Here is a 40409-nt window from a genome sequence, read left to right on the forward strand (position 1 = left end):
GCGCCGCTCTTGGGCGGCCATAAAAAAATCAGGCCCGCCGCGAGGGGCGCACGATGGTTGTGTTGCAAAATTTGCCGATGGGTATGCGAAGCACCGACGCGAGGCGGATCAGCGCGTTTCAAGCGGCGATCGGGAACAGCTCGGCGACGAAGCGGGCCTGGGCCAGCATGTCACGTGCGCCAACCTTCCTGACCTGCCCCTTCCTCATCATCGCCATCGCCTCGTAGCCCGCCAGTGTTCGTCGCGCCGTGTGGAAGCTGCCGAAGCCAAGCCCCGGTCTGACCAGGCGTTTCACGCGCCGGTGGTCTTGTTCGACGATGTTGTTGAGGTACTTGACCTGGCGTAGCCGAGAGCGCCGCCACAGTTCGCCGTCTGCTTTCATCCCGGCGATCACGCGCGGATAGGCCGGGTTTTTGTCGACCGTGATGGTGCGTGGGTTCACCGTGTGCGGCTGCTGCAGCGCCTTGCGAAAGAACCGCTTCGCAGCCGCCGCATCTCGCTTCGCGGCAAGCAGGAAGTCGATGGTCTGGCCACGGCTGTCGACCGCGCGGTACAGGTAAGTCCAGCGCCCCTTCACTCGGATGTAGGTCTCGTCGACGCGCCATGAGTTATTCGACAAGCGTAGGTATGGCCGGACCCGCTTTCCGAGATCGAGCGCATAGGCCTGGATCCAGCGGAACACCGTCGTGTGGTCCACGCTGACGCCACGATCTTGCAGCATGAGTTCCAGGTCGCGGTAGCTGATCGGGAACATCAGGTACCAGCGAACCGCCCACAGGATCACCTCAGCGGTGAAGTGCCGGCCCTTGAAGGCCACATCGGCCTTCAGCTTCCGCAGTCGATGATCCCGCGCCATGCTCGAGGATGGCCTGCTTCCGGGACTGGAGCAAACGTTGCAACAGAACCATTTGCGGGGCGGCAGACGTGACGCCGGGCGAGAGGACGGTGGTACTGCCGGCGGGGGGCGTACTCCTCCGACAACCATCAGCCGCACCGCTCTCGGAACGTCGATCCAGGCGCGAGCGAGAATGTCAGCGCGATCACCCCGCCGCCCTACCGAACCGGTCATCATCCTGTCCAATCCGCCTGTGGCACTTGCGTGAGTGGCCCAGGCGGGCTGTCCTTCCAGAGGAACCAGTGGGAGACCGGCCAATGCGAACGAGGCGGATCCTAGCCGGCGGCATCGCGCAGGAATCCCACAGCTTCAACCCTGTGCTGATGGGCCGCTCCTGGTTCAACATCCATGTCGGAGTAGAGGCGGTGGCGGCGGCGCGCGGAAGCAACTCCGTGCTTGGCGGCATCGTCGACGCGGCGGAGGCGAAAGGTGTCGAGGTCATCGTACCGGCGATTTTTCGTGCCCAGTCCGGCGGACCGGTCGAGGAGGCCGTCTTCGAGGAGATGCGCGACCTCATGTGCGACGCGGCCCGACGCGGCGACTTCGACGCGATCGTGCTGCCGCTTCATGGCGGGATGCTGACGCCGAGCTTGGAGGACCCGGAGGGCGCGCTGATGGCGGCGTTGCGCGGCATCGTGGGCGACGACGTGCCGCTGACGGTAGGCTTCGATCTGCATGCCCACGTCACGCCTGAGATCCTGGCGCGCTGCGACATGCTGGCGGGCTATTTGACCAATCCGCACGGCGACCAGGGCAGGACGGGGCAGCGCGCCTTACTCGCCGCGCTGGACATGCTGGAAGGGCTATTGCGGCCCGCTTTGGCGGCGGTCCACCTCCCCATGCTGACGCTCGGCAATGATCGCACCGACGAGGAGCCGCTGCGCTCCCTCCACGCGCGCGCCCGGGCGGCGGTCGAGGCGGGGGAGGCTTACGACGTATCCATCTTCAACGCGCAGCAGTTTCTGGACGTACACGGCCTTGGCCAATGGGTGCTGGCCTACGGCAATGAGGCGGCCCCAGACGGTCTTGCGCTGGAACTGGCGAGAACGCTGTGGGACCGACGGCGGGACTTGATCGGCACCTATCCGCCGCTGGACGAGTATCTGGACAAGGCAGCTCGCGGCACCGATCGGCCGCTGATCCTGGGTGACCAGGGAGACCGCGTCGCAGGCGGCAGCCCGGGCGATGGAACCTATGTGCTGCGCGCCCTGTTGGCGAGAGACGATCTGCCTGCTTCCGCCGTGCCGATCGCGGACGCCGACGCTGTGCGAGCCTGCCGGGCCGCCGGGGTTGGGGCGGTGGTCACGGTGACGGTGGGCGGACGATACTCCACCGTCGCGCCGCCGGTGACAGTGGTAGGGGAGGTCGTGTCCGCCGCTGCTTCCACCCAGGTGGTATATGACGGACCGGCCGATGCGGGCTACCGAGCAACGCTTGGCGCCTACGCCGTCCTGCACGTCGGCCGTGTGAACCTAGTGCTGACCGACCAACCTTATTCCTACCTCGATCCCGGCTACTACCGCGCAATGGGGATCGATCCGGCGCGGATGGGACTCGTGATCACGCGCTCCGGCTACCATTTCACCCTCAACTACGCAGCGGTCGGGGAGTGCGTCACGGTGGATACGCCGGGCATGACCTCCTACCGCGTCGGCGAGCTACCCTTTGTCAAGGCGCGGCCATTCTTCCCCTTAGACGAAATCAAGGTCACGCCGCGGCTTTACGCGCGTGGCGGCGCGCTGCCCTGAAGAAGAGCCCTTGCATCAGGGGCCTGGCTCTTGCTGCATTGCCGGAAACAACTTCGCCAGCGGGCAGACCCGGGGCATGACGAGGAGGTACCAATGCACCGCCGCTCACTGCTGAAGGGGATTGCCGTGACCGGCGCCTCCCTCTCCGCGCCGGCCTTTGCCCAAGGACAGGTCCGGACACTGCGCTTTATCCCCCAAATCGACCTTGCCTTCCTTGACCCGCACTGGACCACGGCGAACGTCACCCGCAATCACGGCTACATGGTCTTCGACACCCTCTACGGGCTGGACCAGAATGACGTGGCGATGCCGCAGATGGCCGAGGGCCATGTGGTAGAAGAGGACGGGAGGCGCTGGACCATCCGCCTGCGCGAGGGGCTGCTGTTCCATGACGGCACGTCGGTGCTGGCGCGGGACTGCGCGGCGAGCATCCGCCGCTGGGGCGCGAGGGATGCCTTCGGTGGCGCGCTGCTGCGGGTGACCGACGAGGTCTCCGCGCCCGACGACCGCACAATCGTCTTCCGGCTGAAAAAGCCTTTCTCCCTTCTGGCGTACGCGCTGGCGAAGGGCACCGCGATGATGCCCGCGATTATGCCGGAGCGGGTGGCGCGAACTGACCCCGGTACGCAGATCACCGAGATCATCGGCAGCGGCCCCTTCCGCTATCTCGCGGACGAGCGGCTGCAGGGCGCGCGCAATGCCTACGCGAAGTTCGACCGCTACCGGCCGCGGGAGAGCGGGCCGGCGCTCGGCAGCGCGGGCCCCAAAATCGTGCACTACGACCGCGTGGTGTGGACCACGATCCCGGATGCCTCCACCGCCGCCGGTGCGCTCGTCTCCGGCGAGCAGGATTGGTGGGAACAGGTGGCGCATGACCTGAAGCCGATGATCGCGCGGAGCCGCGGCATCCAGATGCGCGTTCAGGAGGAAACGGGCACGGTCGGCATGCTGCGGCCGAACTGTACGCAGGCCCCCTTCAATAATGCCGCAATCCGCCGGGCCGTCATGGGGGCGATTGACCAGGCCTCCTACATGCAGGCGATCGTCGGCGACGACCGCTCCTCCTACCATGTGCCGACCGGCTTCTTCACCCCGGGCACGCCGATGGCGAGCGAGGTGGGGCTCGACCCTCTGCGGAAGCCGAAGAATGATGCCGCGGTGCGGCGGGACCTGGAAGCCGCCGGCTACAAGGGCGAGAAGGTCGTCCTCCTGGTGCCAACCGACTACGTGACGATCAAGGCCCTGGGCGACGTGGCGGCGGACATGCTGCGGCGGATCGGGATGAACGTGGACTACGTGGCCACAGACTGGGGCACGATGCTTCAGCGGCGTAACAACCGCGGCCCGGTCGACAGCGGGGGGTGGAGCCTCTTTGCGACGAGTTGGACGGGCACTGACCTGCTGAACCCGGCAACGCATGTCGGCGTGCGCGGCAACGGCGCCGCGGGCTATGCGGGCTGGTACGAGAGCGCCCAGCTCGAAGGGATGTACAATGCTTGGTTCGACGCGCCGGACCTCGCGGGGCGGCAGGCCGTATGCCGCGACATCCAGACCGCCTGCATGGAGGAGGTACCCTATTACCCGCTCGGCCAGTTCAAGCAGCAGACCGCGACACGGGGCATCCAGGGGCTGCAAACCGGTTTCACGCGGTTCTGGGGCATCCGCCCGGCATGAATTTTGGAGCAGCCCCCGACCAGGGCGGCGCGGTCGCCTCCCGTCCGCTGCATCGGGCCTGCCGTGCTTGACAGCGTGTTGCAGGGGTCGGCGGATCAGGTGCATTGAGCCCGTCCCACACTTCGGGGCATGAAAGGCGGACGTACTCCGGGCGGCCCAGCTCAAACTCACGGCGCACCGGCGAGCTGTTGACACCGGCGCAGCATCACCGCCTTGATGCCGTTGAGGCTCCTTGCCTTCCCTCTGGCCTCGGACGGTAGGAGCGCCCGTGACCGAAGCTCTCTCCCCTGCCCTGCTGACGCCGACTCAGCAAGCCGCGGTGCTTGCAGAGGTTCAGCGCCAGATGCGCGAGCGCGGTGCCCGGACCACCAGCCAGGGCCCTCACGTACCACCGCCATCCTCTCCCGCTTCGGTCGAGATGCCGGAGCGCTGCCCGGGAGAGCGGTGAGGCCCTCTCCCTACTCCAGACGTTGGGTGGCATCATCGGGCTGCTCTGCCGCTGGCTTTTCAGGCCCCTGCCCTACGGCTTGCCGGCCGAGTTCAACGCCTCCCCGGCCTTCGGTTCTGTTAGGCTTCGGGACAATGGGCGCAGATGGATTGTGTGGCCTGCGGCCTGGCAGAGGTCACGGAGCGGCCGGAGCGCACCGCCCAGGGCTACCGTCGATTTCGCTGCGACGACTGAGGCAAACAGTTCAACGAGCGTAGCGCTGGGCTGCTGAACCACACCCAATACCCATCGGACGTCATCGCCCGCGTGGTGCTGTGGCGGCTGTGTTACCGCCTGACTTTGCGTGACCTGACCGAGATGTTCCTCCAGCGCGGCTTCGTGTTCAGCCATGAAGCCGCCCGCGCCTGGGAGGCGAAGCTCGCACCGGTGCTGATGCAGCAACTTCGTCGGCGCCGGTGCGGCAAGGGTGGCGCCCGTGGCCGACGCTGGCACGTGGATGAAACGTACCTGAAGGTCGGTGGCCCGTGGACGTATCTGTACCGAGCCATTGATCATGACGGCAACCTCGCATCAGCGCGGCGGTTCTGCCGAAGCTACGACGAACTCCGCAGCTTCCGCCGCTTCCAGACCCGTCATAACCAGCACGGCACCGTCGATCGCCATCGTCTGCTACACCTCCATCGCGCCACCACTGCGCTCGCTATTTTCCAAGTGGCGTAACCGAAACCAGACATCATCTCGTATCGTCAGGTTTGGCTTGAGCGCTGACAGAACCTTCCTGCGTAGGTCAGTAGGGGGTTTGTCAGGAATCTCCTCGCTCTCGCTCCGGCTTCTATGATTTGCCCAAGCAAGAGCCCTGCTCTGTCGCACATGGCTTCGTTCCGCGCGAAGTCTCCCGCGACACACTGCTGCCTTTCCCAGGAGCCGCTTCGCCCGAAACATTCCGGTTACTGCACCGGTCAGTTTGTGATTTCTCTAGGAAAAGGCTCGATGCCGGAAGCAATGCGAGCAATGCTGGGTGAGTGATTGCCCCGCCCAGGGTCTGTTGCTCGGCTACTCGCTATCTTCAAACTCATGGACGGATTGGCCGCCTACGCTATCGGCAGGCATAAACCTTTACCTGACGCTATAGGCTTGAAGTCCGGGGTATTGAAACCACTGTTATGCCGATCTGAACGGCCAGTATCACAGCCAACGGTAGATGGCTTCTTGCGATTGCCTGCGGTCTGGCTTGTGGGGCAACCACTCACCGGCCGGAATGGGGCAATCACTCACCCGGTTTTGCGGTTGGGCAGGGCCGGGATGGCAACGACGCGCTTTGCGACCGGCGGTGGCGAGGGATGCAGCACGACCCCCTCATCCGCTAGGCGGACGTTGGCCTCAGGGTAAGCGGCAATGGCAGGTGCAAGCGCCTTTACGAAGTCGCGTTTGAAGGCGCCGATCTTGGCGTAGCCGCTCCCGAACTGCTCACGCAGGGCGGCCCACCGGATGGGGGTAGGCTTCGAAAGTGACTGCAGCCGGTAGGCTAGCCAGATGTAAAGATCGAGGCTTGTGGAGCGATCCGAAAGCTGCCGCAGAGCCGCTTCCCTAAGCGGGACTGGATGCTTCTGGAGGGCTTCGTAGAATACCTCGTCCAAGACAACGCGGTCCTGCCAAAGATCATCCTGCTCCCCGTCCCCATTCAGATGAAAACGGAGACCGGAGCGAACAAACCCGCCCTTATCAAACCCGCTGCTGTCTTCACCTTCCCAAAAGAAGCGAAGGGAGCACGCAGCAATACGGGTGGCCTGCTCCCGCAGGATCTTTCCGGTCGTGCCCCCATGCGTCATACCCATTCTGCTGAGCCAGTCGCGCATTGACCGGCCAAGCTCGATTTCTCGTCCGCCTGTTCGGACGGCTTCTGTCTGCAGATAGAGGAGGATCATGCGGGCGCGGGCACCGTAGGGGACGCCAAACAAGCGAGGCTGTCCGCGACCGATTTTCATGTGCCCTGGCTGCACCAGAAGGGTCACCCGATGGCCGACCTTTTTCCAAACCTCATCGTCAGGCAGACGCTTGTGCGGGAGGGCGGTAAGGCAAAAGCCGGTGTAGGTGATGCCGATCTTGCCGGCGTCATCGCCCATGACTTCGGCAGCGATATCGACGAGCTTCTTTCGCTCAGGCTCCACCATCTGTCTGGCTTGATCCCGGCCGTGCACGAGCACAAGGCGCCGGACGCCGTAGTCAGGCTCCTCGTCATCGCTCATGGACTCGCCCTTTCTGATCGCCATCGTCGACCAGGAAGGCGGCGCAGCCCGGCTAGGTCAACGGGGCAATCACTCACCAGACTAGTTGGAAGTAGTAGAACCTGAATCTAGTTGAAGAGGTGAGCACATGCCTTGTGGATAACGCCGATTCGGTGAGCATTTGCCCCGATTGGATGAGTCCTTGCCCCGGGACACATCCGCGGCCTGTGGATCTGGCAGGCGGTGAGTGATTGCCCCACCCATCCAGAATCGAGCCGAACTGTCTTCTTGTCCGCGGTGTTGCTGGTTGCCTTGCATTGTGGCCGGGGCTGTGCCGGTAGCGTGACGTCCGCAACAGCAGCGTGCAGTGCCGGCGTGGAACGGATCGGACTACGCGGACTCAAACCGTCGGCGAAACCGGGGGCGTCGTCCGTGAACCAGCTGCCTGTACGCTTGGTCATCCCTCGTCCTTCAATGCCAACAACTCACGAATCTCAGCGATACGCTTGCGTACGCTCTCCAATGCTCGGGCAAGCTTCACTTCGGACCGTTCAAGACGTCCAAGTTCCGCTCGCATTTTGGCTGGGTCTGGTCCCCGGGCCGTGCGCGGTACCACACCGTCGTGCAGCTTGCGGAATTCGATCAACGCGTTGCGGCTGACGGTCGGTCGAATCAAACCTTCCTTTTCCGCAATCCGCCGTTGCTCACTGTTCAGCAGCGCCATTTGATAGGCGGTCCCGTAGCTGCCGGGCAGCGCTTCCTTGGTGATATGGCCTGCATCGACGGCGCGAGCGATCACTCGAAACTGGCTCGCTACCGTTTCGGAAAACGGAAAAAGCTTGCGAAAGCCCCGCTTGAGGCTTTCTTGCTCGGCCTCATCCAACACTGCGTCAACTTCGTTCAGCGCCCTGCCGATTTCGAGGAAAGCGTCACGGGTTTGCTGCCAAGCCACGTCGACCTGACCCCGAAGGGTAATGACCGCACGGACTTTGCGCTGGTCACTCATAAGTCCGGTGCCAGCAAAGACGTCCTGCAATGTTGCGAGGAGTGTTTCATCAACGTGGACGAGCGGGGCCATCTCAATCTGTCGCTTGTCGGGCAGGCTCGCCGTAGACAGGTCGGCATCTGTATCGACCTGAAGCATAGCCCGGCGGGAAAGACCGCGAGCGCGAGCGGTCTTCATGCGGCCGGTGCCTCGACCGAGACTTTCATACCGGCGGCGCGGGAAACATACGCCCACAGCGCTTCGAAGGTCTCATTGGTCTTCTTGTTAGCAAGATCGAGGACGGCGAGCCCCTTCCCGGCGCTAACGTGGATGTCCTCGAGCATCGGGATCTCCACCGGACAAAGCGCGCCAGCTTTGAGGAGTTTGGTGCGCACAGCCTCGTAGCTCTTGACGCGACGGTTTGCCTTGTTGAGCACGAAGCTTGCTGGGACCCCAGCCTCGGTCAGCGTCCGCATCCAAGGCGTCACGCTATCGACGTCGTCTTGCGTGGCGCCAGTCGGGACCAAGACGTGATGCGCGGCCTGACATAATGCAACCGCAGCTCCATACTGCACCTCAATGCTCGGCGGTGTGTCGATGACGGTCAGGTCAAACCGAGGCGCTTCGCGTAAGGCTGCCCGCCAGTCGGAAAGCGCAAGACCGACGACCGGTACTTCCGGCGTCTCGGGATAGGTTTTCCGCACGAGTTCCCGGCGCTGGTGCCACTTAACAAGGGTCTGTTGTGCATCGAGATCGACCCCTTGCACCCGCGCGCCTGCTATAGCGGCCGAGACAAGAATGTTGCGGCACATGCTACTTTTTCCTACGCCGCCTTTAGGACTGGCGATAAGGAGCACCCGGCCACCTGCGGCTGCCTTCCTACGCATGAGTAACCCCTCTGAAGGATCCCGTATTGGAAAATGCAGTGGTCTCCTCAACCTCACAAGCACAGTTTTACAAGGGAAAACAGTTTTGCCAGCCATCGTGCAGCGGAGTTAGGCAGAGGTCGGGCCAAAGGGTTGGCCGGTTTTACAAGGGAAAACCAGGTACGCTTTAGAGAGCACGGTCCAGCAACAAGCGATCGCTTAAGATAGACTGCAGGCCTTTTGGTCAGTAGAAGTTCACCTGGTGAACTCGAAAAAAAATGCCACCTCTGGCTTCTGCTTCTTACAGTGGGCGGGAGCGGGTCTCTGAGGGTCGGCGTGACGTTGTTTTACACCCTTGCCGAATAGGATGCAGACGGGGCTCCCAGTTTTGGCGACCATTCAAGCTGTCCTTAACTCGCTCGTCCCGGCATTGATCTCGAAACGGCAGCGCTCGCCGCCGCTGGTCCAAGCTCGGCGAATGGCTCCGCGGTGCTGGATGGAGCTTAGACCGCTGAAATCAACGCCAAAGGCAGCGGCCGTCCGATGCCCTGGCGACAGCGTGACCGTGATGTCCCAGCGCCACCGGGAGACCTCGACATACTCAGCAACAGGTTGGCTCCGGGAATGAGTGTGGTGCCGACAACGCTGCGGGTTGGAACGGCTGGCTGGTCGATCCCGGCAGCGCAGGCTGACCGCTTTCCTCAGGGAGGCAGCCACCTTCAGCGCTATAGTCAGCGCCTCCCGGCCGTCGAAATCAACTCGTCCTTCTACCGGCCTCATCGGCCCAGCACCTACGAACGGTGGGCCGCCAGTGTTCCACCGGATTTCCGCTTTGCCGTGAAGGTGCCGAAAGAGGTCACCCACACCCGAAGGCTCGCCAACACCGCGGAGCCGCTCGCGCGCTTCCTGGATGAAGTCCGTCGGCTTGGACCCAAGCTTGGGCCTCTGCTGATCCAGCTCCCGCCCAGCCTGATCTTTCAGCAAGGTCTCGCAGCCGAGTTCCTGCGGCATCTACGCAACAGCTTCGCCGGCGACCTGGCATGCGAGCCGCGTCACCCAAGCTGGTTCACCGACGAGGTCGATGCGATGCTGGTCGAGCACCGCGTGGCGCGTGTCGCCGCTGATCCGGCCCCGGTCCCGCGTGCCGCCGAGCCGGGTGGATGGCCGGCGCTGACCTACTTCCGGCTGCACGGCTCGCCGCGTATGTACTACTCGCCCTATCCGCAGGCCTATCTCCACCAGCTGCAGAGCCGACTCTCCGGCCTCGACGGCGAGGTGTGGTGCATCTTCGACAACACGGCCGAGGGGGCAGCCACCTACGATGCGCTGGTGGTGGCAACCGGAACGTCTCCCCCGGCCTAGGCGACCACCATGGCGACCAGGACCGGCTGCAGGATGGACCGAGCGCGGGCGTCGGCAAGCGCGGCGTCACCGCGGTGTCTTCGCGGCCTTGCGTGCCGTGAACTCGGCGACAAGTCGGTCCGTCTCGGCTTGGGACGGGAGCTTCACCGGCGGAGCTGGTCGACTGGCTGCGGTGCGGCTGGTCGACCCGGAACCGTTGACTTGCCAAGATGCCGCGCCGGCCCCGGTCAACGCCTTCGGAATCTCGGCTAGAAACCGTGATGGCTTGCCGGCCCAGTCGCGGCGTTGCTGCACCCAGCTCAGCTGAAGCGAGTGCCGGGCTCGGGTGACGCCGACATAGAAGAGCCGGCGTTCCTCAGCGATTGCGCCCTGCTGCTCCGCCTGCCAATTCGGCCACACGCCCTCCTCGAGCCCCGCCAGCAGCACATGGTCGAACTCCAATCCCTTGGCTCGGTGCAGCGTCAGCACCTGCACGGCGTCGGCGGGCTCGGCTTCGCCGGGTATGGCCCCCAGCGCGGCCCCGTCGCAGTAAGCCGCTACGCTGCCGGCCTGCTCCGCCGCCCGCAACGCGGCCGCCCAGGCATGGCCGAGCTTGCCGTTCAGGCCGAGCCGCTCCGCTATCTCGCTGGCCTCGGCCGTCAGCCGCAGCGCATCCGCCGGACCGAGCTTCTGCTGGGCCACACCGTCCGCGATCTCGCCGGCCACGCCGAGCACGGCCTCCAGCCCCTGCCGCTCCGCCGGTGTAGCAGGCAGGGTCGCCACGGCCGCAGCCAGGGCGAGGCTCTGCTTCGTGGCGTGCTCACGCAACCGCCCGAACACCGTCCCGCCGATGCCGCGCGCCGGAAAGGCGCAGGCACGGCGGAAGGCATCATCGGCGGCAGGATCCCAGACATGGACGCCGGGCTTGCTGCCGCGGCTACGGCTCATCGCCAGCCTTAGCCAAGCTATGACCGCCAGAACCTCCCGCGGCGGTTCGGGCTCCCGGTCGGTGACCAGCCGCACCGGCACATCCGCTTGGCGTAACGCGGCCACGATGGGCTCCGCCACGAAGCCAGCCCGGACCAGCACCGCACACTCGCGCCAGAGCGGCTCCGGCTGCCTTCGCCGCAGCGCCTGGACCCAGTTCAAGGCACTGCGACCCTCATCCTCCGCGGTCGGTGCTTCCCAGATGGTGATCGAGGGTCCGGGCGGGGCTTTCGGGTCAGCCGGGCGCAGTATCTTCGGCAGCGCATCCGGGTCCTCGGCCGCGATGGCGTTGGCGGCGCGCAGGATCGTCGGGGTCGAGCGGTAGTTGGTCTCCAGCTTGAGGGCAGGGGGAGCGGCCCGGTAGTCCTTCCCGAAGCGCCGGATATGGCCGACATCGGCCCCGCGCCAGCCATAGATCGCCTGGAGGTCGTCACCCACGGCGAAAACCCGGCCGGGCTTGCCAGCCAGCAGACGCACCAAAGCATGCTGGGCATGGTTGGTGTCCTGGTATTCGTCGACCAGGATCTCGGCCCAGCGGGACGACCAATGCGCAGCCAGCGCCGGATCGGCCTGCATGGCGGCGACCGGCAGGGCGATCAGATCGTCGAAGTCCAACGCCTGCCGTCCCGCCAGCGCCGACCGATAAGTGGGAAGCACGGCCGCTGCTTGGGCCAACACCTCCGGCTCGAAACGGCTCAGCGCCGAGGAGCGGGGCAGCCGGCGGGGATCGGTCACGAGACCATTCTTCAGCAGTGAGACGGCCTCCTGCAGGAGGCTGGCCTTCTTCCGGTCCTGGATGCCAGCTGCCTGCATCAGCAGCTCCCGGGCGTCGCTCGGGCCCAGTATGGCGAACCCACGGGGCAGACCGGGGACTGCGACGCCGTCCTCGATCAGCAGCCTGGCCATGACCGCGTGGAAAGTACCAACCCAGCGCGGTGTCCGCTCCGGCCCGAGCAGGGCGTCAAGTCGGCTTCGCATTTCGCCGGCCGCCTTGGCGGTGAAGGTGATGCAGAGCAGCCGGTCTGGCGCCTCACTGCCCAGGATGAGGTCCGCCACCCGCCGGATCAGCGTCTCGGTCTTACCCGAGCCAGCACCGGCCAGCACCAGCACGGGCGCCGGCGCAGTTGCCGCGGCGCGCTGCGCTGGGTTCAGAAGCGCGAGATGCGCAGACATGGAAACGTCCCGGCAGGCGTGGCTAGAACAGGGTGGTTTGTGGCCGCTGCGGGTTGCTCGCGGTCGGCTTGCGGCGCGGTAAGGCAGTGGGCAGGGGGGCTGGACGGCTGGGGGTCTCGTCGGGCCGGGCATAGCCGTCATCGGCGATCAGCCGCAACTGGACCCCGGTGCCGACGGCCGCTGCGGCCGGCAGCTCCAGCGGCACCGGCCAGAAGCACTCGACCCGGTCCTCGCCGCGCAGCGCTAGGAACACCACCCGGTCCACCCGGCCAGCGTCGTCGGTCTCGACCGCCAGGCGGAAGGCGAGACCCTCGGCTGCCGCTTCGCCCAGCGCCAGGGAGAGCTGCTGGACCTCGACCTCCTGCCGCTTGAGGGTGCGCTCGGTCGGCTCCTCGGCGGCGCCGCGGTAGAAGCGCACTGGCACGCCACTGCCGTTCCCGCCGATGACGAAGACGAAATGGGCACTGTCGTCCAGCACCTCGAGCCAGGGGTAGTCGCCCGAGCTGGCAGCCCGTTCCAGCCGGTGCCGGCCGAAGGCGAAGGCGCGGCAGCCGACCGACCACGGATCGTCCCCAAGCTCGTAGCTGGCCATCGCCAGCGCATCGCGCCGGGCATTGGCTAGCATGCGGGCGCAAATCCGCAGCCGCTCCTCGGTCAAGGCGGGGTGGAAGTCCCAGGGCAGGCGCGAGGGCGGGGAAGGCGAGGGCGGTTCGGCGTGCTCCATGGCGTCATCATACCATGGTGTTGATCGATGACAGCTGTTCAGCGGCAGCGATGTGCTGCACCGATCTATCTTGCGAGCTCGTTAAAGCAAATGCCGGGTAACGCGATAAAGAAGACAAGCACTTCGTACTCCGCCAAGAAAGCTGCCCAACTACCCCCGCAAAATGGACAGAGCATAACCTCCGAGTGCTACCTCCTAGAATTTTGAGTATGAAGTTGGTGAGGTCATGTTAACTGAATGTAGACCACGGCCGGTTCTGCGTCGTGGAGGCGGCCGTTTTTATAAATGGATACCTATGTCAGACGCTAATCGCGTATTTTTGCGCCAACCCAGGCAAGCTACATCTTCCAGCCAAACGCGGCACATTGTCACCGCACCTCGAAAGAACAGCCACGGGACCGTCCGCAGTCGGGTCGTGGAAGTCGTACATGTCGCGCGGCGTTCGTCAGGTCCGCTCAAGGATCAGCCTTCTTCGACACCGTCGCATGCTCATGTGGAAGCTTGGCCCGACGGGTTTCTTGCGAAGCCACCTGCACCAGCGTTGCCGCAAAAGACGCAACCCACGGCACCCGAGATCCGGCCTCCGACCGTCCACGTCATGCCGGCGTGGGAGCCATCGGTGCATCAGCCAGAATCGACGGTCGCTGAGCCCGTTGAAGGGTCGAGCAGCACTCAGGCCGTCGAGGGTCTCAACCTGCGTGATGCAAAGCCACGTTCGCCGAAGATGACGGTGCGGCGTTTTGCGGACCCCTTCTCCGATGGCGATGACGGCGCCAACTGTATCCGCTGTGGTTATCTCGTCGAGCGTGCCCGGGAAGCGCGTGGTCTGTGGACCTGCTCAAAGTGTAACTGAAGCGTCTGCGGTGACGCGGCCGTAGTGCGCCGATGATCATCACGGCAATCACTGTCTTCTCTGAGTTAGATCGTCGTCGGTTCGCACGGCGCCGCGGATGGTGAGCATGGCAATCGATACTGTCCGCTGCGACCTTGAACTCGCTTTTTGGGCAGCGTCGTCATTGCAGAGGATGGCGGTGAAGCAGGTCACGCCGTCTCCGCTTCGTGCCGTGGGCCGACGAAGCCAAATCGAGCGCCGAATGGATCCTCCGCAACCACGGCAAAATCGCCGCCGGGGATCTGGTCGGGGCCGCCCAGCACGCGTCCCCCAGCGCCAGCCCGAGCGTGGTTGGATGATCTGCGCCGGGTGCCATGCCGAGCTGACCTATGGCGGATACCTTGTTCGCTTCGTCCGCATCCCCGAGTTCCGTGCCTTCCAGGCTGCGGAGGCCCATGGCCTCATACCAAGGCCATGGGGCTTTTTGCGTTCCTAAACGCGATTGGCCAAGCATCCCGGTGCTGCTGGGGACGCCGATCAATACCGCTGCCGGGGACGCGGAGCAGCTGCGGCTGATGCCGGTATCCAACCCATGCGCTCACACCACCGCCTGAACGATGCTCCTTGCCGCCGCACTGCCGCGATACACGGCAGGGTCGGGCCAGCATCGACCACGCCCTCGCTGTCTGGGCAAATTGCCCCACGGTGTCGCGAATTGCATTGGGCCAAAGCTGCTCCCGACGGCAGCGTGGTCAAAGGCTGACAGACAAACTGCCAAACACTGGACTTCGAATTCAAATTTGAATCCGCCGCTTCAAGTGATACCTCCAGACTTCGTTGGTTCATTTTCGTTCCAGCACCGTCGGGCAACGAGGGCAGGATGCCAAGGATACCGCGTGAGGAGCATGCGACGATCGTCCGCAGGGTCGATGTCGAGGGACACAAGGTGGCCGAGGTCGCCGCGGCCTATGGCTGCACGCCCGCCAACATCTACGCCATCCTGAGCAAGCTGCGCCGTCAGGCCACTAGCGAGGCTACTCTAGCCCCGGAACCGCCAGGGCCAGTCACAGCCGACGCTGATGACGCACCCGTGGCGGCGCGGGCTACCACGGTCGACCTCTTTGCTGCCCCGCCCGCGGGACCGCCGGAACCCCTGCCTTCGCTCCCGCTGGCGTCGAACGCGCCAGATTTGCCTCCAACTGAGCCGGAGGGGGCACCACCAACCTCGCCAAGCGAGCCTGCCCGCACAGAGCCAAAGCCAAGAGCCGTCACTCCCGGTCGGGCTGCACGGACTGCAGCGTCAAAGCCGGCCGCACCGGTGTCACCACCGCGAGCGGGCAAGGCTGGGTACGCCCTGCTGATGCGGACCAGCGACGGCGAGGAAGCGGTGAACCCCTTCCGCTCGCTCGAGGAGTTGCTGTCCGCGGCCAAACCCCTCCTGCGGACCGCGGCGCGCAGCCCGGAGCCAATCTGGTTCTCGATCCAGCAGGTCGACCTTGACGCCTTGGGCGATGACTTCTGATCCGGCGGCCCAAGCAGACCATGTCAGTTGACGACTGGGTTGATCGTCGCCTCCGCGGCGCCCAGTATCCTTGGGCCTGCCGCGCCTACTCTTCTCTCGCAGCCGCCTTCGCTAAGCAGCGAAAGGTGGGCGCTATCGCTGGCCCGACGTACCGACCCCACCCATCACTGCAGTTTCCTGATCGACGACGTGCCGGTACGCTTCCTCCGGGCTGACACTGAAGATTCTAGCAGGCGCACTCTGTGCCAGCGGGGGATTGAGGCGCAGCAGCTTGCCCTCGCTCTCGGGACGGCGAATGGATCGGAAGACCCGATGTTCCGTCCCGCCGTTAGGACCAGCGAAGGCGGTGAGGTGACCAGGGTCGTGTTCCTCGCTCTGCGGGGCGAGGAAGGGACAATGGAGTACTCCTGACCCCTGCTGCTGGACGACGCGGACTTGTTACCTCCCTTGGGAGGGAGTGCTGGGTCGTTTTTGCTGCTACTGCGCAGCCCCTCGAGCACAAAGACTCACCGCCTGATTCACGTCTCATAAATTGACTCTTCTTGCAAATCCGGTTTTGTTCTTCGCGATGGAGTGAAGGTGTTTTCGGCATCCTCGTCGGATCTAGACAACAATTAAAGATTGTATGCTGCCTACACGCGCCAGTAGCATCGGACGTCTCCTCACCACCGAGGCGCGATCACGATGCCCAATCCGGTTGTTCGCCATCCTTCCAGTTTCAACTTTGCCCCTAAGCCAAGGCTCGCCCAGCCCGCTGAACTCGTTAACCTGCCGGCGTTTCGGCACGGGGGAGTGCGGCGGGGTTGGGCGACACGATCGGCGAAGGTGATCTGCGCGACAGGCTGGCGCAAGGCGGCCGGATCGAAGCGGTTGTTGTTATCGCGCGGCGCGACGAGGCCGGGGGGCTCGATCATATCCCCTACCTGCTGCCGAGCTGGCGCCGCGGCTATATGGCGATCGCGCTGTTCCGTGGTCCTGGGGTGCGAGGCTGGCGCGACCTCGATCGGTTGCTGCAATTTCTCCGCAAGGACATGGCCTACGCCCTGCCGGTTACCCTCTACGAGGAGGACTGTCCGCGTCTTGCGCGGCTGCGCTCGGTCCTGCCGCGCAGCGCGATCACCAAGCACGTTAAGGCCGACACCTCACCACTGCCGCCCGGCTTGGACGTCCCAGAAACTCAACCCGAGTAGACTATCGCTCCGCGGCCACAGGATGGCCGCATGATGCTGGAACTGGCTGTTGTCGCGCAGCTAGCCACCCGCTGCGCGCCCTTCGTTGCCTTCGAGACGCTGGCCGCCGTCATTCGGACGGAAAGCGGCTTTGAACCCTTGGCCATTGGCGTCAACGGGGGCAGCCCGAGATTTCCTGCTACCCATGGCGAAGCCGTCGCGGTTGCGACCAACCTTATCGAGCGTCAGCGCCGGTCCGTAGACCTGGGACTGATGCAAATCAACAGCGCCAACCTCGCATCTCTCGACCTGTCGATTGCCGATGCCTTTGAACCTTGCCGGAATATCGCCGCTGGGGCGAGACTTCTACAGCAGGGCTACACCGCCGCACTGCGCACGGAGGCGGACCCGCAGGGGGCACTTCGTGTTGCCTTGTCTCGCTACAACACCGGCAGCCCCGAACGGGGCTTGGCCAACGGCTATGTCGTTCGCGTCCAGGGCGCCGCCGAGGTGGTCGTGCCCGCCATCCGCCTTCGTGGTGAAGCTATCTCAGCCGCACAGCGCCAGGCTGCCCAAGCTATTCCCAATCCCCCCGACGATCCAGACACACCCCCGGAATGGGATGTTTGGGCCCGGGCCACGCATGCGAGCCGGCCCCGCTTGATGGTCGCGCCTCGTGAGGCTCCTGCGGTGTTGGGGAACACCGCGGAGACCACCCTCATCAATCCCCCGAGGACTGCAGAATGATGTTTTCGTCGAAGGCGAGGACCGTCGCCCTGTTCGCGGCCGTAACCTGCGCAGTGGTAGTCCTGCCCGACCTGGCACATGCACAGGTCGGTGGCGGTGGCTCCGGCGTCGTCAACAGCCTGACGCAGTGGTTCATGACCAACGTGGCGCGCGGCCTGGTCATGCTGGGCATCATTGCCGTGGCGATTGGTCTGTTCGTCATGCGCTTCTCAGTTGGTGTCATCGCCTCCGTGGTGGGGGGCGGCCTGATCCTGGCCAATGCCGACACACTTGCCGGCTATTTCGGCTTCTAGGAGCGGCGCGGCGTGGAACCCCTCACCGAGCATCCCCTGCATGTCGCGGCGACGCGGCCGGCCCTCATGTGGGGCTTGCCACTGCCTCTCGCCCTCGCTCTGTTCGTCATCGGCGCTGAGGTGCAGGTGGTGTTCAAGGGCGTGACTGGCGTGGCCTGGGCGCTTGCCGTCGTCGTACCAGTCTGGATCGCCGCGCGGTTCCTCGTCGCGCGTGACTACAACGCGGTCGGCGTCGCGGTGCTTTGGCTCAACACCAGCGCCCGCGGCCTTGATTCGTCTGATTGGGGTGGCGCTTCTGTTGCACCGATGCCAGTCAGGGGCACGCGCGGGCCGCGTGGCATAAGCCATGCCTAGACACAGTTCGCGGCGGCCCTCGTACGGCGACACCATGGGCTTCAAGGAATACGCCGCCCATTCCCGGCCTGGGATGTTGAGCGATCTACTGTCGGCCGACTGCTGGGTGGTTCTCACCACCTCCTTCAGCTTTCAGTCACGTGCAACAGCAACCAGCCGCCTCGCCCGAAGGCAGGTGAGATTGGCCAGTGCTGGCGACCGCAGGGGCACGCGCAGGCCGCGTGGTTTGGGTCATGCTTAACCCCTTCCTGTCTGTCTCCGGCTGGTCTGAGCGCGGGGCTGACGATTACCTGCCGTTTGTCGGGCACGTCCGCGACAACGTGGTGCTCAAGACAGACGGCTCCGTGCTGGGGATGCTGCGCCTGGCCGGCGCCCCCTTTGCTCTGGAGGACCATGCCCGGCGCAATAGTCGGTGCCGGGTCCGCAACGCCGTCCTCCGCAACGTCGCGGACGATGCCCTGACAGTCGTGGAAACCATGGTGCGCCATGATGGGGTCGCGCCGCTGCTGACAGGCGCCTATCGGTCCGCCTTCGCCGCCGATCTCGAGGAAACCTACCGCCGGGAGGTGCTGCAGGGCCACGAGCGGGTGAATGAGTGGTTTGTCTCTGTCATCGTGCACCCCCGCGCGCCCGTAACTCGTGGGATCAATGCCCTTCGCTCACGTCTGGGGCGCCGGAAGGAGGCCGTTGCCACCACGGCCAGCGACGACCTGATCCGTGTCCTTGATGACCGCATGCTGGTGTTGCTGAAAGCCTATGACGAAATGCAGCCCGTGCGTCTCGGCATCCGTGAGGCCGGCGGCGTGCTGTTCTCCGAGATCGCGGAAGCTCTGCGCCTGTTCCTGACGGCGCGCTTCCTGCCGGTGCCGATGGTCAGCGGCTCCCTGGGCGGCTCGATCTACACCGACCGCGTGATTTGCGGCCGGCGCGGCTTTGAGGTGCGTAGCCCTGGCCGCCCCTCCTTCGGCACCATCATGGGCTTCAAGGAGTACCCGGACCGTACCCGGCCTGGGATGCTGAACGACCTGCTGTCGGCCGACTGCCGAGTGGTCCTCACCAACTCCTTCCGCTTCCACTCCCGCGCAGCCGCGACCGGAAGCCTGGCCCGCAAGCAGGCGCAGATGGCCAATGCCGGCGACCGTGCCCTGAGCCAGATGGATGCGCTGCACGACGCCATGGACGATGTGGCCTCCAACCTGGCCACCATGGGCTCGCATCACGTCTCGATTGCGCTGCACACGGATAGCCTGGCAGCGTTGGAGCGCCATGGGGGCGAGGTCCGCGCCAGCCTGACCAATGCAGGCGCCAGTGTCGCGGTCGAGGACCTGGGCACGGAGGCTGCCTATTGGGCGCAGCTGCCCGGCAATGCGGCTTGGCGTACCCGCCCCGGTGATATCAGCTCGCGGAACTTCGTGGGCTTCTCGTCTCTGGACGGGTACCCGCAGGGCGGTCCCTCGCCAGAATGGGGGCCGCCGCTGCTGCGGCTGCTGACCTCGGCCAACACCACCTATGACTTTTCCCTCCACGTTGGTGGCCTGCCGCACATAGCCATTTTTGGCCCCTCTTCGTCGGGCAAAACAGTCTTCCTCGGCATGCTGGTCTGCGCCCTGGAACGGGCTACGGGGGCGGGCGGGACCGTGGTGGTGTTCGACAAGGACAACGCCAACGAGATCCTCATTCGCGCCTTGGGCGGGCGGTATCTCACCTTGCAAGCAGGCGAGGATAGCGGCCTGGCGCCCCTCCGGGCGCTGTCCAACACCGCCGAAGCGCGAGTGTGGCTGCTGCGCTTCGTGGTGGGCCTAATCCGGTCTGATGACGGGCCACAGCCAGATGCCATCGAGCTGCGCCGTCTCGCCAAGGCCATCGCCTTCCAGATGCGGATGCCGCCCACTATGCGCTCCATTGCCGGCCTGTGCGCCTGGTTGGTGGGGGAGGGGGCCAGCAGCGCCGGCAAGCGGCTAGAGCGTTGGGGCCGGGACGGCGACCTGGGCTGGGCTTTCGATGGCGAGGGCGACGCCTTCAATCCCGACGCCGGCCTGGTCGGCGTGGACTTCTCCGCGCTCATGGACGACGAGACGGTGCGAGGGCCGGCCGCCTCTTACCTGCTGCATCGGGTCCGCTCGGTGATTGACGGGCGACGCTTTGTGCTCGCGGCTGATGAGTTCTGGGCCTACCTACCAGATGACCGATTTGCCCGGGCATTTGAGGACTTCGCGCTGACACTGCGGAAGGGCAACGGCGCTCTCGTCGTTGCGACACAGCAGCCGCAGCAGGTTCTACGCCATCCGATTGGCGCCACGCTTGTCAGCAACATGCCGACCAAGGTGCTGTTCTTCAACAAGTCGGCCAGCCGCTCCGCCTATTGCGATGTCGGCGACGGCTCCGAAAGCCTGCATTGCACGCCGGGCGAATACCGCGCCGTTACCGAGGACATGGCCACCGGGCCACGCTCCATGCTGGTCAAGCGTGACGCCGGCTCCGTGATCTGCCGGGTGGAGCTGCCGGCGACCATGGCGCCGCACCTGGCGGTGTTGAGCGGCAAGGCGGGCACTGTGCGCCTGCTGCGCAAGATCCGGCGCGAGCTGGGCACCGACGAACCATCGGCGCTGTTGCCCGAGTTCCAACGCCGCCTGCCGGAAGCGGCAACATGAAGGAGACGCGAAGCGTGAAGCCGATCCTGCTTGCGGGGGCTAGCGCTCTCGCTCTTGCCATCGCCGTTCCTGGTACAGCCAGGGCGCAAATCCCGGTGACGGATGCGCTGGCCAATGCGCAGGCGACGATCACCAACACTCAGCTCTATCAGCAGGTCGCGCAGGCCGTGTTGACCGTGCGGCAGCTGGAGCAGCAGTACCAGCAGCTCCAGGCCACCTATAACGTCCTGGCCCATACGACGAATGTCTCGGCTTACGCCAACCGTCTCGGTGCCTTGGCCAACGGCTACGGTGCTAATCAGATCGGTGGGGTCATGACAGGCATGGGCAACCTGGCAGGCGCTGCGGAACAGGTCGCTAGTCTGCGCTTCTTCTCGTCTTCCGGCACCGACTTCACGGCGACCGAGCTCACACGCCGTGCACAGCGCCTGGGCAACATCCAGGCAGCGGCCTTGCAGGGGATGCGCCAATCCGAGCAGCGGATTGCCGGCCTCCGTGAGTTGATGGCGGAAGTGGACGGCCAGCCCGACATTCAGGCGTCTGCTGCCCTGAACAACCGGATCCAGTCCGAGCACGCTTTGCTGTCGGCGCAGCAGCAGCAGCTTGCGCAGTTACAGCTTATGGCTGCCGCGCAGCAGCAAGGCGACCTTCTGCGGGCTGAAGAGGCGCAGCGGCAGAGTGCCGAGCAATACCGCGATAGCCTGCAGCCCCTGGGAGACGAGTGATGCGCGGCGCGGTGCTCGTGCTCGCCCTAGTGGCCCTGGGCACCACACCCGCTCCCGCGCAGCGGTCGCGCGAGAACCGCGACGTGCCCTGGTTTCAAGCTCATCCGCAGATCCTGGATGAGACCTTGCGGCGCTGCCACCGTGACGCTCGCCTAGCTGCGACCTGGGAATGCCAGAACGCAGAGGCGGCTGGAGCTTCGCGCATGGGCAAGCCGCTCCCCAACACCCTGTCGCAAGGTGGACAATCCGGCCAGAGGCCACTCATAGACGAGAATGGGATCCTTGCAGAACCAGACTTTAATCCTCGCACTAATCGGTTCGGTTATGAGCAACTAAAGGCGGCTTGCGCCAACAGGACCAATAACCCGACCCATATGTTCCTACCCTACTGTGGCCAACTCGATTTATATCGGGAGGGTGGCTCGAGTGGCCGCTAATAATTTTTTCCAAAACATCTCTGATGTTTTCGACGCTAACTTGCTGCAAAGCGTCAACGGCGTCATTAACAACGGTCTTGCATGGGCACAGCCGCAAATTCGCGCTGCGACCGTGCTGTTCATTCTCATCACTGGCTGGCTCATTCTGACCGGCCGTATGGATAAGAACGTGTTAGCCAGCCGCGTGCTGCGAATCATGGCTGTTGGCGCCCTACTCGGATCACCAGGCCTATTCAACACCTACGTGCGCGATCTCTTTTTGAACGAGCTTCCGGCATCCATCGGCGGCGCGTTAACAGGTGGCCCGACCTATGCACCAGCCGCGCAGTTTGACGCTTTGTGGAACGCAACCCAACGCATCGCCGCCACCATGCTGGCGGAAGCCACTGGCTACACGCAGTTTGGCGAGCGCATCGTGATCCGGCTTCTGCTAGCCGTCTCTTTCGTGGCTCTCGTCATAATTTTCCTGATGTGGGTCATCGTCCGCGTCATCATGGGCATGGTGATTGCCCTTGGGCCATTCTTGATTGGCCTTTTCCTCTTCGACGCAACACGCCCCTATGTCGAACGATGGGTCGGCAAGCTGGTGTCGCTGACGCTCGTGCAGGTCTGCATTAGCGTCATGCTGCAGATGCTGATGGGCGGCTTTAACAACTACGTGCGCGTAGCGCAAACCAACCCCGGCGGCAGCCTCGATGAGAAGATTGGCGCCTTTCTGCAAGTCGGTGCCTGGTACTGGTGCGGCCTATTCCTGATCGCCAGCCTCTCCATCGTCGCATATTCCATCGGCGGCGGCCTTGCGACGTCCTTCGCGCCACTCACGCACTCGGCTGCCGGCATGCCTGGCTCCGCAGCCTCCGGTATCGCTAGAAGCGGCGTCGCCCTGCGTCGTGGCGCGGTTGGCGGCTACCACCGTTTGCGCGGCGGATCCGCTTCCAAGCAGCCGGCGGAGTAGGCACCCATCATGCATCCCCTATCCTTCTTCGAGGTCCTTCGATGAAGCCCGTGCTGCTACTTTCCTTGCTGGCCCAAGCCGCCTGTGCCGGTGCGTCCGAGCCGCCGGCCTGCCGTGGTGAGGTGTTCCAGCTCAATCCAACCCGTATGGTGTCACCGGTCGCACTAGGCACGGTGCCCGCAGCCACCCCTGTTGGGAGTATAGTGCGGTGAATGCCATCCTCCCGCCTGGCCAGGCGGGGCCAACCTCTGCATCGCCCGCCATCGGTCCCTCCGATGCGGAGATGGCCGCCGCCGTCGTGATCCCGCGCACCGAGCTGAATCGCCTCTATGCCGAGACGCAAGCCCGGCAGGCGCGTGAGGCACGACGAGCCAAACGCATCAGCACCGGCAAGACGGTCGCTATCGTCGGCTTGTTGGGTGTGGTTGGGATGCAAGCCCTCGCTGCCGTGCAGCTTTTTCCCCTGGTCCGCGTCGTGCCCGTAGTTGCCGTGCCGCAGCCGGACGGCAGCATGGCTACTGTGGTTCACGGTGATGCACTGCCGCCCGAGGTCCAGCAACGGGCCGTGCGCTCCACCCTGTTCCAGTATGTCCGCCTCCGTGAAGGCTGGTCCTCCGGCGAGGCGCAATATGCCTATGATGTGGTGAGCCGCTTGTCGGCGCCGCAGGTTCGCTCGGCCTTTCAGGAGTGGTTCAACCTCGAAAAGCCACCCGGCCCCCAGGCAGTGTGGGGCACCCGCGCAACCGTCAGCGTCGAACAGTTGAGCGGCGCCATCCTGCCCAACAACACGGCGCAAGCGGATGAAATCTATCAACTTCGGTTCCGTCGCACCGAACGCGCGCATGGGCGCCCGCCGGTCGCGTCCGTCTGGGTCGTAACCCTGCGCTACCGCACCGGCCAGAACATCGCCCTAACGGACGGGACCACAATCAACCCGCTTGGGGTGCTGGTGACGGAGTACCGTCCACCCGAGCGCGAAGGGCTGCCCACTTTTGGAGATGTCCGATGATCCGCTCGCGGACTGCCCTGCGGTCGATCCTTGCCGCGTCCGTCGCCTGGCCCTTGGGGTGGGGAACGCCGGCTGCGGCCGATGAAGCTCCCGTACCCGCCGGGCCAGATCCGCGGGTGCGCGTCATCGCCTATAACCCGCAGGAGGTGGTCAAACTCTACGCGGTTCCCGGCGCCACCCTGACGATCCAGCTTGCGCCCGGAGAGACCGTGGCGGGCCTACCGGTCTCAGACCAATCCTTGTTGGATGACCCAGAGCCCGCTGGCCCCTTGGCTATGGCGGGAGGACCAGGCCCCTCCGAGCGGGTGGGCGCGGGACGCGGTGCGACAGCCGACCGCAACCTGTTCACTGCGGTCCGCGGCAATTTCGTGATGATCAAAGCGCTGCGGGAGCTGAACCCCCAGCCGCTTTTCATCATCGGCCGCACAACCGATCCGGCAACAGGCCGCGAGACAATGCGAGCCTATACCTTCGAGCTGTCCACCCGCACGGGTCCGCTCACCGCGGCGGCGCCCAACACCTACTACCTCGTGCGCTTTACCTACCCAGACGATGAACGCGCCGCTGCCGCCGCGGCGGCTGCAGCCCGCCGCGAGGCTCATGCCGCCGCGGCAGCGACCCGCCGCAAAGAGTGGGAGGACCGCCAGGCGCGCGACCGTTTGCAGCTTGCCGGTACCAATCCGGCTACGCCAGGCTCAATCAACTGGAACTACGACGGCCAAGGCGACCGGGAGCTGGCTCCGGCCGAGGTGTGGGACGATGGGCAGAGCACCTTCCTGCGCTTCCCGGGCAATCGGCGCGTGCCAGCGATCTTTGCCATTCTGGCGGACGGTCGCGAGGCCGCAGTGAACTACACGGTCAACACGGTCGGCCTTGTCACCGTCCATCAAACCGGCCCGGCTCTCCGTCTGCGCGACGGCCGCCTAGTGCTGTGCGTCCTTAACCGGGCTTCCGATGCCACTGGCCGCAACGCCGGCACTGGCACAACAAGCCCCGACGTTGTGCGGGAGATTCGCCGGTGAGCGACGCACCCTCGGCCGGAGGCCCGAGCGTATCCAACGATCCCGTTTCTACGGTCGCGGGCGGCCGGCGCCTGATGACAGGACGCGAGAAGGTCATGCTTGGCGCGGTGGTCTTTGCGGCCTGCGGCGTGATGGCTATGTGGCCCTCGACCAAGCAGACCCCCGAGCGCGAACGGCAACAGCCCCTGACAGAGGCCGGGCGCTCGCTGCCTTATCGACCGATGCCAGAGGTGGTGCCACCCTCGACTCTACCCCTTGCCGTCACATCAACACCAGCCGCCATGCCGATGGCGATGCCGATGCCAAACGCCGGCAGCGTTGCGGCCTTCGGTGGTGGCCGGTCGCCCGTCAACCCCACCCCCATCATGAGCTATGAGGACCGGGCGGCGCCCCAGGCGGCGCAGACGGTTCAGTCCAGTGGAGCCGATACCGGCGGACCGCGAGGCCGCGTCGGCGCACCCACCGGCCGGCTGGGTGATGCCGAGTCCGACGATGCGCTGTCCTCCCGGCTGCGGCCCTCGCGGATGGCATCGGCTCGGGCGAGCGTAATGCGCAATCCCGAGCTCACGGTGCCCATGGGCACGCGCATTGCCTGCACGCCCGAGATGCCGATCGACAGCACGGTTGCGGGCTACTTCTCTTGCGTCACCCCCGTGGACGTGCGCGGCGCCACTGGAACCGTCGTGCTGATGGAGCGCGGCACCCGCATCGTGGGCGAGGTGCGCTCCGGCCTCGCGCGTGGCTCCCGCCGCCTGTTCGTGATCATGACCCACGCCCTCACGCCGGCCGGGGTCGAGATCGAGCTGAATAGCCCCGGCGCCGACGTGATGGGCCAAGCCGGGCTCGACGGCGAGATCGATAGCCACTTCTTCGAGCGGTTCCGCGGCGCCATGCTGCTGGCCTTCCTCGATACCGGCCTGCAAGCCGCGGCGACCGTTGCCAGCAACGCATTGCGCAGCGGCAACGGCGTGACCTTCAACCAATTCCAATCCGGTGGGCAGCGCGCCAGCAGCCAGGCCTTGGAATCCGATATCAATATCCCCTCGACGCTGCGGCGGAACCAGGCCGAGCCCATGACTGTGTTCGTGGCGCGCAACCTGGACTTTTCCGACGTGTACCGTCTGGTCAGCCGATGAGCGCCGGGGGCATGCAGCTCGCCCTTGGCCTGGCTGCCGCGCCCCCGGCTAGCCGCTCCAGAACGGCAGGGCAGGCGAAACGCCTGCCCGGTCCGGCCCCAGAGGATACCCCGACCATCCACGATCCGGCGCAACTGTCCTTTGCCTTTGCAAAGGAGACTGCCCAATGATGCACGCCTCGACGCAGTTGGAGTTTGCGCTAGCCCCGGTTGCTGGCGCCCTGTCCGACCCTCGCACCGAAGAATTGTGCATCAATCAGCCCCTCGAGTTCTGGCTTCGACAAGGAGGTCGCTTTGAGCGACACCCGGCTCCGGAGCTGGATTTCGAGATGCTGGAAGGCGTGGCGATCCTGGCCGGAGCGCTCCGGAACCAGAATGTCGGCGCCGAGCATCCGCTTTGTTCGACTGACCTACCTACCGGGCACCGCCTGCAGATCGTGCTGCCGCCGGCTGTGCCACCGGGCACCGTCTCCCTTACCTTCCGCCGGCCAAGCGACTCTGTGGTTGCTCTGTCCGATCTGGCGGGGCGCTATGACACCTCCCGCTGGAACCGTTGGGACCGGCGCCGCGAGCAGCAACTGGCCGACAGTGCCGACCTGCTGAGGCTGTTCGATACGGGCGACGCCGTGGCCTTCTTTCGCAGCCTGGTGCAGTCGCGCCGTAATGTGCTGTTCTGCGGCGCCACAGGCGGCGGCAAGACGACCCTGAGCAAGACGCTCATTTCCGAGATACCGCGGCATGAGCGCATCCTGACCATCGAGGACGCGCTGGAGCTGGTCGTGCCGCATGGCAACTCCGTTCGGCTGCTCTACTCCAAAGGCGGGCTCACCATGGGCGGCGTCACCGCCGATGCGCTGCTACAAGCCACCCTGCGGATGCGCCCCGACCGTGTGCTGCTGCAGGAGCTGCGCGACGACGCGGCCTGGGTCTATCTCAACGAGGTCATGACCGGGCACCCCGGCAGCCTGACGACCATCCACGGCGCCGATGCGCCGCAGGCTATGCGTAGGCTGTTCAACCTTGTCAAAGGAAGCCCTCAGGGCGCGGCCTATGAGGACGCCACCTTGGCCGCCATGATTGGCACAGCCGTGGATGCCATCGTCCCGCTGCGTAACGACGCGGGCGCCTACTCCATCCGCGAGGTTTGGTTCGCCGACGATGCCGCCCGCCGTGGCGAGGTTGCCGCCGATCTGCTGCGCATTGCCTGACAGGAAGGGACCGCCATGGGTGACCGCCACCGCCTGCTGTCGCCTGGCCGTCTGGTAGCCGTCGGGGTGCTCCTGGCCCTCGTGGCGCTGCTTTGGACGGCTGCGGCCTCCGCCGTGTTTCTGTGGGGCACTGGCCTGGTGCGGTACTTTCCGCTCGAGGGGGTGGTGTGGATTGGCCAGTGGTGGAGCTACCTGCTCTTTGCCCCGCCCAATCCCATTGTCAGTCGATGGCTGATGTTCGGCGCCGGGGCGCCGACCGCCTTCCTCGGCCTGATCATCTACCGCCTAGTGCAGTTCCGAGGGACGCGCATCACCCGTCCCGGCATGGTCGTGCGTGGCAGCACGGATAACCATGGACACGCTGAGTGGATGAGCATGACTGAGGCTCGTAACCGTTTCCCCGGCCCGCATCCCAGCTTCGGCGGCGTCGTCGTAGGCGAAGCCTACCGGGTGGATAGGGATAAGACGGCCCAAATCGCCTTTGACCCGGAGCGGCAGGAAACCTGGGGGCAGGGGGGCAAGGCTGCGCTGCTGATTGATCCCTGCCGGGTTGGCCCGACGCATAGCCTGGTTTTCGCCGGCTCTGGCGGCTTCAAGACGGTTTCGGCCGCCTCAACCTTGGTGCACTGGACCGGCTCGGCTGTCGTGCTTGATCCCTCACGGGAGCTGGGGCCGATGCTCACCCAGGCGCGGGAAGGCATAGGACAGAAAGTTGTATCCCTTGAACCGGGAACTCCGGGCGGAATCAACGTCCTCGACTGGATCGACATTCGCCACCCTCTGGCAGAGACCAATGTCCACGCGGTCGTCGGCTGGATCTTCGGAGAAACAGATGGAGGCAGCAGCGACGCCGACAAGTTCTTCCGCAACTGGGGCAAGCAGCTCGTCGCCTGCCTGCTCGCGCACTTGCTGTGGGACGAGAAGATACCTGCGAAACTCAAGACACTCCGCACCCTGCGCTCTGGCATCGTGACTCCAGAAAACGAGATGCGGGATGTGCTTGAGGGAATACACAAAAACTCGGCTAGTCCCATGGCGCGCGATATCGCCGGCACAGTCAAGAACATCGTCCCTGAGACATTCTCCGGCATCTATGGCAACGCCACGGGTGACACGGCTTGGCTGTCCGTTGCCGCCTATGCCGATCTTGTCTCCGGCAGTGCAATGGACAAGGCTCCGTCCTTCGGCACAAGCGAGCTGGCCGGGGGTGAGCTCACGGTGTTCCTGCAGATCCCGCTCAAGGTGCTTCGGGATACTCCTGCGGTCGCGCGGGTGCTCGTGGGCGCGCTACTCAACGCTCTCTACGAGGCGGACGGTAGGGTAAGTGGGCGAGTGCTGTTCATGCTGGACGAGGTGCGGCGGCTGGGGCCGATGAAGATTCTGGAAGTCGCCCGCGACGCCGGCAGGAAGTACGGGATTACTCTGCAACTGCTCTATCAAGCTGAGGACCAGCTTGTGGAGCAATGGGGCCGCCAAGGCCGGAACGCATGGTTCGACAGCGTGAGCTGGCGCATGTACGCGGCCGTGCAGAACACCGAAACGGCGAAGTCTGTATCGGACGCCGCTGGCGGCCATTCGGTTTTTGCGGAAAGCGATGGCACCAGCAGCGGCAGCCAAGGCAAACCATTGGAGGCCGGTTCACGCTCGAAAGGCACAAGCATGAACCGCCACGAGATGGCTCGCGCGCTGATCCGGCCGGATGAGCTGATGCAGGATGTGCGTGGCGATGAAGCCTTTGTCTTTGCCCGTGGCTCGAAACCCCTACGCTGCGGCCGTGCGATCTACTTCCGCCGTCCCGAGCTGCGGGATGCGATCGAGGCCAGTCGCTTTCACAAACAGGCAGCGGAATAGGAGAACTGCATGTCGGGTACAGAGGGGCCTACCCAAACGGACGACCCTACAGTGCTTCGAAAGGTTATCCCGACCGCGCCGAGCCCCAGCGCGCAACAGTCGGCGCAAAGGAGCAGTACAGCGGCGACGGACTACTGGCAGACCGTGGCTGCCGCCGGCCGGCAAGCCAGGGCCGACGCGAAGCCGCAGGCTCAGGGCGAGAAGCCTGCACGTCAGCGCGGACTGCGCTCTTGAGAACCCGCTCCAGGACTCCACAAGGCCGGGTCGTTACCCTCGCTGCGGCCGCTGCCGTGGTGGTCGTAGAACACGACCTGAGCAATATCGTTCAACGATGAAAATGCCTCCTCGAAGGCGGTATGGTCGAAGCCCGGCCCGCCATGCAGCATAAGCAGCATGAGGAGTGTCGGCTTTTCCTGCATACGGTTGCCGTCCGGCACGAGGCTAACGTTTGCAACATCCACGAAGAGTCTGAAGTCATTTGCCCGGACGAGCATGATGGATTGTTCGGCCAGTCGTGAACAACCTGAATCAGGTTCCATAGACACCCAGCAAGCGCGCCTGCAGAACTGCTTTCCGCCCGTTCAGGTAAAAGCTCCTGGCTGTAGAACCCATCTTATTCAATTGCCCTGCTTTCTGTCGGTCTAAATCGTCTTTTCAGATTGTGAAACAGTAGGGCAGGGGGCAGGATCCCATCCCATGAGCCCTTTCGCCGGAATGCGGTTCGTCGCCTGCTGCCGTGTCTCCCCCGACAAGCGGGGCCGCTCCAGCCTTGATTTTGACGCGAAACCCGAGGTTGTCGCCCGGCACGTGGCAGGGCAGGGGGGTGCCGGCGCCACCGCCTTCGACAAGGTCGAGAACGGCCGGCGCGGGGACCTGCCTAGCTCGCCCTCACCGTGGCCGGATGCCGTCCCCAGCGGTGCATGGTGGTCATTGCCAAGCTCGACCGCCTAGCCCGCGATGCCCGGTCAGCGGTCGCAACGCGGCGCGCCGCAGCCGTGCTGCCCTACCTCACTGCGGCACGGGGCGCCGGCGCCACGACGCTGCAGCACCCCGCCGACACCCTCACTGCCGGCGGCATGGGCATGCCGCGTGACGGCGTGGTCGGGCGGCCAAGACAGGTCCGGCGCGTGCTCGATCGAGCCGCAACGGCGTCCGTGGATGCCGTCATGACCGGCCGGCAGGACCAGGCACAGTCAGCAGGACAAAGCTGATGACCGAACGGATTGCCAAGCTTCGGGCCTTCTATGCCCGCCTCGTGACCCGGAACGGCGGCGCCCGCGATCCCCGCATTGAGGCGGCCTTCGCCACCGTGCCGCGCGAGGCTTTCGTCGGACCAGCGCCGTGGTTCGTCTATGCCGGCTCAGCCAAATCCCTGGGGCCGGCCTATGTCGAGACTCCCGATGACGACCCGGCTTTCCTCTATGCCGACGTCCTCATCGCGCTCGATCCCTCACGTGGCATTAACAACGGCGAGCCCAGCCTGCATGCCCGCTGCCTCGACGCGCTCGCACTCCGCCCTGGCGAGACCGTCCTCCATGTTGGTGCCGGCACAGGCTACTACACCGCCCTCCTTGCGTGCCTGATTGCCCCGGGCGGGATCGTGCATGCTTACGAAGTCGACCCTGGCCTTGCCGCCCGTGCGGAGGCGAATCTCGCCGGGATCGAAGGCATCATCCTCCATGCCCGATCCGGCATCGGCGAGGGCCTGCCCGCAGCCGACGCGATCTACGTCAACGCCGGCTTGGCCGCACCAAGTTGGACCTGGCTTGACGCCTTACGGCCAGGCGGGCGGCTGCTCTTTCCGTTGCAGCCGGAGCACGGGCTCGGCGGCATGCTGCTCATCACCAAGCCTGCCGCCGGCGGCACCGCCTGGCCTGCGCATTTCGTCAGCCGCGCGACTTTCATCCCCTGCGATGCGCAATTGGCAACTGATGACGAGGCGCTCGCAACGGCCTTTGCCGATGGGGGTTGGCAGCAGGTGCGGTCCTTCCGCCTGGATGACAAACAGAACGGCAAAACCTGGTACCGCGGGAACGGCTGGTCCCTCTCACTTGCTGCGCCAGGGCAAGCTTAAACCTGGTCCCGAGAAGAGAAATTGCTGCTGTCAGCCGGTGCAGCCGCTCGGGACAGGCTCTGACGCAGCACCAAGAGTCCGCTTCAGATTGATGATCGAACGTCCGAGTTGGGCGGAAAGCGGCGGTAGAAGGCTCTCGCCTAAAGGTCTGCTCCACCTCCGTGAGCGGACATTAGACGCAGCCCGCCCGAGCTCGCATTTCACGGCGTGATCTGCCCGGAAGCGGCCTGTCCGCTTCAGGAGCGCCAGCGCGCCAAAGCGGACGCTGCCCTTCCGGCCGATACCAACTCTGTTGCGAATTCAACCAACACTGGCTCTCTGCGCCGAGCACTTGATGGTTGTGCCGTAGCATCGCCCTGTCGCAGCATCGCCGGACTGCCGCTCGCAAGTGGCGGTGGAAATGGGAGGAGATGCCATGCCCAACGCGCACGCGGTCCTGGCTGCGGTCGTGGTCGGGGCGGGGCAGGCAGGCCTCGCCGTCAGCTATTTTCTCTCCCGCGCAGGCGTACGGCATCTTGTCCTTGAGCGGGGGCGCATCGGCGAGAGCTGGCTGGCCCAGCGCTGGGACTCGTTCCGGCTGAACACGATCAACGCCCAGAGCGTCATGCCGGACCGTCGCTACGAGGGCCCGGAGGGGGAAGGCTTCATGACGCACCAGCAGTGGGCCGAGTTGCTGGAGCGGTTTGCCGAGCGCAACCGCCTTCCCATTGGCCTGGGAACGCCGGTCACGGAACTCACTGCCGCCGAGGAATTGCCGGGAACATTTCGTGTGCGCACCTCGCACGAGGTGATTTTTACTCGGAACGTGGTGATCGCAAGCGGCGCCCATACCCGGCCGCGCCTGCCTGTCTCGGCACGCGCCATCCCGTCTGACCTGGTGCAGATCCACTCGGCCGATTATCGGAATCCAGCCGCGCTGCCACCGGGTTCGGCCTTGGTCATCGGCGCTGGCCAGTCCGGCTGCCAAATTGCCGAGGAACTGCTCGGCGCCGGGCGGACTGTCTATCTTTCAACCTGCCGCGTAGGGCGTTCGCCGCGTCGCTATCGCGGGCGCGACTTGATTGTCTGGAGCCACGAGAGCGGCCTTGCGGATGTACGTCCTGAGGACCTTGCCGACCGCTCGGTGTTGACCCGCGGGGAGCCACAGATTGCGCCCGGCCACACCATCAGTCTGCAGTCGCTGAGCGCGCGCGGTGTTGTGCTCCTCGGCCGCTTTGCAACAGCGGAAGGCGGGCGCCTGCGCTTCGCCAACGATCTAGCGGAGAATATCCGCTTCGCCGATCATGCGTCCGAGGAGATCAAACGCCGGATCGATGCTTACATTGAGCACAACGGCCTAACGGCTCCACCAGCCGAACCCGATCCGGCCGAGGTCGTCGCCCCGCGCCTGCCCGACCCACCGATCCTGTCACTTGAACCGAGCGCATGCGGCATTTCGACAGTGGTCTGGTGCACTGGCCTTGACGGCGACTTTGGTTGGGTGCGCCTGCCGGGAGTGCTCGATGCACAGGGCAGACCGGCGCACGAGCACGGCGTCGCATCCTGCCCTGGGGTGTATTTCACCGGCCTTCCATGGCTTTCCGCGCGTAGGTCAGGCCTCGTTACCGGGGTCGAGCACGATGCGCCGCGTATCGCCGAGCTAGTTGCTGCACGGTGTAGATGATGCCCTATTCCGCGGAGCCCCAATGCCTCAAACCACCACTCGCGCAGGTCAAGCATAAGAGCCGATGGCCTCAGGTGCGCTTTGTCCGCTTACGGGAGTGTAGGCAACAGTGCCGATCGTCCGGCATGGGCGCAGAGCCGCCGATCTCGGACGCTGGCCAAAAGTGTCTGCTCCTGCACCAGCACCGGACATACCGGCTCCGGGCACGACGGTCGCCTTCGGGTCGATAGCCACCGTTGCGGTACTGTTCTGAAAAAGGATCTGACTGACTGTCTGGGAAGTCGTCACTGTCAAAAGGCTTGGGATGAAGGCGAGCGTAGTAGCACCAAATCTGGTGCTACCGGCGGGTTTGCAGACAGTCACTGAGACACGCTGGTTCTACATTCTACGGCCCGAGACGCGTTGTGGCCTTGCAGTTTGTTCCTCAACCGAAGCACGAGACACCATGGCTTTGCTGGCTTGCTCTGCTTGCCAACGGGTCAGTGCATCCCGGATCGCGGCGGCGACGGGTCGATGCCCCTGCCGCCGCGCCAGATCATTCCAATCGCTGCCCCGGTCGCCAATAGCGAACGACGGCAGGGCGGCGATGCCGCCCACGGTCGCCGCCGCGGCCTCGGCCTTCTCCTTCCCGATATTCGGCAGGGGAACCGGGCGCATCGGCAGCTGGTGGTCATTGTCGCCGGCGATGATGATGGGCCGCGACGGGTCGGCTACACGATAGGCTTTCGCCACGGCCTCCAGATTTCCGGCATTGAAGGCCACGGCCACCGAAAGCCCGGTTGCCTCGTGCAGTGTTGCTCCCGTGGCGTAGCCCTCGGCCACCAATAGTGGCGCCCCCCGCTTCGGCTGGCCGCCGATCAGCGCGTGCCCGCCCTCAGTCCTGGCACCTTTCAGGAACAGCTTGGACCCGTTCACGTCCACCCGCTGCACGCCCCATAGGCACCCGTCCGCGCCCCGCACCGGCACCAGCAGCCGGCCGCGACGATCCTGCCGCAGCCCGTGTGCCCGCACACCCTTGGCGGCAAGATAGGGGTGGTGATCCTTGGCTGGCGCCGCCGCGGCCCATAGCCGATGCGCCATCCGAGCCGCCCGTGCCTGGATGTCCTGGCGCTCCCGTGCCCGCTCGGCGGATCGCGCCGCGGCCTCGGCCGCGAAGGCCGCGCGTTCGGCCGGGTCGAGCCCGCGCACTGGCCGGTCGGCTTTCCAGCGGATCTCCGTGCCGGTTTTGTAATTGCGAATGTAGCCTGCCGGCCAGCCGTCGAGATGCCCCACATAGCTCCCCGACTTCTGCCCCTTGCGGTCGCCTTCGACGGGAGCTCGGCGCAGCTTGCCGTCCATCTCCACCGGCCCGGTCACGCGCAGCCCGGCACGGTGCAACGCAATGGCGAAGTCGGCCGCGGCGTCTGCCTCGCTCATGCGCGGCCGCGAAGGCGCGCGAAGGGCGTGACCCGGTGTCGAAAGGCGCTCCGGTATACGTGTCCCGCCTTGCGCCTTGCTGCCTCCCTCGACGGCCTGGGCGGGCTTCCCGACCCTACGCTGCTCCATGCCAGCCAGCACCGCCCCACGTTCTTCCAGCGCCACGGCCAGGCGATCCGCGACGGCGCTTACCGCCGCCTCCTCGCGCCTGCGCTGCACCGCCCGGCGCACGCTTGGCCGCGGCGCATCATCATTTCCTGCCGCCGTACGGCGCCAGTAAGCCGCTGCACTCTCCGGCTGTGTCTGCCCAGCCTGCTTCGGGCGGGGCATCCGCTGCCGCTCGGTGGCCGCCTGGCTGCGCGCCTGGTTATCCCGTGCGCGGTCGCGCACCGCCCCCGCCTCGCCCTCAACCGGTCGCCGCTCCTCGTGCTCCACGTCCTGCAGAACAGTCTTGCCCGGACCCCGAAGCCGGCCGGCCAGCTTGCGCACCGCCTGCCAGCGGGCGTCGAGCGCCTGGCGCAGTCGCTCCATTGCCTGGCCAATCATGCGGGCGTCGCGGCGCTCGCGGAGCTGCGCACCAAGCGTTGTCCGCGGCTCGCCTGCCGCTTCGCGCGCTTCGGTGCGGCGGAACCCGGCCTGCATGGCGCGTGCCGTGCCGCGGCCGATCTCGTGGGCGCGCTCCATGAAATCGAGCGCCGACGCCTTTGCCGGCTGCCGCGCCAGATTCCGCGCCACGTTCTCCCACACATCGGCCACGCCCACCGGACGGGCATCACCCAGGGCGCGGCGGGTCATCACCTCGCGCCGCTCGGCCCCATCCGAGGTGATGAGCCAGGCGGCATCCCGGTGCCGGCTCTCGGCTGTGTAGCCTTTGAACCCCTGCACCCCGGCCGATCCCGACGGCATGGCGTTGATGTGCTCGCTGCTGGTGAGGCCCTGGGCGGCATCGATGGTCAGCACGTCGCCCGGCGCCAGGCGCGTACGGCCGTTCTTTTTGTCGGCCAAGCTCTCCCAGGATACCGCCCCGTTGCGTCCGGCCGCCGTCCGCAGCACGATCCCCTCCGCGTTCACGGCGCGCACCTCAAGGACGCTGCCATTGTTGCCGATGTTGCCTCGGCCACCGTCGAGGAAACGGGCGTTGAGGCGGTCGAACAGCCGCACCCGATCGCCCGGCGCCAGGGTGAGGTTATAGGCAGCGCCGGCTTGGTCGGTCGCCTGGATACTGACCAAGTCCGGCCCAAGCTCGCCCATCGCACGGCGTTCCTCGCGCAACGCAAGCGCCACGGCCCGGGCGTCGGCGTTCGTCGGCGCGGTGATGCTGATGGAGAACCCAGCATTGCCAGCGTTCGCCTCGCGCCTTTGCCGCCACAGCTCGGCCACCCGGCGTACGGCGTCGTTGTATCCCCCTGGCACCGCCTCGGCCGTGCCGTCCTGGCGCTTCATGGCCAACGCCTCGGCGGCCTTGCCCTCGCGGAACAGCCCGGCGATCTCGCGCTCGCGCTCGGTGCGCTGCCGCCGCGTGGTGAGGATTTCCGGTACAGCCTCAGCACCAAGGGCGCGGCGCATGAGGTTGACCACTGGCCCGGCCTCGATGCCTTGGCACTGCCTGTCATCGCCAGTGGCAACGATGCGGAAGCCATGTGCCGCGCGGAGCCGGAGCAGCTCCAGCATCTGCCGAGCGCCCACCTGTCCCAGCTCGTCCACCACCACGACCGTCCGCGGCCCAACCGAGATGCGACCGGCGGCAACGCCGTGCAGGAAGCCGGTCAGCGCGGCGACGCTGCCGATGCCAGCCTCCTTCAGCGGCTCGGCTTGGCGCCAGGCGATGGCCACACCCACTATGGTGTCGCCCTGAGCCGTCCAAGCATCCACCAGCGGGCGCAGCAAGGTGGTCTTGCCCGACCCGGCTACGCCCACTGCCACGCCCACAGCGCCGCCCGTGCCAAGGCGTTCCAGGGCAGCGCGCTGCGCCTTCCCGTGGGCGTCAGTAAAGTCCAAGCCACTCCGCTCCACCGCAGCGGCCAGGGCGGCGGGAGAGAGGGCTCGGCTGCGATCAGCCGCGGCGGCCTTGGCCAGCGCCACGGCCTCGGCCTCCTGGGCGACGTGCAGCGCCGTCGTCACCCGCACCTCGTCGCGCCCGGCCTCGCGCGCCCAAATCAGCCCGGTGAGCTGGCCATCCTGGCGCACTCCGCGCTCGCGCAGGGCCTTGGTCACCGCGTCCACGTCCGCCCGCCCGCGCTCTGCCCCGTGCATCATGCCAGCGGCGATCAAGGCGCGGGCGGCCGCCGCGCGCAGGTCTGCGCCATTCAGCACGGAGGCGCGGGAGAACTCGGTGTCGAGGAATGGCAACGCCATCTCGTAGGCGGCCTCGAGGCGGGCAGCCCGGCTCTGCTGCCGTGGCCCCTCGGCGCCATGGCTGCGTGGCGCCACGACGCCACGGTGTTCCCAACCCATGGCGGCGGCCTGGCCGCGCCAGGCAGCAAAGTCGCTGAGGTCATCCTCCTTGTTCTTGCGGACCGCCTTTGTCCCGCCCTTGAGGAAGTCTACCTGCATGTCGGGCGACATGGCATCCCAGTCGAGGCCGCGTTTCGCCGCCTCCTGCCGTGCTGCCTCGGTACCGTCGCGGGTACGCTTGCTGAACGCCTCGCACACCTCCTCCGAGATGGCCGGCAGCCGAGCCATGCCGGTTCGTTCCTCCAGCGCCACCGCCACCCCGACGCGGCGCAGGTTTGCGGCGACCTGCGCTTGGTAGAAGGCCCCATACTCGTGGATGCGCGTGCGGGTCGGGCTGAGGTCCAAGGCGCCAAGGTGCCCGCTATCGGTCAGGACCAGGTTGGGCACCGCGCAATGGGTGTGGAGCTGCGGGTCGCCGGCGCCGGAGGGATCACGGCTGGGTCGCAGCGTGTGTAACTCGGTCGTCACCTCCCCCGTCACGGGGTCGGGCCGCTTGACTTCGGCGGTTGCCCGCGCCGTGAAATGCTCAAAGCCTATCCACGCGATATGCCCGGCCTCGGTGCCACCCATGCCGCCCCTGCCGCGACGGACCTGGCCGATGTCCCAGGCGACGTAGCGTAGGGCGGCGTCAACCGCGTCGCGGTGTGCCTGGAGGATGGTCGCCCGTTCGGCCTCGGTTGGCGCGAAGGCCCAAGCCAGGCTGACGCTCTTGGGCGCGGAGAAGCACAAGTCGATGTAGCTGACGCTGCGCGTGGTCGCGGCGTCGTTCGTCGTCAGCGCGCTGCCATCCGAACGCTGGCCCGCCAGAAGCTGGCTGACCTGCTCCACGGTCGGCGTTCCATGCGGGTCGATCCCCAGCGCCGCGGCCAGGCCGGGGTGCATGTCCCGCCGCGGCTGCGGCCGGGTACCCTGGCGCGGCGCCTCCGGTCCTGCCTCGCCGTCCGGTCCCTGTCCTGCTCCCAGCTCGGCCACCCGGTTCCGGGTGTAGTAGTCCCCCATCGCCACAGCTTCGGGCGATAGCGTTTCTTCCATCAGGTGATCGGCCATCGCCCGCGCACCGCCGGGGCTGACGGAGGCCGCGCCTTTGCGAAAGGTGAGCACCGGCCGGGTCTGCTATTGCCGCGTCGCCGACCCTGGCCGCCGGCCGGCGCGGTCCTCATCCTCATCCTCGTCTTCGGCTTCGTCCTCCTTGCTACCGCTGGCCGCAGCCTCAATGCGGTGCAGGATGTCATTCTGCTCGTCCAGGCGTTCCACGATCTGCGTTAGCAACGCAGGCAACGGGCTCTCGCCGGCTTCCTCGGTCGCCGCCTCCAAGATGGCACGTAGCATTTCGGTGTGGGTGCCCTGGGTCTCGACCATCATCCGCAGCCCTTGGGTCAGCGTCTCAACGGTATTCCGCAGGCGAGCCAGCTCCTCGACAACAGCGTCTGACATGGCGGCATCCTCGGCTTCGGGAATCAGGCGCCAGCTAACCATGCCCAGAGAGAACAAAGCCAGCACCTTCTAGGGTGCATTGGTCTGTTTAAGACTGCCCTACTATCAGTGGAACTAACGCCATGCTTACATTCCAACGCAAATTACACCAAGCTAACGCTCGCAACGCGGCCTTTTAGCTGCTAATTTTCGACTAGCTTGGCGGAAAGGGAGCGAGATGGCAGGGGATGCGGAGTTCGCAGCCAAGCTCGCCAGCCTCGTCCCAGCAGGCCGGATCCGAGACACATCGGCCGTTCGCCAGAGGATCCGAGCCACTTTCGACAGCATCAGTTCTGCCCGGGACATCGGTGTAACCTGGCAGCAGATTGCTGACCTGATGGTAGCCGATGGCGTGCTGACAGCCGATGGTACCTCACCGACTGCCAATGAATTGCGGGCCCTTTACCACCTCGAGAAGTACGCCCGCGGGGGTAAACGGAAGCGGCGCCCCTCAATTTCCATCCGGCGAGCGCAGAAGGCCGAGACTGCACCTCAGGTGTCTCCCGCCCAAACGGCACCCTCGCCAGCCGGATCCATCCCTCCATCCCCTTCAGCGCAGCCCCTGCCGGTGCTGGAGGAGGAACCGCCTCCCACACAGCCTGCCGAACCGATGTTCCGACCTGCCAAAATCCGTAAGTAGAGGAACCAGATCTGTGAAGAGCGCCAAGGTTATTCCGGCATTCCGCACGGCTCCCGCCATGGAGGCGGAGGACGAGAGCCCAATCGCTCTGCCCCCAGGAACGCAAGCAGCAGCGGCTCTAACTCCTAGTGTTTCAGAAATTGACCTTTCGGGGCAGCCGAAAGCCATCCTCCTGATCGGTGCAGGACGGACGGGCAAGACGACCTTGGCGCGTTGGATGGCGGAAACAGCGATCGCCGCAGACCGAGCTCCGATCCTAGCCGCAGCCGATCCGCTGAACCGCTCCCTTGCCAAGTATTTTGATGGGGTGGCGCAGCCGGCGACGGCCGAACCAGCGGCGACAGCGGCATGGTTGGAAAAGCTCCTTTCGCATCTCATGGCCGAGCCGACATCGGCAATCATGGATCTTGGTGGTGGTGATACAAGTCTGACGGCAGTTCTGCGCGGGGTGCCGGATCTGGCCGAGACGATGGAGGCGGCCGGCATTCCGGTCGTAGCGCTCTATTTGTGCGGCTCGCGGATCGACGACTTGGCAGCCGTTGCAAATATGGAAGCTGCAGGGTTCAAGCCGAAGGCGCGCGCTATCGTCCTAAACGAGAGCCTCGGCGAGCAGGCTCTGACCCGGGAGGAGGCATTCGCAGCGGTGTTGAGGCATTCAGCCTATCGAAAAGCGGTTGATGGTGGTTGTGTCCCGCTTTGGATGCCGCGCATTCATGGTGGTGCCGCAGCCGAGGTCGAGAACAAGCGCATTTCGTTTGCAATGGCACGAGACGGCCAGCAGCCGGAAGGTCGCACGGTGGCACCGCTTGGGCCATTTAATCGGAGCCGCATCCGTACCTGGTTGAATACGATGGAGCGGGAATTTGCACCGGTACGGAACTGGATGCCATGAGCGCATCCCGGGCCGCGGAGAAACTCGATGCGGCACGGGACGATTTGCACCGAGCGATTGCCCTCGGCGGGCTGCAGCGAGATCCGCTTCGGCATCCACTACAGGCGCTGGCTTCCGTGCTCGATGCACTCGAGGAAGCAGCAAATGCAGTGCGGGAGCCGGTGTCACCGGCGGCTGAAGCGGAGATCATCCGTCGCCTTGAGAACGCCGCATCACGTGGCGCTGCGCAGCACGCGGCAGCGCTGGCCAGGACGCACAATCTGCGTACGATGCTGATCGCATCTGCCGTTTTAGTTAGTGCAGTCGCTCTATCGATTGTGGGCGGCTACTGGTGGGGCGTAACACGTCCCGTGCAGACAAATCTTGGCATGTTGCCGCGCGAAGTTGCTTTGGTGCTGTCGTCCAACGACATGAGCAAGGCGCTCGCAGAGTGCAAGCCGCTGCCACAAAACAGCGGGCGACGGGCGTGTGCAGTAAACCTTTGGCTGGAGCCGTAGGTGGTTACGAAGGTGATAGGGTAACACAGTCCGGCTGAATCGATTTGGAAAGAACGCTCTCAAGCGGCACCTTGGTACCCGGGATAGGTAACGGGCCCGGGCATCATCAACCCAGCTTGGCCCAGCCGCTTCGTTCCGGACAGAGGCCGCCAACTTGGCAATGTCGTCCTAACCGTTTGAAAAGAAGAAGAATTGTAGATGTTGAATAACATTTCTTATGGAAAGAAATAGCCTTTGCGAACCGCTCGACCGCTTCAGGCAACCTTACTTTTTAGCGCAGTTCGACTTGGGTGTGGGGTGGCCACGGCAGACTGCACGCCGAGC

32 protein-coding genes are annotated in these 40409 nt (G+C 65.4%); 23 read left to right on the plus strand and 9 right to left on the minus strand.

Annotated elements, in window-relative coordinates; genetic code table 11:
• Nucleotides 1-118: 118 nt before the first annotated feature.
• On the minus strand, nucleotides 119-829 hold the full coding sequence (locus tag AC5JJ1_RS05125) for an IS6 family transposase (RefSeq protein WP_495784069.1): 711 nt from the start codon (nucleotides 827-829) through the stop codon (nucleotides 119-121).
• Between the two features lie 323 nt (nucleotides 830-1152).
• On the opposite strand from AC5JJ1_RS05125, the gene AC5JJ1_RS05130 reads away from it, so the two are divergent.
• The 3 genes from AC5JJ1_RS05130 (at nucleotide 1153) to AC5JJ1_RS05140 (ending at nucleotide 5485) form a co-directional block, all read left to right on the plus strand.
• Entirely contained in the window at nucleotides 1153-2643 is a 1491-nt protein-coding gene (locus AC5JJ1_RS05130) for a M81 family metallopeptidase (protein WP_495784038.1), read from the plus strand.
• 93 nt (nucleotides 2644-2736) lie between these two features.
• On the plus strand, nucleotides 2737-4317 hold the full coding sequence (locus tag AC5JJ1_RS05135; RefSeq protein WP_495784039.1) for an ABC transporter substrate-binding protein: 1581 nt from the start codon (nucleotides 2737-2739) through the stop codon (nucleotides 4315-4317).
• 757 nt (nucleotides 4318-5074) lie between these two features.
• A complete protein-coding gene (locus AC5JJ1_RS05140; protein WP_495784040.1) occupies nucleotides 5075-5485 on the plus strand; it encodes a DDE-type integrase/transposase/recombinase in 411 nt (136 codons plus the stop codon).
• 551 nt (nucleotides 5486-6036) lie between these two features.
• Here the strand turns inward: AC5JJ1_RS05140 and AC5JJ1_RS05145 are convergent.
• The 3 genes from AC5JJ1_RS05145 to AC5JJ1_RS05155 form a co-directional block, all read right to left on the minus strand.
• A complete protein-coding gene (locus AC5JJ1_RS05145) occupies nucleotides 6037-7011 on the minus strand; it encodes a replication protein RepA (RefSeq protein ID WP_495784041.1) in 975 nt (324 codons plus the stop codon).
• 436 nt (nucleotides 7012-7447) lie between these two features.
• Complete coding sequence (locus AC5JJ1_RS05150) at nucleotides 7448-8173, minus strand: hypothetical protein (protein WP_495784042.1); 726 nt, start codon at nucleotides 8171-8173, stop codon at nucleotides 7448-7450.
• Nucleotides 8170-8862, minus strand: a complete 693-nt coding sequence (locus AC5JJ1_RS05155; protein WP_495784043.1) for a ParA family protein — start codon at nucleotides 8860-8862, stop codon at nucleotides 8170-8172. The genes AC5JJ1_RS05150 and AC5JJ1_RS05155 overlap by 4 nt, the downstream gene beginning before the upstream one ends.
• Before the next feature lie 603 nt (nucleotides 8863-9465).
• Between AC5JJ1_RS05155 and AC5JJ1_RS05160 the strand changes: the two genes are divergently transcribed.
• A complete protein-coding gene (locus AC5JJ1_RS05160) occupies nucleotides 9466-10203 on the plus strand; it encodes a DUF72 domain-containing protein (protein WP_495784044.1) in 738 nt (245 codons plus the stop codon).
• Between the two features lie 66 nt (nucleotides 10204-10269).
• Here the strand turns inward: AC5JJ1_RS05160 and AC5JJ1_RS05165 are convergent, their stop codons facing one another.
• Together AC5JJ1_RS05165 and AC5JJ1_RS05170 are read right to left on the minus strand one after the other, a co-directional pair.
• On the minus strand, nucleotides 10270-12474 hold the full coding sequence (locus tag AC5JJ1_RS05165) for an ATP-dependent helicase (RefSeq protein ID WP_495784045.1): 2205 nt from the start codon (nucleotides 12472-12474) through the stop codon (nucleotides 10270-10272).
• Complete coding sequence (locus AC5JJ1_RS05170; RefSeq protein WP_495784046.1) at nucleotides 12365-13066, minus strand: hypothetical protein; 702 nt, start codon at nucleotides 13064-13066, stop codon at nucleotides 12365-12367. Before AC5JJ1_RS05170 ends, AC5JJ1_RS05165 begins: the two co-directional genes overlap by 110 nt.
• 2192 nt (nucleotides 13067-15258) lie before the next feature.
• Between AC5JJ1_RS05170 and AC5JJ1_RS05175 the strand changes: the two genes are divergently transcribed.
• From AC5JJ1_RS05175 to AC5JJ1_RS05240, 14 genes are all read left to right on the plus strand, one after another.
• Nucleotides 15259-15420, plus strand: a complete 162-nt coding sequence (locus tag AC5JJ1_RS05175; protein ID WP_495784047.1) for a hypothetical protein — start codon at nucleotides 15259-15261, stop codon at nucleotides 15418-15420.
• A gap of 803 nt (nucleotides 15421-16223) precedes the next feature.
• Entirely contained in the window at nucleotides 16224-16610 is a 387-nt protein-coding gene (locus AC5JJ1_RS05180; RefSeq protein WP_495784048.1) for a hypothetical protein, read from the plus strand.
• Nucleotides 16611-16640: 30 nt separating this feature from the next.
• Nucleotides 16641-17336 carry a lytic transglycosylase domain-containing protein gene (locus AC5JJ1_RS05185; RefSeq protein ID WP_495784049.1) on the plus strand — a complete coding sequence of 232 codons (696 nt, stop codon included), beginning with the start codon at nucleotides 16641-16643 and terminating at the stop codon, nucleotides 17334-17336.
• A complete protein-coding gene (locus AC5JJ1_RS05190) occupies nucleotides 17333-17629 on the plus strand; it encodes a TrbC/VirB2 family protein (protein ID WP_495784050.1) in 297 nt (98 codons plus the stop codon). Before AC5JJ1_RS05185 ends, AC5JJ1_RS05190 begins: the two co-directional genes overlap by 4 nt.
• A 12-nt stretch (nucleotides 17630-17641) precedes the next feature.
• Nucleotides 17642-17983, plus strand: coding sequence for a type IV secretion system protein VirB3 (locus AC5JJ1_RS05195; RefSeq protein WP_495784051.1), 342 nt, complete (start codon nucleotides 17642-17644; stop codon nucleotides 17981-17983).
• Nucleotides 17976-18224, plus strand: a complete 249-nt coding sequence (locus AC5JJ1_RS05200) for a VirB4 family type IV secretion/conjugal transfer ATPase (protein WP_495784052.1) — start codon at nucleotides 17976-17978, stop codon at nucleotides 18222-18224. Before AC5JJ1_RS05195 ends, AC5JJ1_RS05200 begins: the two co-directional genes overlap by 8 nt.
• Complete coding sequence (locus AC5JJ1_RS05205) at nucleotides 18217-20634, plus strand: VirB4 family type IV secretion/conjugal transfer ATPase (RefSeq protein WP_495784053.1); 2418 nt, start codon at nucleotides 18217-18219, stop codon at nucleotides 20632-20634. Before AC5JJ1_RS05200 ends, AC5JJ1_RS05205 begins: the two co-directional genes overlap by 8 nt.
• Nucleotides 20635-20648: 14 nt before the next feature.
• Entirely contained in the window at nucleotides 20649-21359 is a 711-nt protein-coding gene (locus AC5JJ1_RS05210) for a type IV secretion system protein (RefSeq protein WP_495784054.1), read from the plus strand.
• Nucleotides 21360-21785: 426 nt separating this feature from the next.
• Nucleotides 21786-22751 carry a type IV secretion system protein gene (locus AC5JJ1_RS05215; RefSeq protein ID WP_495784055.1) on the plus strand — a complete coding sequence of 322 codons (966 nt, stop codon included), beginning with the start codon at nucleotides 21786-21788 and terminating at the stop codon, nucleotides 22749-22751.
• Between the two features lie 283 nt (nucleotides 22752-23034).
• Entirely contained in the window at nucleotides 23035-23760 is a 726-nt protein-coding gene (locus AC5JJ1_RS05220; RefSeq protein WP_495784056.1) for a VirB8/TrbF family protein, read from the plus strand.
• A 116-nt stretch (nucleotides 23761-23876) separates the two neighbouring features.
• A complete protein-coding gene (locus tag AC5JJ1_RS05225; protein ID WP_495784057.1) occupies nucleotides 23877-24782 on the plus strand; it encodes a TrbG/VirB9 family P-type conjugative transfer protein in 906 nt (301 codons plus the stop codon).
• Between the two features lie 74 nt (nucleotides 24783-24856).
• A complete protein-coding gene (locus AC5JJ1_RS05230) occupies nucleotides 24857-25918 on the plus strand; it encodes a TrbI/VirB10 family protein (RefSeq protein ID WP_495784058.1) in 1062 nt (353 codons plus the stop codon).
• 166 nt (nucleotides 25919-26084) lie between these two features.
• The gene (virB11, locus tag AC5JJ1_RS05235) at nucleotides 26085-27125 is read left to right on the plus strand and encodes a P-type DNA transfer ATPase VirB11 (RefSeq protein ID WP_495784059.1); all 1041 of its coding nucleotides are present in this window, start codon (nucleotides 26085-26087) and stop codon (nucleotides 27123-27125) included.
• A 15-nt stretch (nucleotides 27126-27140) separates the two neighbouring features.
• Nucleotides 27141-28976 carry a type IV secretory system conjugative DNA transfer family protein gene (locus AC5JJ1_RS05240; RefSeq protein WP_495784060.1) on the plus strand — a complete coding sequence of 612 codons (1836 nt, stop codon included), beginning with the start codon at nucleotides 27141-27143 and terminating at the stop codon, nucleotides 28974-28976.
• A gap of 212 nt (nucleotides 28977-29188) precedes the next feature.
• On the opposite strand, the gene AC5JJ1_RS05245 is transcribed toward AC5JJ1_RS05240, so the two are convergent.
• Nucleotides 29189-29515: a hypothetical protein gene (locus tag AC5JJ1_RS05245; protein ID WP_495784061.1), complete on the minus strand. Its 327-nt coding sequence runs from the start codon at nucleotides 29513-29515 to the stop codon at nucleotides 29189-29191.
• Nucleotides 29516-29896: 381 nt separating this feature from the next.
• Between AC5JJ1_RS05245 and AC5JJ1_RS05250 the strand changes: the two genes are divergently transcribed.
• From AC5JJ1_RS05250 to AC5JJ1_RS05260, 3 genes are all read left to right on the plus strand, one after another.
• On the plus strand, nucleotides 29897-30187 hold the full coding sequence (locus AC5JJ1_RS05250; protein WP_495784062.1) for a hypothetical protein: 291 nt from the start codon (nucleotides 29897-29899) through the stop codon (nucleotides 30185-30187).
• A complete protein-coding gene (locus AC5JJ1_RS05255; RefSeq protein ID WP_495784063.1) occupies nucleotides 30187-31050 on the plus strand; it encodes a protein-L-isoaspartate O-methyltransferase family protein in 864 nt (287 codons plus the stop codon). Before AC5JJ1_RS05250 ends, AC5JJ1_RS05255 begins: the two co-directional genes overlap by 1 nt.
• Before the next feature lie 415 nt (nucleotides 31051-31465).
• Complete coding sequence (locus AC5JJ1_RS05260; protein ID WP_495784064.1) at nucleotides 31466-32713, plus strand: flavin-containing monooxygenase; 1248 nt, start codon at nucleotides 31466-31468, stop codon at nucleotides 32711-32713.
• 378 nt (nucleotides 32714-33091) lie between these two features.
• On the opposite strand, the gene mobF is transcribed toward AC5JJ1_RS05260, so the two are convergent.
• Nucleotides 33092-37630, minus strand: a complete 4539-nt coding sequence (gene mobF, locus AC5JJ1_RS05265) for a MobF family relaxase (RefSeq protein ID WP_495784065.1) — start codon at nucleotides 37628-37630, stop codon at nucleotides 33092-33094.
• A 66-nt stretch (nucleotides 37631-37696) separates the two neighbouring features.
• Complete coding sequence (locus AC5JJ1_RS05270) at nucleotides 37697-38083, minus strand: hypothetical protein (protein ID WP_495784066.1); 387 nt, start codon at nucleotides 38081-38083, stop codon at nucleotides 37697-37699.
• A 626-nt stretch (nucleotides 38084-38709) separates the two neighbouring features.
• On the opposite strand from AC5JJ1_RS05270, the gene AC5JJ1_RS05275 reads away from it, so the two are divergent.
• Together AC5JJ1_RS05275 and AC5JJ1_RS05280 are read left to right on the plus strand one after the other, a co-directional pair.
• Nucleotides 38710-39588 (plus strand): P-loop NTPase family protein, encoded by an 879-nt coding sequence (locus AC5JJ1_RS05275; protein WP_495784067.1) that lies wholly within the window; start codon nucleotides 38710-38712, stop codon nucleotides 39586-39588.
• Entirely contained in the window at nucleotides 39585-40085 is a 501-nt protein-coding gene (locus AC5JJ1_RS05280) for a hypothetical protein (RefSeq protein ID WP_495784068.1), read from the plus strand. The genes AC5JJ1_RS05275 and AC5JJ1_RS05280 overlap by 4 nt, the downstream gene beginning before the upstream one ends.
• The last annotated feature ends 324 nt before the right edge of the window (nucleotides 40086-40409 follow it).

This window comes from Belnapia sp. (assembly GCF_059504005.1).

What these genes read in the sequence shown, in the direction of transcription:
- AC5JJ1_RS05170 (WP_495784046.1), bottom strand. Translation starts at nt 13,066, where the DNA reads ATGGAGCACGCCGAACCGCCCTCGCCTTCCCCGCCCTCGCGCCTGCCC.
- AC5JJ1_RS05130 (WP_495784038.1), top strand. Translation starts at nt 1,153, where the DNA reads ATGCGAACGAGGCGGATCCTAGCCGGCGGCATCGCGCAGGAATCCCAC.
- AC5JJ1_RS05150 (WP_495784042.1), bottom strand. Translation starts at nt 8,173, where the DNA reads ATGAAGACCGCTCGCGCTCGCGGTCTTTCCCGCCGGGCTATGCTTCAG.
- AC5JJ1_RS05230 (WP_495784058.1), top strand. Translation starts at nt 24,857, where the DNA reads ATGACAGGACGCGAGAAGGTCATGCTTGGCGCGGTGGTCTTTGCGGCC.
- AC5JJ1_RS05280 (WP_495784068.1), top strand. Translation starts at nt 39,585, where the DNA reads ATGAGCGCATCCCGGGCCGCGGAGAAACTCGATGCGGCACGGGACGAT.
- AC5JJ1_RS05200 (WP_495784052.1), top strand. Translation starts at nt 17,976, where the DNA reads ATGCCTAGACACAGTTCGCGGCGGCCCTCGTACGGCGACACCATGGGC.
- AC5JJ1_RS05190 (WP_495784050.1), top strand. Translation starts at nt 17,333, where the DNA reads ATGATGTTTTCGTCGAAGGCGAGGACCGTCGCCCTGTTCGCGGCCGTA.
- AC5JJ1_RS05240 (WP_495784060.1), top strand. Translation starts at nt 27,141, where the DNA reads ATGGGTGACCGCCACCGCCTGCTGTCGCCTGGCCGTCTGGTAGCCGTC.
- AC5JJ1_RS05175 (WP_495784047.1), top strand. Translation starts at nt 15,259, where the DNA reads ATGCGGACCAGCGACGGCGAGGAAGCGGTGAACCCCTTCCGCTCGCTC.
- AC5JJ1_RS05250 (WP_495784062.1), top strand. Translation starts at nt 29,897, where the DNA reads ATGGTGGTCATTGCCAAGCTCGACCGCCTAGCCCGCGATGCCCGGTCA.
- virB11 (WP_495784059.1), top strand. Translation starts at nt 26,085, where the DNA reads ATGATGCACGCCTCGACGCAGTTGGAGTTTGCGCTAGCCCCGGTTGCT.
- AC5JJ1_RS05165 (WP_495784045.1), bottom strand. Translation starts at nt 12,474, where the DNA reads ATGCCCGGCCCGACGAGACCCCCAGCCGTCCAGCCCCCCTGCCCACTG.
- AC5JJ1_RS05145 (WP_495784041.1), bottom strand. Translation starts at nt 7,011, where the DNA reads ATGAGCGATGACGAGGAGCCTGACTACGGCGTCCGGCGCCTTGTGCTC.
- AC5JJ1_RS05160 (WP_495784044.1), top strand. Translation starts at nt 9,466, where the DNA reads ATGAGTGTGGTGCCGACAACGCTGCGGGTTGGAACGGCTGGCTGGTCG.
- AC5JJ1_RS05245 (WP_495784061.1), bottom strand. Translation starts at nt 29,515, where the DNA reads ATGGAACCTGATTCAGGTTGTTCACGACTGGCCGAACAATCCATCATG.
- AC5JJ1_RS05185 (WP_495784049.1), top strand. Translation starts at nt 16,641, where the DNA reads ATGATGCTGGAACTGGCTGTTGTCGCGCAGCTAGCCACCCGCTGCGCG.
- AC5JJ1_RS05220 (WP_495784056.1), top strand. Translation starts at nt 23,035, where the DNA reads ATGGCCGCCGCCGTCGTGATCCCGCGCACCGAGCTGAATCGCCTCTAT.
- AC5JJ1_RS05205 (WP_495784053.1), top strand. Translation starts at nt 18,217, where the DNA reads ATGCTTAACCCCTTCCTGTCTGTCTCCGGCTGGTCTGAGCGCGGGGCT.
- AC5JJ1_RS05260 (WP_495784064.1), top strand. Translation starts at nt 31,466, where the DNA reads ATGCCCAACGCGCACGCGGTCCTGGCTGCGGTCGTGGTCGGGGCGGGG.
- mobF (WP_495784065.1), bottom strand. Translation starts at nt 37,630, where the DNA reads ATGGCCGATCACCTGATGGAAGAAACGCTATCGCCCGAAGCTGTGGCG.
- AC5JJ1_RS05135 (WP_495784039.1), top strand. Translation starts at nt 2,737, where the DNA reads ATGCACCGCCGCTCACTGCTGAAGGGGATTGCCGTGACCGGCGCCTCC.
- AC5JJ1_RS05155 (WP_495784043.1), bottom strand. Translation starts at nt 8,862, where the DNA reads ATGCGTAGGAAGGCAGCCGCAGGTGGCCGGGTGCTCCTTATCGCCAGT.
- AC5JJ1_RS05255 (WP_495784063.1), top strand. Translation starts at nt 30,187, where the DNA reads ATGACCGAACGGATTGCCAAGCTTCGGGCCTTCTATGCCCGCCTCGTG.